Origin of the sequence: Lentzea sp. NPDC006480, assembly GCF_040611995.1 — a bacterium.
Lineage (GTDB): Bacteria > Actinomycetota > Actinomycetes > Mycobacteriales > Pseudonocardiaceae > Lentzea.
The window spans coordinates 1-56,348 of the sequence record NZ_JBEXPJ010000035.1 but is presented as its reverse complement, the minus strand read 5'-3'; the positions used below and the strand labels follow the sequence as shown (position 1 = coordinate 56,348).

Annotated in this window: 53 protein-coding genes, 2 tRNA genes and 2 pseudogenes (1 of these 57 running past the window's edge); 25 read left to right on the top strand and 32 right to left on the bottom strand. The window is 66.9% G+C overall.

Annotation, left to right across the window (positions count from 1 at the left end):
* From ABZX92_RS16730 to rox, 3 genes are all read right to left on the bottom strand, one after another.
* Nucleotides 1-180, bottom strand: the 5' portion of a protein-coding gene (locus ABZX92_RS16730; protein ID WP_355559492.1) for a hypothetical protein. It extends 144 nt beyond the left edge of the window; the window shows 180 of its 324 coding nt (coding positions 1-180); it begins with the start codon at nt 178-180; its stop codon lies off the left edge, out of view.
* Nucleotides 180-1,130: a tetratricopeptide repeat protein gene (locus ABZX92_RS16725; protein WP_355559489.1), complete on the bottom strand. Its 951-nt coding sequence runs from the start codon at nt 1,128-1,130 to the stop codon at nt 180-182. Before ABZX92_RS16725 ends, ABZX92_RS16730 begins: the two co-directional genes overlap by 1 nt.
* A 117-nt stretch (nt 1,131-1,247) precedes the next feature.
* The gene (gene rox / locus ABZX92_RS16720) at nt 1,248-2,672 is read right to left on the bottom strand and encodes a rifampin monooxygenase (RefSeq protein ID WP_355559487.1); all 1,425 of its coding nucleotides are present in this window, start codon (nt 2,670-2,672) and stop codon (nt 1,248-1,250) included.
* Nucleotides 2,673-2,819: 147 nt separating this feature from the next.
* Here rox and ABZX92_RS16715 point away from each other — a divergent pair, with 147 nt between their 5' ends.
* On the top strand, nt 2,820-3,956 hold the full coding sequence (locus ABZX92_RS16715; RefSeq protein WP_355559484.1) for an MFS transporter: 1,137 nt from the start codon (nt 2,820-2,822) through the stop codon (nt 3,954-3,956).
* Here ABZX92_RS16715 and ABZX92_RS16710 read toward each other — a convergent pair whose 3' ends face one another.
* The 3 genes from ABZX92_RS16710 to ABZX92_RS16700 all read right to left on the bottom strand — a co-directional run bounded on the left by ABZX92_RS16710 (nt 3,957) and on the right by ABZX92_RS16700 (nt 6,863).
* On the bottom strand, nt 3,957-5,822 hold the full coding sequence (locus ABZX92_RS16710) for a glycoside hydrolase family 97 catalytic domain-containing protein (RefSeq protein ID WP_355559481.1): 1,866 nt from the start codon (nt 5,820-5,822) through the stop codon (nt 3,957-3,959). It lies immediately after the preceding gene.
* A 62-nt stretch (nt 5,823-5,884) separates the two neighbouring features.
* The gene (locus tag ABZX92_RS16705; protein WP_355559478.1) at nt 5,885-6,271 is read right to left on the bottom strand and encodes an NUDIX domain-containing protein; all 387 of its coding nucleotides are present in this window, start codon (nt 6,269-6,271) and stop codon (nt 5,885-5,887) included.
* Between the two features lie 10 nt (nt 6,272-6,281).
* Nucleotides 6,282-6,863 carry an NAD(P)H-dependent oxidoreductase gene (locus ABZX92_RS16700; RefSeq protein ID WP_355559475.1) on the bottom strand — a complete coding sequence of 194 codons (582 nt, stop codon included), beginning with the start codon at nt 6,861-6,863 and terminating at the stop codon, nt 6,282-6,284.
* A gap of 82 nt (nt 6,864-6,945) precedes the next feature.
* Here ABZX92_RS16700 and ABZX92_RS16695 point away from each other — a divergent pair, with 82 nt between their 5' ends.
* On the top strand, nt 6,946-7,419 hold the full coding sequence (locus tag ABZX92_RS16695) for a MarR family winged helix-turn-helix transcriptional regulator (RefSeq protein WP_355559473.1): 474 nt from the start codon (nt 6,946-6,948) through the stop codon (nt 7,417-7,419).
* On the opposite strand, the gene ABZX92_RS16690 is transcribed toward ABZX92_RS16695, so the two are convergent.
* Complete coding sequence (locus ABZX92_RS16690; RefSeq protein ID WP_355559470.1) at nt 7,416-8,603, bottom strand: FAD-dependent oxidoreductase; 1,188 nt, start codon at nt 8,601-8,603, stop codon at nt 7,416-7,418. The two genes, ABZX92_RS16695 and ABZX92_RS16690, sit on opposite strands and share 4 nt — an antisense overlap.
* A gap of 176 nt (nt 8,604-8,779) precedes the next feature.
* Here ABZX92_RS16690 and ABZX92_RS16685 point away from each other — a divergent pair, with 176 nt between their 5' ends.
* The 3 genes from ABZX92_RS16685 to ABZX92_RS16675 are packed head-to-tail and all read left to right on the top strand — an operon-like array spanning nt 8,780 to nt 11,900.
* The gene (locus ABZX92_RS16685) at nt 8,780-8,980 is read left to right on the top strand and encodes a hypothetical protein (RefSeq protein ID WP_030468277.1); all 201 of its coding nucleotides are present in this window, start codon (nt 8,780-8,782) and stop codon (nt 8,978-8,980) included.
* Between the two features lie 53 nt (nt 8,981-9,033).
* A complete protein-coding gene (locus ABZX92_RS16680) occupies nt 9,034-10,533 on the top strand; it encodes an AMP-binding protein (protein WP_355559467.1) in 1,500 nt (499 codons plus the stop codon).
* A gap of 29 nt (nt 10,534-10,562) precedes the next feature.
* Entirely contained in the window at nt 10,563-11,900 is a 1,338-nt protein-coding gene (locus ABZX92_RS16675) for a LuxR C-terminal-related transcriptional regulator (protein ID WP_355559464.1), read from the top strand.
* Nucleotides 11,901-12,151: 251 nt separating this feature from the next.
* Here ABZX92_RS16675 and ABZX92_RS16670 read toward each other — a convergent pair whose 3' ends face one another.
* On the bottom strand, nt 12,152-13,390 hold the full coding sequence (locus tag ABZX92_RS16670; RefSeq protein WP_355559461.1) for a helix-turn-helix domain-containing protein: 1,239 nt from the start codon (nt 13,388-13,390) through the stop codon (nt 12,152-12,154).
* A 65-nt stretch (nt 13,391-13,455) separates the two neighbouring features.
* On the opposite strand from ABZX92_RS16670, the gene ABZX92_RS16665 reads away from it, so the two are divergent.
* The 3 genes from ABZX92_RS16665 (at nt 13,456) to ABZX92_RS16655 (ending at nt 15,683) form a co-directional block, all read left to right on the top strand.
* On the top strand, nt 13,456-13,581 hold the full coding sequence (locus ABZX92_RS16665) for a hypothetical protein (RefSeq protein WP_355559459.1): 126 nt from the start codon (nt 13,456-13,458) through the stop codon (nt 13,579-13,581).
* A 117-nt stretch (nt 13,582-13,698) separates the two neighbouring features.
* Entirely contained in the window at nt 13,699-14,187 is a 489-nt protein-coding gene (locus ABZX92_RS16660) for a PH domain-containing protein (RefSeq protein ID WP_355559456.1), read from the top strand.
* Nucleotides 14,184-15,683 carry a PH domain-containing protein gene (locus ABZX92_RS16655; protein ID WP_355559453.1) on the top strand — a complete coding sequence of 500 codons (1,500 nt, stop codon included), beginning with the start codon at nt 14,184-14,186 and terminating at the stop codon, nt 15,681-15,683. Before ABZX92_RS16660 ends, ABZX92_RS16655 begins: the two co-directional genes overlap by 4 nt.
* A gap of 19 nt (nt 15,684-15,702) precedes the next feature.
* On the opposite strand, the gene ABZX92_RS16650 is transcribed toward ABZX92_RS16655, so the two are convergent.
* On the bottom strand, nt 15,703-16,638 hold the full coding sequence (locus tag ABZX92_RS16650) for a helix-turn-helix domain-containing protein (protein ID WP_355559450.1): 936 nt from the start codon (nt 16,636-16,638) through the stop codon (nt 15,703-15,705).
* A gap of 71 nt (nt 16,639-16,709) precedes the next feature.
* Between ABZX92_RS16650 and ABZX92_RS16645 the strand changes: the two genes are divergently transcribed.
* Nucleotides 16,710-17,975, top strand: a complete 1,266-nt coding sequence (locus ABZX92_RS16645; RefSeq protein ID WP_355559447.1) for an MFS transporter — start codon at nt 16,710-16,712, stop codon at nt 17,973-17,975.
* Here the strand turns inward: ABZX92_RS16645 and ABZX92_RS16640 are convergent.
* On the bottom strand, nt 17,907-19,424 hold the full coding sequence (locus ABZX92_RS16640) for a helicase HerA-like domain-containing protein (protein WP_355559445.1): 1,518 nt from the start codon (nt 19,422-19,424) through the stop codon (nt 17,907-17,909). The two genes, ABZX92_RS16645 and ABZX92_RS16640, sit on opposite strands and share 69 nt — an antisense overlap.
* A gap of 72 nt (nt 19,425-19,496) precedes the next feature.
* Here ABZX92_RS16640 and orn point away from each other — a divergent pair, with 72 nt between their 5' ends.
* From orn to ABZX92_RS16625, 3 genes are all read left to right on the top strand, one after another.
* Entirely contained in the window at nt 19,497-20,102 is a 606-nt protein-coding gene (gene orn, locus ABZX92_RS16635) for an oligoribonuclease (protein WP_355559442.1), read from the top strand.
* Between the two features lie 66 nt (nt 20,103-20,168).
* A tRNA-His gene (locus ABZX92_RS16630) sits at nt 20,169-20,241 on the top strand.
* Between the two features lie 57 nt (nt 20,242-20,298).
* On the top strand, nt 20,299-21,924 hold the full coding sequence (locus tag ABZX92_RS16625; RefSeq protein WP_355559440.1) for an ABC-F family ATP-binding cassette domain-containing protein: 1,626 nt from the start codon (nt 20,299-20,301) through the stop codon (nt 21,922-21,924).
* 1 nt (nt 21,925) lies between these two features.
* On the opposite strand, the gene ABZX92_RS16620 is transcribed toward ABZX92_RS16625, so the two are convergent.
* A complete protein-coding gene (locus tag ABZX92_RS16620) occupies nt 21,926-23,929 on the bottom strand; it encodes a PQQ-dependent sugar dehydrogenase (protein WP_355559437.1) in 2,004 nt (667 codons plus the stop codon).
* 121 nt (nt 23,930-24,050) lie between these two features.
* On the bottom strand, nt 24,051-25,199 hold the full coding sequence (locus ABZX92_RS16615) for an Ig-like domain-containing protein (protein ID WP_355559435.1): 1,149 nt from the start codon (nt 25,197-25,199) through the stop codon (nt 24,051-24,053).
* Nucleotides 25,200-25,465: 266 nt separating this feature from the next.
* Here ABZX92_RS16615 and ABZX92_RS16610 point away from each other — a divergent pair.
* Nucleotides 25,466-25,539, top strand: a tRNA-Lys gene (locus ABZX92_RS16610).
* A 288-nt stretch (nt 25,540-25,827) separates the two neighbouring features.
* On the opposite strand, the pseudogene ABZX92_RS16605 reads toward ABZX92_RS16610, so the two are convergent.
* Nucleotides 25,828-26,322 (bottom strand): annotated as a pseudogene (locus ABZX92_RS16605) (tyrosine-type recombinase/integrase); the annotation flags it as partial.
* A 225-nt stretch (nt 26,323-26,547) separates the two neighbouring features.
* On the opposite strand from ABZX92_RS16605, the gene ABZX92_RS16600 reads away from it, so the two are divergent.
* Complete coding sequence (locus ABZX92_RS16600; RefSeq protein ID WP_355559432.1) at nt 26,548-27,198, top strand: hypothetical protein; 651 nt, start codon at nt 26,548-26,550, stop codon at nt 27,196-27,198.
* 356 nt (nt 27,199-27,554) lie between these two features.
* Here the strand turns inward: ABZX92_RS16600 and ABZX92_RS16595 are convergent, their stop codons facing one another.
* Nucleotides 27,555-28,286 carry a site-specific DNA-methyltransferase gene (locus ABZX92_RS16595; RefSeq protein ID WP_355559429.1) on the bottom strand — a complete coding sequence of 244 codons (732 nt, stop codon included), beginning with the start codon at nt 28,284-28,286 and terminating at the stop codon, nt 27,555-27,557.
* 101 nt (nt 28,287-28,387) lie between these two features.
* Entirely contained in the window at nt 28,388-28,951 is a 564-nt protein-coding gene (locus ABZX92_RS16590) for a site-specific DNA-methyltransferase (RefSeq protein WP_355559426.1), read from the bottom strand.
* A gap of 92 nt (nt 28,952-29,043) precedes the next feature.
* Between ABZX92_RS16590 and ABZX92_RS16585 the strand changes: the two genes are divergently transcribed.
* Nucleotides 29,044-29,229: a hypothetical protein gene (locus ABZX92_RS16585; protein ID WP_355559533.1), complete on the top strand. Its 186-nt coding sequence runs from the start codon at nt 29,044-29,046 to the stop codon at nt 29,227-29,229.
* Nucleotides 29,230-29,532: 303 nt separating this feature from the next.
* On the opposite strand, the pseudogene ABZX92_RS16580 reads toward ABZX92_RS16585, so the two are convergent.
* Nucleotides 29,533-29,757, bottom strand: a pseudogene (locus tag ABZX92_RS16580) (DNA methyltransferase); the annotation flags it as partial.
* Nucleotides 29,758-29,825: 68 nt separating this feature from the next.
* On the opposite strand from ABZX92_RS16580, the gene ABZX92_RS16575 reads away from it, so the two are divergent.
* The 10 genes from ABZX92_RS16575 to ABZX92_RS16530 all read left to right on the top strand — a co-directional run bounded on the left by ABZX92_RS16575 (nt 29,826) and on the right by ABZX92_RS16530 (nt 41,890).
* Complete coding sequence (locus tag ABZX92_RS16575; protein ID WP_355559424.1) at nt 29,826-30,362, top strand: hypothetical protein; 537 nt, start codon at nt 29,826-29,828, stop codon at nt 30,360-30,362.
* Nucleotides 30,363-30,866: 504 nt separating this feature from the next.
* Nucleotides 30,867-31,727, top strand: a complete 861-nt coding sequence (locus ABZX92_RS16570; protein WP_355559420.1) for a hypothetical protein — start codon at nt 30,867-30,869, stop codon at nt 31,725-31,727.
* A complete protein-coding gene (locus ABZX92_RS16565) occupies nt 31,718-32,086 on the top strand; it encodes a pilin (protein ID WP_355559418.1) in 369 nt (122 codons plus the stop codon). Before ABZX92_RS16570 ends, ABZX92_RS16565 begins: the two co-directional genes overlap by 10 nt.
* Before the next feature lie 3 nt (nt 32,087-32,089).
* The gene (locus ABZX92_RS16560; RefSeq protein ID WP_355559416.1) at nt 32,090-33,820 is read left to right on the top strand and encodes a hypothetical protein; all 1,731 of its coding nucleotides are present in this window, start codon (nt 32,090-32,092) and stop codon (nt 33,818-33,820) included.
* Nucleotides 33,817-34,812, top strand: a complete 996-nt coding sequence (locus ABZX92_RS16555; protein WP_355559413.1) for a PrgI family protein — start codon at nt 33,817-33,819, stop codon at nt 34,810-34,812. Before ABZX92_RS16560 ends, ABZX92_RS16555 begins: the two co-directional genes overlap by 4 nt.
* The gene (locus ABZX92_RS16550; RefSeq protein WP_355559411.1) at nt 34,812-36,620 is read left to right on the top strand and encodes a DUF87 domain-containing protein; all 1,809 of its coding nucleotides are present in this window, start codon (nt 34,812-34,814) and stop codon (nt 36,618-36,620) included. Before ABZX92_RS16555 ends, ABZX92_RS16550 begins: the two co-directional genes overlap by 1 nt.
* A 16-nt stretch (nt 36,621-36,636) precedes the next feature.
* Nucleotides 36,637-37,389 (top strand): hypothetical protein, encoded by a 753-nt coding sequence (locus ABZX92_RS16545; RefSeq protein ID WP_355559408.1) that lies wholly within the window; start codon nt 36,637-36,639, stop codon nt 37,387-37,389.
* A gap of 9 nt (nt 37,390-37,398) precedes the next feature.
* On the top strand, nt 37,399-39,876 hold the full coding sequence (locus ABZX92_RS16540; RefSeq protein WP_355559405.1) for a DUF87 domain-containing protein: 2,478 nt from the start codon (nt 37,399-37,401) through the stop codon (nt 39,874-39,876).
* 152 nt (nt 39,877-40,028) lie between these two features.
* Nucleotides 40,029-40,922, top strand: a complete 894-nt coding sequence (locus ABZX92_RS16535) for a replication-relaxation family protein (protein WP_355559403.1) — start codon at nt 40,029-40,031, stop codon at nt 40,920-40,922.
* A gap of 2 nt (nt 40,923-40,924) precedes the next feature.
* Nucleotides 40,925-41,890: a bifunctional lytic transglycosylase/C40 family peptidase gene (locus ABZX92_RS16530; RefSeq protein ID WP_355559399.1), complete on the top strand. Its 966-nt coding sequence runs from the start codon at nt 40,925-40,927 to the stop codon at nt 41,888-41,890.
* A gap of 271 nt (nt 41,891-42,161) precedes the next feature.
* Here ABZX92_RS16530 and ABZX92_RS16525 read toward each other — a convergent pair whose 3' ends face one another.
* From ABZX92_RS16525 to ABZX92_RS16450, 16 genes are all read right to left on the bottom strand, one after another.
* Nucleotides 42,162-44,591, bottom strand: coding sequence for an NACHT domain-containing protein (locus ABZX92_RS16525; RefSeq protein WP_355559396.1), 2,430 nt, complete (start codon nt 44,589-44,591; stop codon nt 42,162-42,164).
* A 5-nt stretch (nt 44,592-44,596) separates the two neighbouring features.
* Nucleotides 44,597-44,983: a hypothetical protein gene (locus tag ABZX92_RS16520; protein WP_355559393.1), complete on the bottom strand. Its 387-nt coding sequence runs from the start codon at nt 44,981-44,983 to the stop codon at nt 44,597-44,599.
* Nucleotides 44,984-45,319: 336 nt separating this feature from the next.
* Nucleotides 45,320-46,132, bottom strand: a complete 813-nt coding sequence (locus ABZX92_RS16515) for a hypothetical protein (protein WP_355559391.1) — start codon at nt 46,130-46,132, stop codon at nt 45,320-45,322.
* A gap of 82 nt (nt 46,133-46,214) precedes the next feature.
* A complete protein-coding gene (locus ABZX92_RS16510) occupies nt 46,215-46,634 on the bottom strand; it encodes an N-6 DNA methylase (RefSeq protein WP_355559388.1) in 420 nt (139 codons plus the stop codon).
* 731 nt (nt 46,635-47,365) lie between these two features.
* Nucleotides 47,366-47,815 carry a hypothetical protein gene (locus ABZX92_RS16505; RefSeq protein WP_355559385.1) on the bottom strand — a complete coding sequence of 150 codons (450 nt, stop codon included), beginning with the start codon at nt 47,813-47,815 and terminating at the stop codon, nt 47,366-47,368.
* Between the two features lie 216 nt (nt 47,816-48,031).
* Nucleotides 48,032-48,475, bottom strand: a complete 444-nt coding sequence (locus ABZX92_RS16500; RefSeq protein ID WP_355559382.1) for a hypothetical protein — start codon at nt 48,473-48,475, stop codon at nt 48,032-48,034.
* Nucleotides 48,476-49,099: 624 nt separating this feature from the next.
* Nucleotides 49,100-49,468, bottom strand: coding sequence for a DUF6355 family natural product biosynthesis protein (locus ABZX92_RS16495; protein WP_355559379.1), 369 nt, complete (start codon nt 49,466-49,468; stop codon nt 49,100-49,102).
* Complete coding sequence (locus ABZX92_RS16490; RefSeq protein ID WP_355559376.1) at nt 49,465-52,122, bottom strand: BTAD domain-containing putative transcriptional regulator; 2,658 nt, start codon at nt 52,120-52,122, stop codon at nt 49,465-49,467. The genes ABZX92_RS16495 and ABZX92_RS16490 overlap by 4 nt, the downstream gene beginning before the upstream one ends.
* Nucleotides 52,119-52,523, bottom strand: a complete 405-nt coding sequence (locus tag ABZX92_RS16485; protein ID WP_355559373.1) for a hypothetical protein — start codon at nt 52,521-52,523, stop codon at nt 52,119-52,121. The genes ABZX92_RS16490 and ABZX92_RS16485 overlap by 4 nt, the downstream gene beginning before the upstream one ends.
* Nucleotides 52,524-52,541: 18 nt before the next feature.
* Nucleotides 52,542-52,961, bottom strand: coding sequence for a pilus assembly protein TadG-related protein (locus ABZX92_RS16480; RefSeq protein WP_355559370.1), 420 nt, complete (start codon nt 52,959-52,961; stop codon nt 52,542-52,544).
* Nucleotides 52,958-53,377 carry a TadE/TadG family type IV pilus assembly protein gene (locus ABZX92_RS16475; RefSeq protein ID WP_355559367.1) on the bottom strand — a complete coding sequence of 140 codons (420 nt, stop codon included), beginning with the start codon at nt 53,375-53,377 and terminating at the stop codon, nt 52,958-52,960. Before ABZX92_RS16475 ends, ABZX92_RS16480 begins: the two co-directional genes overlap by 4 nt.
* A complete protein-coding gene (locus tag ABZX92_RS16470; protein WP_355559531.1) occupies nt 53,374-53,709 on the bottom strand; it encodes a TadE/TadG family type IV pilus assembly protein in 336 nt (111 codons plus the stop codon). The genes ABZX92_RS16475 and ABZX92_RS16470 overlap by 4 nt, the downstream gene beginning before the upstream one ends.
* A gap of 74 nt (nt 53,710-53,783) precedes the next feature.
* Complete coding sequence (locus tag ABZX92_RS16465; RefSeq protein ID WP_355559365.1) at nt 53,784-53,972, bottom strand: hypothetical protein; 189 nt, start codon at nt 53,970-53,972, stop codon at nt 53,784-53,786.
* A 39-nt stretch (nt 53,973-54,011) separates the two neighbouring features.
* Entirely contained in the window at nt 54,012-54,896 is an 885-nt protein-coding gene (locus tag ABZX92_RS16460; RefSeq protein ID WP_355559528.1) for a type II secretion system F family protein, read from the bottom strand.
* 5 nt (nt 54,897-54,901) lie between these two features.
* Nucleotides 54,902-55,762 (bottom strand): type II secretion system F family protein, encoded by an 861-nt coding sequence (locus tag ABZX92_RS16455; protein WP_355559525.1) that lies wholly within the window; start codon nt 55,760-55,762, stop codon nt 54,902-54,904.
* 5 nt (nt 55,763-55,767) lie between these two features.
* Complete coding sequence (locus ABZX92_RS16450; protein ID WP_355559362.1) at nt 55,768-56,247, bottom strand: ATPase, T2SS/T4P/T4SS family; 480 nt, start codon at nt 56,245-56,247, stop codon at nt 55,768-55,770.
* Nucleotides 56,248-56,348 lie beyond the last annotated feature (101 nt).

Genomic DNA, 56,348 nt, shown 5'->3' with positions numbered 1-56,348 from the left:
CGACAGCGGCACCTGCGCGGCGTGGTGGTTGTGCGGCTTGGGCGCGGCGCCCGGCAGGTTCGCGATGTTCTGGGCGTACCGGACGACGGAGCCCTCGGCGGGCGTCGGTGCGGGCGCGGCGACGATGAACAGCTGTCCGAGGAACAGCAGGAACGCCAGTGCGACCGCGTTGCGACGCATCACCGCTTCCTGCCTCCCCCGACGTACACGAGCGCTCCCCCCACGACAGCGCACAACCAGGAAAGCACAAGTGGCTGCATCGTGGTTGCTCCTAGGAACAACGCGATCGTCCAGCCGACCAGAATCACGGCGGAAACCCCGAGCAGCGACACCGTGATCGCGAGCTTGCGCAGGCTGAACAACAGCTTGAACGGACGCAGCCGCAGCGCCACGACCACGCAGCACAGCACCAGCGCGCCGGTGAAGAACCCCAGGTAGGGCGTCGGACGTGGCATGCCGGCGACCAGAGCGAGTAAACCGCCGCCGACGAGCAGCAGCGAGAGCATCCGCAGCGCCCGCCACACCTGGACCTTGTTCAGCTGCGACGGCGCGGGTTTGGCCGAGCGGCGACGTTGCACGGTCGCCAGGTTCGTCCTGGAGTCGGCGTCGGACGGGTCGAGCTTGATCGCGGTGCGGTACGCGTGCTCGGCGGTGCCCCAGTCGCGCATCCGCAGAGCGGCGTCGCCGAGCACCTGGAACGCCCGTGCTTCGGAAGGCGCGAGCTGCGAGGCGTGCAAAGCCGAGTCGAACGCCTCGACGGCGCCGTCCGGGGAGTCCGCGAGCACCTCGGCCAGCACGACGTAACAACGCCAGTCACCGGGCTTGCGCTTGACCGACTCGCGGGCGGCGACAGCGGCTTCCTGGTGCCGGCCGAGATCGCTCAACGCCAGCGCCGCGAGCCGCTGCGGCCACGCCGGTTCGCCGTCGAGGATCATCGCCCGCTTGGCCGAGTCGAGCGCCTGGTCCGCCTCACCCAGATCCAGGTGCGCGGCGGCGAGCCGGCACCACGCCTCGGCGTGCCGAGGGTTCGCCGCCACCAGGGGCCGCAGCAGGTCGATGGCCTGCCGCGGTTTCCCCGAGGCGGTGAGCTCAGCAGCGCGCAGCAGCACCGCGGTCATCGGCTCGGACACGCCGCACAGTGTGACAGCGCGCCCTCAGCCACCAAACGGGTGACCTCGGACCTGGGTGTTGGGGTGTCCGCGAGTACCACCAACTCGCAGTTGGTGGTACTCGCAGATGCCGGAAAGTCAGGCCGCCGAGCCGAACCAGCGGGCCAGTTCCCCGTCCAAGGCTTCCTGGTCCGAGCCTGCCCAGGCCACGTAGCCGTCCGGCCGCACCAGCACGGCGGGCGCGTCCAGCTCCTCGCTCACGTCGACGAGGTGGTCGACCCGATCCGCCCAGCCGCCGACCGACAACGTCCCGGTCTGGTCGAGCAGAATCCCGTGACCCGCGTGCATCTGGTCGAACAACCCGCCCCGCTTCAGCGCGAGGTCTCCGATCCGCCGCCCCACCAGATCGTCCGCGGAACCGAAGTCGTACCGGATCGCCACCGCGATGATCTTCTCGATCAGGTACCGGTTGACGTCCTCGAACTGCACCAGCTCGGTGAACACCCGCCGCACCGCCTGCGGCCCGACGTCGACCTTCATCAGTTCGATCATGGCGCGGGTGGTGTTCAGGACGTCCTCGGCCACCGCGTGCCGCTCGGCGTGATACGTGTCGAGCAACCCCGCCGGAGCCCAGCCGTGCACCGCCGCCGCGAGCTTCCAGCCCAGGTTGAACGCGTCCTGCAGCCCGAGGTTGAGGCCCTGGCCACCGGTCGGCGGGTGGATGTGCGCCGCGTCGCCCGCCAGGAACACCCGGCCGGACCGATAACGAGAAGCCTGCCGGGTCGCGTCGCCGAAGCGGGACATCCACTTCGGCGAGTGCACGCCGAAGTCCGTGCCCGCGTACGCCCGCAGCTGCTGCTTGAAGTCGTCCAGCGTGGGCATGACCGCTCGGTCCTCGGACACGCCCTCAGCAGGCACGACGACCCGATAGCCACCTGTGCGGTACGGCCCGATGCCGAACAGCTTCTGCGTCTCGCGGACCTTCAGCATGATCGGCATCGCCTCCTCCCAAGGCACGCCGATCTCCATCTCGCCCAGCAGGATCTCCACCCGCGTCGGCTCACCGGGGAAGTCGATCCCGGCCAGCTTCCGCACGGTGCTGCGGCCGCCGTCGCAGCCCACCAGGTACCGGGCCCGCAACGAAGACCCATCAGCCAACGTGACGGTCACGCCCTCGTCGTCCTGCGCGAGCCCGACGACCTCGGACGAGCGCCGGACGACCGCGCCGAGCTCAACCGCGTGCTCGGTCAGCAGGCGTTCGGTGATCGGCTGCGGCAGCCCGAGCGTGTGCGGGTACTTGGTGTCGAGACGTTCCGGCGCGGGCTTGTCGATGCCCGCGAAGAACCCGGCCAGCGGGTGCTTCGTGCCGAGCTCCAGGAACCGGTCCGCGATGCCGCGCTGGTCCAGGATCTCGACGCTGCGCGCGTGCATGCCGAGCGCGCGCACCACCTTCGTCGGTTCCGCCTCGCGCTCCAGCAGCAGCACGTCCACGCCGTGCAGCCGCAGTTCGCCAGCCAGCATCATGCCGGTCGGCCCGCCGCCGGCGATGATGACGTCGATCATGGAGTATCCCCATTTCCCCAGGTAGATGACGTTGGCCGGGAAATGATGAAGCACACCCGGGGTCTTGTGGCAAGCCCCCGTCTGCGCTATATGTTGAAGTGGGAGGAGAGGGATCTCCTCCTTTCGTCGTCTCTGGGGGAGAGCGACTTGATCAGGTGGTACTTCGCGGGGCTCGCGCTGTCGTTCTTCGGAACGAGCGCGATGTACCTCGTCGCCGGAGTCTGGGTGAAGTCGCTGACCGGCAGCGATGCTCTCGCCACGATCGCGATCCTGTGCGTGTACGCGCCGGGCGTGCTATCCCCGTGGATCGGCCGGATCGCCGACTCGTACCGGAGAAGACCACTGCTCATCTGGACCGACCTGGCGATCGTTCCGGCGCTGGCGGTGCTCTTCTTCACCGACGAGATCTGGGTGATCTACGCGGTCCTGCTGGTCTACGGCGTGAAAGCAGTTCTGGTGAGCGCCGCCGAACCGGCGTTGCTCGTGGCGCTGCTCCCCCAGGACCAGCTCGCCAAGGTCAACGGCCTGCGCATGTCGCTGCAAGAGGGCATGAAGCTCGTGGCACCACTGGCGGCCGCCGCGCTGTTCGCGGTCTACGGCTCGTGGCCGGTCATCGCGATCGACGCGCTGTCGTTCCTGCTCGCCGCCGCGGCCACCAGCATGATCAAGGTCGACGAACCACCCCCCGCCCCACGCGAAACCCCGAGCTGGCCCCACCTCAAGGCCCTCACCTGGCCGATGACGGGCGCGGCAGCAGCGTTGTGCACGGGCTCGATAGGCACTGCGGCGTCGTTCTCCCTCGTGGAGAACGGCCTGCACCACGGCCCGGAGTTCCTCGGCGTGCTGACCGCGGCCCAGGGCGCCGGATCGGTCGTCGCCGGTCTGCAGGGCAAACGCACGAACGTCACGGCAGGGCTCGTGCTCATCGCGGCAGGAGCCCTGGCCAGGGCGACGGGCTGGCTCCCGGCGGTGCTCGCGGGCGGGTTCCTGAACGGCGCCGGTCTCGCCTGGGCGGTGATCGCGGTCGTCACGCTGGTCCAGCAACGCACCCCACCAGCGGTGCTGGGCAGGGTCAGCGCGACGGCCATCAGCATCGTGTTCGCGGGCGGACCGCTGGGGCTCGCGGCAGGCGCGGCACTCGTCGCGCACCTGGACTTCCGGACGATCTACGTGATCATCGCCGGCACCTCGCTGGTGGCGGCGGTGGGGGCACGCGGGGACCGGGCGCGCCGCTTCACTGCGCGCCGGGCCCCCGCGTGGCGGGCGACTGACCAGATGGAGTGATCAGCCGCACGTCGTAGCGGTCGGCGGCACCTGGCAGAGCCGGGCCGCGTAACCGCCGTTGCGAGCCACGGGCACCGTCAGGGAGTCTCCCGCCGCGACACGTTTGGTGTCGAACGCGATCTTGCCCGTCGGGCTGTCGTGGTACAGCTCAACCAACCAGGAGCCGGAGCCGAGGAATCCCGTTCCGACCGAAAGGTCACGCGGATCACCCGCCACCCCGGCACCGAGGAACCACGTCGATCCGGACCGCCGGGCCAGCACCGCGAGCTTGCCGGGATCGCCCGCCACCAGCCGAGTCTCGTCCCACGCGGCCGGAACCGCACGCAGGAACTGCTCGGCCACCGGATAGGCCTGGTAGCTGGAGATCTTGTCCGCGAAGTGCTGCACACCCGACTCGTACAGAACGCCCAGCGCCAGCTCGGCCGCGTCGGAGTTCGGCCGCACGCCCGAGAACGTCACCGGTGTGAAGTCCATCGGCCCGGTCAGGTTCCGGGTGAACGGCAGCGTCAGGTAGTGCTCGATCGGGAACGGCTCCCGGCCGGGACGCGGCTTCGTGCCCTCCGCGCCCTTCACCGCCTCGACGGAGAGCACGTGCGGCCAGGTCCGGGTGACACCGCGGGGGATCGGCGCGCCGTGGAAGTTCAGCATCAGCTGGTACTTCGCGGCGGCCGCGTACACAGCGTCGTACCAGCGCATGCGGTCCTGGCCGTCGGACTCGATGAAGTCGATCTTCAGGCCGACCGCGCCCCAGGAGCGGTACTGGGCGAAGAGCCGCTCCCGTTCGCTGTCGGTGTCGATGGTCTGCCATCGCACCCACAGCCAGGTGTCGACGCCGCGCGCCTTCGAGTACGCGATCAGCTCGGGGATCCAGTCGGCGCTCCAGCCCGAGTCGACGAGGTTGTACTCGTAGCCCTGCTTCGCCGCGTAGTCCGCATAGCGCTTCTGCAGAGCCAGATCACCCGTGCCGTCGCCCCACCACGACCACACCGCGGTACCGGGCTTGATCCACGAGGTGTCGGAGATCTTCGACGGCGGCGCGAGCGAGGTGATCAGAGAGCTCTCGACGATCTCGGCGAGCGAGCCGACGCCCAGCACGCGCCACGGCGTGGCGAGCGGCCCAGCGGACGTCTCCGCCGGATCAGGCAGAACGAGCCGGTAGCGAGACCCGTCGTAGACGACCCGCGAACCGCCGTAGCGGCCGTCGAGGTCGGATTCGGCGAGCAGCAACCACGACTCGCCGACGTGGAACAGCGCCGGATAGCCGTACTCGACGCCCTTCTCCGCAACGCGAACGTGCGCGGACTCGTAGTCGCTGCGCCCGTTGTCGTACGGCAGCAAGAACTTCTCGGCAGCGGCAGGCACCGCGAACTCCGACGCCTCGCCGAGCACGGTCGTCCATTTGCCCGACGGCAGCACATATTTGTACGCCACCCCGTCAGCAGACGTGCGCACCACGAGATCCAGCCGTTCAGCAAGACGCTGGAGGTGGAACGTCGTCTCCGTGCCGACGTAGGAGTGCTCACGTTTCTTGCCGGACACCGTGGTGTACGAGTCCTGGACGAGCCGCGACGCCGACCCGGCGAACTTCAGCCCCGACGTCAGGTCGGCGTCGGCGGTGCGGATGCCCAGCGCGGACGGCTCCAGCACCGTGGTGCCGCCGCGCCGGACCTCCAGGCTCAACCTCCCCTGGTCGAGCCGGACAAGTGCTTCTGGTGCAACGGATTGCGTTCCAACAGGCCCACCAGTAGCCGGCGCTGCGACCCTCCACTCACCGGACTCGGCGATGGCGGGAGAGGTGCCGGCCAGTGCGCCGACGACGGCCACAGCGACCGTCGCCAGCAGCACCGATCTGTTGCGAAACCCCATGCGTGTCACTCCCTACAGCGTGGCGGCGGTAGGTGGACAGGATTGGGAAAGCGCTTACCAGCCTAGGACAGCAGCCCTGACTCGTACAGATGAGCGAAGATGATCCGCGTGACCGGTGAGACCCGGTCCGCGTCGGCGGTGGTGAACCACCCCAGCTCGGCGATCTCGCTCGCCGGCTTCAGCTCCCCGGCGAAATCCGCCGTGTAACAGGTCATCCGCACGGTCTCCCCCTCGGCACGACCATGCGCCTGCGCTTCGAACACCCCGAGCAGCTCAGGCTCCGAAACCTCGACGGACAGCTCCTCGCGGATCTCGCGCACCAGCGTCTCGACGTCGGACTCCCCCGGCTCGCGCTTGCCACCGGGCACGTAGAAGGTGTCCTTGCCGTGCGAACGGGCGACGAGCACCCGGCCGTCCACGACGTGCACCCAAGCCACCTTGTCGATCACACGACCGACATTAGGCCGAGGCGAGCTCCTTCACCACGCGGTGCGCGTCGGCCAAGGACTCCACGGCCAGCTCGCGGAACTGGTGCATCTGCGGGTTGACGTCGGCCATGGTCAGCTCGGCGTGCACGAACTCCAGCTTCTGGTCCAGCCCGATCATCGACAGCACCGCCCGCAGGTACGGCTCCTGGAAGTCGAAGCCCTCCCGCGGCGTGCCCGGCTTGTAAGAGCCACCACGCGCGGTCACGACGACGACGCGCTTGCCGCCGAGCTCGAACGTGCCGTCCTCGCGCGGGAAGAACTCCTGGCTCGCGACCTGGTCGATCCAGGCCTTCAACGTCGACGGGATCGAGAAGTTGTACATGGGCGCGCCGATGAGGATCACGTCCGCGGCCCTGACCTCGGCGACGAGGTCGGCCTTGATGTCGTGCGGCGAGCCGTCGACGTGCGGGACGGGCTCCGCGTTCAGGTCGCGGTAGGTGTAGCCGCCCTCGGGGTTCGAGGACCTCCATACGTCGGCGAACGCGCCGGTGATCTCGCGGGTCACCGATCCCTCGTGACGAATGCTCGAGTCGATGTGCAGCAGATTGGTCATACTCAGAACATACGAGTGAAGAACATCCGCGTCAAGATGTTCTGAGTCGAGAACATCTTCGGCGGGATGTAGGATGAACCACATGGAGGTGCAGGAGCCGATCACCGCGTGTGTGGAGAAGTGGGACTTCAACTGGCTGCTGCACCGCGCCGCACAGCGGGTCGGGACCGCGTTCGCCGACGAGATCGCGAACTTCGGCATCTCGTTGCGCGGACAGCTGGTCCTGAACGTGCTCGCCAGTGACGAGGAGGCCGCGCGCACCCAGCTCAAGCTCGGGGCGATGCTCGGCCTGGACAAGACCACGCTGATGAGCGAGCTCGACAAGCTGGAGCGAGCCGGCCTGGTCGTGCGGGTGCCCGACCCCAACGACCGCCGGGTGCGCACACCGGTGATCACCGACCAGGGCCGCGAACTGCAGCAGCAGGCCGGAGCAGCGCTCGCCGAGGTCGAACGCGGCTTCCGGGCCCGCTTCAGCGATCAGGAGATGGTGGTCATCCGCAAGGCGCTGAGCGATCTCGCCAGCGGTGAAGGCCCCATGCACGGCTCCTGCATCTAGACCAGTGAACCCAGGTCAGCGTCACGCAGCTGTTCCGGAGTCACCGACGCCTGCTCGTTGACCAGCTTGCCGAGGGCCGTCCCGTGGTCCCAGACGTTGACGTTCATCGCCGCCCGCAGCCGCCCGCCGCGCAGCCAGAACGCGATGAACTCCCGCTTCGCCAGGTCACCTCGCACCACGACCTCGTCGGACGGATCCGCGAGACCCCGGTACTCCATGCCCAGGTCGTACTGGTCGGTGAAGAAGTACGGCGACTTCTGGTACGGCTCGTCCATGCCGAGCAGCGGCCCGGCCACGTAGGTGCCCTGGTCCTTGGCGTTGGCCCAGTGCTCGACGCGGACCCGCCCGTCGTAGCGCGGGTGGTCGTGTGCCGCGATGTCACCGGCCGCGAACACGTCGGGAGCGGACGTCCGCAACGTCGCGTCGACCGCGACACCGCCGTCGGCCAGCTCCAGCCCTGCGGCTTCGGCGAGCTCAAGACGTGGAGTCGCGCCCACGGCCAGCACCGTCACGTCCGGCATCAGCTCGGTGCCGTCGTCCAGCCGCACTCCGGAGGGCGAGAAGCCCGCCACGCCCGTACCCAGCCTGAACTCGACGCCGTGCTCCTCGTGCAGGCCGCGGAACATCTTGCCCATCTCGGTGCCCAGCACCCGCACCAGCGGCTCTGCCAGCGGGTCGACCACCGTGACGCGGCAGCCGTGCGCGCGGGCGGCGGACGCCACCTCGCAGCCGATCCAGCCCGCGCCGACGATCACGACGTGCCTGCCCTCGCGCAGGTTCGACTTCAACGCCAGCGAGTCGTCGATCGTCCGCAGCACATGTCCTTGCGCGCCAGGCAGAACACGAGGACGTGATCCCGTCGCGAGCAAGAGCCGATCGTAGGAACGGACTGCTCCATCGGAGTCAACGATCGAGTGATCGCCGGGCCGCAGATCGAGCACCGACACGCCGAGTTTCAGCTCGATCTCGTTGTCGGCGTAGAAGCTCGGCTCGTGCACCCACGCCGGCTCGTCGGCCTTGCCCAGCAGAACGTCCTTGGACAGCGCGGGAAGTTCGTACGGGCGATAGTGTTCGGTGCCGAACATGGTGATCTTGCCGCCGTACCCGCGATCCCGGAGCGCTCCGGCCGCGGAGGCACCGGCGAGGCCCGTCCCGACAATCACGATGCGTTGCGGTTCCGCCATTTTCACCCCTCCAGGTGACCTACTCTCATCCCACGTGCGACGCTATCCGCAGCTCGGCACGGTCGCTGAACGGAGAACGCGAAACCTTCGTCACGACCGTCGGCCGCACGCGTCTCATCAACGCGAGCGCCGGCACCACCGGGCCGGCGCGCCGAGTGAGCTGGAGGAAGAAACCCGTGGGAGCCAAAGAGGAGTGGCAGGTGAGCTGCCGCGACATCGCCTCGCGCCGACGGGACTTGACGGTGTTCGTCAGTCAGGGGCACATCGTGATCAACGTGCCGCCGGGAGAGGCCGCCGTTCTGACACCGCTGGAAGTAGGCCGGCTGCGCGCCGCGCTCAGGGAAGCCGTCGTCGCCGCTTCGGACACCGAGATGTGACCGCGATCACACCGTTACCTACTCACGAGTAGGTACGTGGCAGAGTGGGTCTCATGCTGACCCGCGTGCTGCTGACCCTGGTCAAAGCCGGAGTGATCCGGCCGCTGGGCCCGCGAGGCCTGTCCGGGACCGTGCGCGGGTACCTGCAGTGGGACATCACGCTGGCGTGGGGTTACCAGACCGGCGCCGGGCGACACCCGGACCGTGCCGCGATCGTCGACGACGACGGCGTGCTCACCTACGCGGAGGTCGACGAGCGCACTTCGAGGCTCGCGCATGCGTTCCGCGCCAAGGAACGCGTCGGACTGCTGATGCGCAACCACCGCGGCTTCATCGAGACGATGACCGCGTGCACCAAGATCGGCGCCGACGCCGTCCTGCTCAACACCGGCCTGAGCAAAGGACAACTGGCCCAGGTCGCACAGGACCAGAAGATCGACAGGATCGTCGCGGACCGCGAGTTCGCTGCCGTGCTCCCCGGCATCCCCACTTATTTCAGCGACGAGCTCGAATCGCTGATCCTCAACGGGCCGAGGACGCCACTCCCCCGCAGGCCTCCGCGCGGCCGGCTGATCATCCTCACCTCGGGCACCACCGGCACGCCGAAGGGCGCGCGCCGGCCTGAACCCGCGAGCCTCGCCCCCGCCGCCGCGCTGCTGTCCCGGATCCCGCTCAAGCACGGTGAGGTCATCGCGATCACCTCGCCGCTCTTCCACGCCTGGGGCCTCGCCGCGTTCCAGCTCGGCCTCGTGCTCGGCGCCACGCTCGTGCTGCGCCGCAAGTTCGACCCCGCGCAGACGCTGCAGGACGCCGAGAAGTGCACCGCGATGTTCGTGGTTCCCGTGATGCTGCAACGCATGCTGGAGACCCCGCACCGGCCGAAGCTGCGGATCATCGCGTCCAGCGGATCATCCTTGCCGCCGAAGGTCGCCGCCCGGACGCTCGAAGAGTTCGGTCCGGTGCTCTACAACCTCTACAGCTCAACGGAAGTGAGCTGGGCGAGCATCGCGACGCCGGAGGAGATGCTGCGCGCGCCCGGTACGGCCGGTCAGCCGCCGCTCGGCACCCGAGTGGCCATTGTGGACGATCAGGGACGGCCGGTCGCACCGGGAGAGACCGGGCGGATCTTCGTCGGCAACGAGATGCTCTTCGACGGCTACACCAACGGCACCAGCAAGGAGTCGTTGAACGGCCTGATGTCCACCGGTGACCTCGGCTACCTCAAGGACGGCCTGCTGTTCGTGGCCGGACGAGATGACGAGATGATCGTCTCCGGCGGCGAGAACGTCTATCCGCGCGAAGTCGAGGACCTGCTCTCGAACCTGGACGGCGTGACCGAGGTCGCGGTGCTCGGCGTGGAGGACGACGAGTTCGGCCAGCGGCTCGTCGCGTTCGTCGTCGGGGCCGAAACCCTGACGGCCGAACACGTACGTGAACACGTCAAGGCGAACCTGGCGCGGTTCTCCGTTCCCCGGGATGTTTTCTTCGTCAACGAGCTGCCCCGCAACGCGGCCGGAAAAGTGTTGAAACGCCAATTGCGCGAACAGGTCTAGGCTCGGCCCCGGGAGAGGGGCTTGAGCACATGACGGTTCCCGGCAGGACGGCTGATCCCCGTTCCAACGCCGTGCACAACCTGCGCGAAGCACGCATCGCACTGGACGAGGGCAGGCCGGGCGAGGCGCTGGAGTACGCCGAGAAAGCGGTTGCCGCGTTCGCGTGGCTCGACGATGCCGAAGGTGTCGCGGAAGGTGTGCTGGCGCAGTCCGTGGCGCTCGGCAAGCGCGGGCTGTGGCCCAGCGCGCTCGACACCATCGACAAGGTGCAGGAGATCGCGGCCGCGAACCGCCACATCGCACTGCAGGCGCGGTGCAGCTTTTCCCGTGCTGTCGTGGAACTGCGGCTCGACTCGCGCGAGCGGAGCTTCAACTCGTTCGCCAGAGCGCTGGGCCTCGCGGAGCTCACCGGCGACAACGAGCTGATCGGTTCGGTCCTGTTCGAACAGGCTCGCGTGATGCGCATGCAGTACCACGAGCACTGCATGATCCGCACCGAGGAGAGCCGCTGCAGCCTCGACGGCGAACCGTGCGTGCGCAAGCTGCGGCGCGCGGAGGCGTTGTGCGCGCAGGTGCGCGACCGGTGGAAGCAGGTCGGCGACCCGGTGCGGATGGCGATGGTCAACGTCCTGCTGACACACGTGCGCATCGATCTGGGTGAACTTGACCGCGCCAACCGCAGCTGGCAGCGCGCTGACCAGTTGCTTGCCGGAAGGAACCGCCCGGTGGCACGGGCGGAGGCCCTGATGGCGCGCGCCCGGCTGTCCGGAGCCCGCAAGCGCTATCCGGACCAGATCAGCCAGCTGACCCAGGCCGCCGAGCTCGCCATGAGCTGCCTGGCCCGGGAGGTCGCGGTGCACGCCCATCAACAACTGAGTGAGGCGTACGAACGATCCGGGGACCTGGAACGAGCTCTGAGGCACGCACGACTGCAGCTGGAGCAGTACCGGTTGTGGGAGCTGCAGGAGGGCCGCGACCTGCTGCGGATGCGCGAGCACGACCTGTCGTCACGACTCGTGGAACAGTTGGCGCACAGGCGTTTCGAGCCCAAGCGCGAGGACGCCGTGGTGCGTGTCCCGCACGCCGGCGAGCTGCGGGAGACCGGCACCGCAGAGCACACGAACACCCGGATCGCGAGCGCGCTGCGGGCCGGCCTCACCAAGCGCGGCATCGAGGTGCTGCGGCTCGTGGCGGCCGGGGCGAGCACGGCGATGATCGCCGAGTCGCTCGGACTGTCCCCCAAGACCGTGCAGAACCACCTCCAGCGGATCTACACGACGCTCGACGTCAACGGCCGCTCCGGCGCCATCGTGTGGTGGATGAGCCTGACCAACGACGAGGCACGCGGGGGCCCCGCGTACCCCTGAGGGTAACGCGGGCCCCCGCGTGCCTGTCAAGTATTGTCAAGTGATTGACAATTGGTCCGACCAGACCGGGTGCCAATCGCCCGTTCGGTCGCTTGCCGCCGACGGGGTGGTCGCGGTTCTTGGGTGATTTACCCACGTCGGCGCTATGGAATTGGGTGATGTGACGGGTAACTGGTCTGTGTCATGCTCCGTTAACAAGGTGTCCAGTTAACGAGCGAGGGGCGGTCATGGCCGGGCAACGTCGCCTGCCGTCAGTGCTTGCGCAGCGCAATCCGCGCCACGTCGCGCCACAGCAGCGGATCGACACCCTCGGGGTTGATGTGCTCCAGCAGCGCGGCCAGGGCCGTGCGCGCACCGATGCCGCCCTCCGGGTCTGCCTCGTCCGCCGCCCGCACCAGCAGCAGGTGGCACCGCAGCTGCTGCTCGGCGTCGAGCTGACCGGTCGCGAGGGCCTCCTCGGCGAGTTCGCGAGCCTTGTCGACCTCGCCGTCGCGCAACGCCAGCTCGGCGCGCAACGCCCGTGCGTGCGCGAGAAGCCCGTCCTGCTGACGCATCGCCGCGACCGTCGTCTCCACCTTGTCCAGCAACGCCACGACCTCGTCGAGGTTCGCGCCGGGCGTGCGCAACGCGATGGACGCTCCCGCAAGACGAACCCGGCAGCGGTACTCGGGATCGCCGTCGAAGTCGTCGAGCATGCCGACGGCCTCGCGGATGCAGTGCGCCGCCTCGGTCCTGTCGCCCAACCGATCCGCGACCTTCGCGCGCGCCCACCACGTGGAGATCGCGAGCCGGTCACGGCCGAGTTCGGGCAGCCGCACGGAAAGCTGGTCCACGACCTGTTCGGCGTCGGCCAGCCGTCCGGCCGCGGTCAGCTCCGCGCACAACGCGATGAGCGCGCGCGTGTTGACCCGACGCACCCGTTCACCGTCACCGGTGGCCAGCTCGACGGCCTCGGTCGCGGCCCGCACGGATTCGGCCGTCCGGCCGAGGCGCCGCAACGAGGATGCGCGCAGGATCTCCACCAACGCGTCCACCGCCGGACCGGGAGACCAGGACTTGCGCAGCTTCGCCGCCGCCAGCAGCAGACCCTCGTGGTCGCGCTGCCGCGCCAGCATCACCAGGCGCGTCCAGCGCACGCACCAGCCGAACATCTCCTCGTCCGACCGCTTTCCCAGCGTTTCCAGCAGGTCGACGGCCATCACCAGGTCACCGTCGTGGTAGGCGAGCAGCGCCTCGCACCACGCCAGCGCCTCGTCCTGCATCGCGGTGCGGTCCTCGTCGACCATCAGCTCGGACGGGTCGACGTCGAGCACCTCGGCGAGCCGGCGCACCACGGCGGGCGACGGGACACGTTCGCCGGACTCCAGCCTCGACACGTAGCTCATGGAGACGCCAGGGCACGCGAGGTCCTTTTGCGACAAACCGCGTTGCAGCCGGACCGCTCGCAGCCTCGCACCGAACCTCGTCAAAGACTTCCTGCCCTCATCCACGGCCGCCACCAATCGAACGGAGCCCCTTGATGAAGTTGAACACTATCGCTCGAACCCTCGCAGCAGTGATCCTCAGTTTGGCGGGCCTCGCTCTGACAGGAGGCGCGGCCCTCGCGGACTCCTGCGAGAGCGGCGCTCCCGGCGGCCACACGACGAACCCGTACCTGCCTCCGTACGCGATCGCTCCCTGATCGTTTTGCCCGGTTGAGGTGGTCTTGCCTCCCTCGCAAGCAAGACCACCTCTCCACCGACACACCAATTGACGCACCTGGCCACATCGCCAGGTACGAGTGAGGCACCCTTGTGGGGTGACTCTGCAACTGCGCACGCCTCGTCACCAGGTGAGTCCGAAGTCGGTCCTGCTGTGGACGATGCAGGCGGCCTTGTTCTGGCTGGTGCTGTTCGTGCCCCAGCTCGTCGTGTTCCTCATGGTGAACGAGCCGCCCACGTGGGAGCTCGCCCTGTTGATCGCCACGCTGGTCGTCGGACTCGTGCACACCGCGGTCGAGCCGAGCTGGCGTTACCGCGTGCACCGCTGGGAGACCACGCCGGACGCCGTCTACACCCTCTCCGGCTGGCTGAACCAGGAGTGGCGGGTCGCACCCGTGTCGCGCATCCAGACCATCGACACCAAGCGCGGGCCGTTCCAGCAGATGCTCGGCCTCTCCACGGTCACGGTGACGACCGCGTCGGCCGCGGGTCCCGTCGAGATCGAGGGCCTGGACCACGAGGTGGCGCAGCGGCTCGTGGTCGAGCTGACCAACACCACGCAGGCCACGCCGGGTGATGCCACGTGACCGCCGAACTGCCGGCGGCGCCGGAGCTCACCGAGCCGCTGACGGAGTGGCACCGCCTGCACGTGCGCATGCTGATCGTGCGGCCGCTCAACGAGGGCATCGCGATGCTGGTGCCGATCGCGGTCCTGCTGATCACCGGCAACGGCGAGAAGTGGCGCCTGTTCGCGAGCGGCGTGACGGTCGCGGTGATCCTCGCGTTCAGCTATCTGATCTGGCGCACCACGAAGTACCGCATCACCGACGACCAGGTCGAGCTGCACACGGGGTTGCTGACCCGCAAGCAGGTCGCGGTGCCGCGCGATCGCATCAGGACGGTCGACCTCACCTCGAAGCCGGGTCACCGCGTGTTCGGATTGTCGGCCGTGCGCATCGGCACGGGCCAGCAGGACACGCCCGGCACCGACGGCCTCACGCTCGACGCGGTGACCTCGGAGGAGGCCGAACGGCTGCGGGTGTTGTTGCTGCAGAAGTCAGTCACACCCAGGGCTGTGTCGTCCGACGTGCCGGGCTCGGAGCCGGTGGCCGCCTCGTCGGAGGTCATCTCGCAGCTCGACCTGAAGTGGCTGAAGTTCGCGCCGCTGTCGTTGTCCGGCCTGGTCGCGATCGGTGCCGTGTTCGGCCTGCTGTCGAACTACGCGGACGACCTCGGCCTGCACCCGGTCCAGGACCTGTGGGAGTGGCTGTTCGAACACCCGAGCTTCACCCTGCTCACGGTCGCCGTGATCGCGCTGGCCGTGCTCGGGCTGGTGCTGTCCATACCGCTTTACATTCTTCAGTTCTGGAACTACAAGCTGACCCGCGAGCCGGACGGAACCCTGCGCGTGCAACGGGGTCTGCTCACCACGCGCTCGGTTTCCGTGGAGGAGCAACGGCTTCGCGGCGTCGACATCCAGGAACCGCTGCTGGTCCGCGCGGGCAAGGGCGCGAAGCTCGCCGCGGTGACCACGGGCCTGGGCTCGAAGGGCGAGAGCAACCTGCTGCTGCCGCCCGCGCCGCTGACCGTGGCGCACCAGGTCTCGCAGGACGTCCTGAAGGTCGCCGACGACCCGACGTTGCGCAAGCTCCGCAAGCACCCGTTCGCCGCGTTGCGCCGCAGCATGATCCGGCACGTGGTGCCGTGGGTCGTGATCGCGGTGGGTCTCGCGATCTTCGCGCCGTCGTGGGCGTGGCCGATCCCGGTGGCGATCCTCCCGTTCGCCGCTTTGGTGGGCTGGGACAACTACCGCTCGCTCGGCAACGCGCTCGACGACCGGTATCTGGTGACGCGCAACAACTCTCTGGTTCGCTCGACCGTGGCGTTGCAGCGCACCGGCATCATCGGGTGGCGCATCCGGCGGTCGTTCTTCCAGCGCCGCAGCGGGTTGATGACGATCGGCGCGACCACGGCGGCGGGTGCCGGCGTCTACCACGTGACGGACGTCGGTGAGGCGGCCGGGCTGGCGCTGGCCGACGAGGCGGTACCGGACCTGCTGCGCCCGTTCCTGGTCGAGGGTTAGTCCACTGTGGATCGGGGTGTCACGCCGTGCGGAACGTCTGCCGGTAGGCCGTCGGCGACACCCCGATCGACGCTGCCAGCTGCTGCCGCAGCGCCGCCCCGGTGCCGAACCCGGCGTGCCGCGCCACCTGGTCGACCGGCAGCTCGGTCGACTCCAGCAGGTGCCGGGCGCGTTCCACCCGCTGCTGCGTCAGCCACTGCCCCGGTGACATCCCCGTCTCGGCGCGGAACCGCCGCGTGAACGTCCGCACGCTCATCCGCACCTGCGCGGCCATCCCGGCGAGGTCGAGCGGTTCTTGGAGCCGCTCCAAGGCCCACTCGCGAGCCAGGGCGGTCGAGGTGTCCGGGTAGTTCGGCACCGGGCGGTCGACGAACTGCGACTGGCCGCCCTGCCGCCACGCCGGGACGACGCAGTAGCGGGCGATCCAGTTCGCCACCTCGCTGCCGTGGTCGGACCTGATGACGTGCAGGCAGAGGTCGATGCCCGCGGCGACGCCCGCCGAGGTCAGGATGTCGCCGTCGTCGATGAACAGCACGTCCGGGTTGAGCCGGACCTTCGGGTACAGCGCGCGGAACTCCTCGGTGGTGCCCCAATGCGTGGTCGCGGGCCTGCCGTCGAGCAGGCCGGCGGCGGCCAGCACGAACGCGCCGGTGCAGATCGACATGATCCGCGGCGCCCGAGTCGTGGTCAGCGCCTCCAGGACGGCCGGTTCGAGCCAGCCCTCCCGTGCGGGCTTGTAGTAGGTGCCCGGCACGAGCACCGTGTCCGCGTCTTGGAGCACCTCCAAGCCGTGCTCGGGCGCGATCGTGAAGCCGCCGCTGGTGGGGATCGGGCGGCGGTCCGGCGAGCAGACGACGACCTCGTACAGGTCACCGAGCCGGGCGAACATGTGCGTCGAGCTGCCGAGGTCGAACGCCACCGACTGCTCCAGGGCGAGAACGGCGATGCGGTGCATGGCCCGATTCTTTCACATGTTGGCTATCTGGCCACTGGTCGTCGGTTTCGGCATCACGCAACCTTGTCGGCGTGAGACTGCATTGGGCCTGGGTTGTCGCAGGTGTGTCCTTCATCGCCTTGGTGGGTGCCGCGTCGTTCCGCGCGGCGCCTGGCGCGTTGATCGAGCCGTTGCGGGCGGAGTTCGGCTGGACGACCGGCACGATCTCGCTCGCCATCTCGATCAACCTGTTGCTGTACGGGTTGACCGCGCCGTTCGCGGCCGCGCTGATGGACCGGTTCGGCGTCCGGGTCGTGGTGACCTTCGCGTTGACGATGGTCGCGCTCGGCAGCGGGCTGACGGTGTTCATGACGGCGTCGTGGCAGCTCGTGCTGTTGTGGGGTGTCGTCGTCGGGACCGGCACGGGCTCGATGGCGCTGGCGTTCGTCGCGACGATCACCGGCCGGTGGTTCGTCCGGCACCGCGGCCTGGTCACGGGCGTGCTGACGGCCGGTGGCGCGGCCGGGCAGCTGGTGTTCCTGCCGCTGGTGGCGTGGCTGGCCGACGCCTACGGCTGGCGGCCGGCGTCGCTGGTGATCTGCATCGCGGCCCTCGCCGTGGTGCCGTTGGCGGCGTTCTTCCTGCGCGAGTACCCGCGCGATGTCGGACTGCTGCCGCTCGGAGCTGTTGAAGACACTCCCCCGCCGCCGTCCGGTGGCGCGGCTCGTCGCGCGCTGACCGCGTTGGGTTCGGCGGCCAAAACTCGGCCGTTCTGGTTGCTGGCAGGCGGTTTCGCGATCTGCGGCGCGTCGACGAACGGCCTGGTGGGCACGCACTTCATCCCCGCCGCGCACGACCACGGCATGCCGACGACGACCGCGGCCGGATTGCTGGCGCTGGTCGGCATCTTCGACATCGTCGGCACCATCGTGTCCGGCTGGCTGACCGACAAGATGGACTCGCGAGTGCTGCTGGCCGCGTACTACGCGTTGCGCGGCCTGTCGTTGATGCTGCTCCCGCAACTGTTCGGCGAGTCCGCGCACCCGTCGATGCTGGTGTTCATCATCTTCTACGGCCTGGACTGGGTCGCGACCGTGCCGCCGACGGTGGCGTTGTGCCGCCAGTACTTCGGCATGTCCGGGCCTGTCGTGTTCGGCTGGGTGTTCGCGTCGCACCAGCTCGGGGCGGCGATCGCGGCCTCGGCGGCCGGGCTCACCCGCGACCACCTGGGCAGCTACGACCTGGCCTGGTACGTCGCGGGCGCCCTCTGCCTCGGCGCGGCCGTGCTGTCAGCGTCGCTTGCGCGAAGTCCCGAACATGCCCCGCGTGATCTCGCGCGCCAGGGCGCTGCCGGCTGACCGCAGGAACGACTTCACGGCGCTGTTGCCGAGCACCTTCTCGACGAGCCCCGGTTCCTCCTTCTCGTGCCTGGGAGGTTCTGGGGCTTGTTGTTGTTCTTCCTGCGGTGGCGCGACTTTCTGCATCAGCTGCTCGTAGGCCGACTCGCGGTCGATCGTCTCCGAGTACTTGCCGTGCAGATCCGAGGAGCCTGCCGCCTGTTTGATCGCGTCGTTGCCAATGGTGTCCATCAACGAGCGGGGCGCGCGCAGCCGGGTCCACGCGACCGGCGTCGGGGCGCCCTTCTCGCTCAGCACGGTGATGATCGCCTCGCCGATGCCGAGCGACGTGAGCGCCTTCTCCAGGTCGTAGTGCGGCGTCGTCGGATACGTCTTCACCGTGCGCGCCAACGCCTTCTGGTCGTCCGGCGTGAACGCGCGCAATGCGTGCTGAACGCGCGCGCCGAGCTGCGACAGCACGTCGTTCGGAATGTCGGTCGGCAGCTGGGTGCAGAAGAACACGCCGATTCCCTTGGACCGGATGAGCTTCACGGTCTGGGTGATCTGGTCGAGGAACGCCTTCGACGCGTTCGTGAACAACAAATGCGCCTCGTCGAAGAAGAAGACGAGCTTGGGCTTCTCGACGTCGCCCTCTTCCGGCAGCGTTTCGAAGAGCTCCGCCAGCAGCCACATCAGGAACGTCGAGAACAACGCCGGGTTGCCCTGCAGCTCGGCCAGTTCCAGCAGGCTGACGACACCCTTGCCGTCGCGCTGCCGCATCAGGTCGGCCGGGTCCAGCTCCGGTTCGCCGAAGAACCGGTCGCCGCCTTGGGCCTCCAGGTTGACCAGGGCCCGCAGGATGACGCCGGCCGTCGAGCTCGACACCCCGCCGATGCCCTTCAGGTCCTCCTTGCCCTCGTCGCTGGTGAGGTGCTGGATGACGCTGCGCAGGTCCTTGGTGTCGAGCAGCGGGAGACCTTTCGAGTCCGCCCAGTGGAAGATCAGTCCCAGGGTCGACTCCTGGGTGTCGTTCAGGCCCAGCACCTTCGACAACAGGATCGGCCCGAAGCTCGTGACCGTCGCTCGCAGCGGCACCCCGAGGCCGCCGGTGCCGATCGACAGGAACTGGGTCGGGTACGACTGCGGCTGCCAGTCGTCGCCGGTGTCCGCGGCGCGCGTCCTGGTCCGGTCGCTTTCCTGGCCCTGCTGCGACAGACCGGACAAGTCGCCCTTCACGTCGGCCATCAGCACCGGCACGCCGTTGTTGGACAGCTGTTCCGCGAGCAGCTGCAGGGTTTTCGTCTTGCCGGTTCCCGTTGCCCCGGCGACAAGTCCGTGGCGGTTGACCATGGCCAACGGGATGCGGACGTGCGCGGTCGGCTCCACCGTTCCGTCGACCAGCACCGCGCCGAGCTCGATGGCCGCGCTCTCGGAGGCGTATCCAGCAGCGATCTCAGCTTGAGCCGTCATGCACGAGGAGCGTAACCAGGTTGCTGCACGCCGCCACTCGAAGTTGACGCCTCGCGCAGTAATGTTCGGGGCGTGATGGATCGTCTGGTGTGGATCGACTGTGAGATGACCGGACTCGACTTGGGCAAGGACGCTCTGATCGAGATCGCGGCACTGGTCACGGACGCCGAGCTCAACGTGCTCGGCGACGGCGTGGACATCGTGATCCACGCGGATGACGAAGTGCTCGCCTCGATGCCGGAGGTCGTCATGGAGATGCACGCCAAGTCGGGCCTGACAGAAGAGGTGCGCGCGTCCGCGGTCTCGATGGAAGAGGCCGAGGCGGCCGTGCTCGCGTACATCAAGGAGTGGGTCCCGGACCCGCGCACGGCCCCGCTGGCCGGCAACTCCATCGCCACGGACCGCGGCTTCATCGCGCGCGACATGCCGGCCTTGGACGCCCACCTGCACTACCGCATGGTCGACGTGTCGTCGATCAAGGAGCTGTGCCGGCGCTGGTACCCGCGCATCTACTACGCGCAGCCGGGCAAGGGTCTCGCGCACCGGGCGCTCGCGGACATCATCGAGTCGATCCGGGAGCTCGCGTACTACCGGAAGACGGCGTTCGTGCCGCAGCCCGGTCCGTCGACCGAGCAGGCCCAGGCCGTGGCCGCTGAGCTGCTGAAGAACGTCGACTGACCCCCTGATTTCTTTATCGGTGGATGACGTTGCTATGCTTTCCCCGCCGGTCAACGACCGGTGATGGTGGGTGTAGCTCAGCTGGCAGAGCACTGGGTTGTGATCCCAGGTGTCGCGGGTTCAAGTCCCGTCACTCACCCTTTGTCGAAAGGCCTCCGCAAATGCGGGGGCCTTTCTTCACGTTTCGGGAGTGTTCATGACCACGCTCGTCGCCAAGGATCTCGCCGCAGGTCACGGTGATCGCGTCCTGTTCTCCGGACTGGATCTCGTGGTCGCTCCCGGCGACGTCATCGGGCTCGTCGGCGTGAACGGAGCGGGCAAGTCGACGCTGCTTCGAACGTTGGCGGGCCTGATCCCCGCTGAAGAGGGCCGGGTGTCGTTGAACCCGCCGTCCGCGAACGTCGGCCACCTCGCGCAGGAGCCGGAGCGGCTCGAAGGCGAGACCGTGCGCGAGTACCTGGCCCGCCGCACCGGTGTCGCCGCAGCTCAGACCGCACTGGACGTCGCCACCGAGGCGCTGACCGCGGGCAACGACGAGGGCTACTCCGAGGCGTTGGACCAGTGGCTCGCACTGGGAGGCGCTGACCTCGAAGAACGGTCGCTGGAGGTCATCGGCGATCTGGGGCTGACCGTGGGCCTGGACGCGTTGATGACCTCGCTGTCCGGCGGCCAGGCGGCGCGGGCGGGCATGGCGTCGTTGCTGCTCAGCCGCTACGACATCTTCCTGCTGGACGAGCCGACCAACGACCTGGACCTCGACGGCCTGGAGCGGCTGGAGAAGTTCGTCACGGGCCTGCGCGCGGGCACCGTGGTGGTGTCGCACGACCGCGAGTTCCTGGCCCGCACGGTCACCAGCGTGCTGGAGCTCGACCTGCACCAGAACCAGGTCAGGCTGTACGGCGGCGGCTACGAGTCGTACCTCGAAGAACGCGCGCGGGCCCGTCAGCACGCCCGTGACGACTACGAGGAGTTCGCGGACACCAAGGCGTCGTTGGAGGCCCGCGCGCGCATGCAGCGCTCGTGGATGGAGAAGGGCGTGAAGAACGCCCGGCGCAAGGCCGGCGACAACGACAAGAACGCCCGCAAGTTCCGCGCCGACGCGACCGAGAAGCAGGCCTCGAAGGCCCGGCAGACCGACCGCATGATCGAACGGCTGGACGTCGTCGAGGAGCCGCGCAAGGAGTGGGAGCTGCGGATGGAGATCGCCTCCGCACCCCGTTCCGGTGCGGTCGTGGCGTCTCTGCGCGGTGCGGTCGTCGAACGCGGCGGCTTCCGGCTGGGTCCGGTCGACCTGCAGATCGACTGGGCGGACCGGGTCGCGATCACCGGGGCGAACGGCGCGGGCAAGTCGACGCTGCTGGCCGCGCTGCTCGGAAGGGCAGAACTGGCGTCGGGTTACGCGACGCTGGGCTCCGGCGTCGTGGTCGGCGAGGTGGACCAGGCGCGTGGGCTGTTCCTGGGCGACCTGCCGCTGGTGGACGCGTTCGAGGAGGCCGTGCCGGAGATGAACCCGGCCGACGTGCGGACGTTGCTCGCGAAGTTCGGCCTGAAAGCGGCGCACGTGATGCGGACGGCGGCTTCGCTGTCGCCCGGCGAACGCACACGAGCCGCGTTGGCGTTGCTGCAGGGGCGCGGGGTGAACCTGCTGGTGCTCGACGAGCCGACGAACCACCTCGACCTGGCGGCGATCGAGCAGCTGGAGGCGGCGCTGGACAACTACCCCGGCACGTTGCTGCTGGTGACGCACGACCGGCGGATGCTCGAAGCGGTGCAGGTGAACCGTCACCTGACCGTTGCCGGCGGCCAGGTGACGGTGTCCTGAGCTACTTCAGGTCGAGCTTGTAGATCTGGGTGGTGCTGTTGTTGGGGATGGAGTCCTTGTCCCCGTTGGACGTCGTGAGCCAGAGGTCGCCCTGCGGGGTCTTCTCGACCGTCCTCAAGCGACCGTAGGCACCCTCGAAGAAGATCTCGGGCTGGCCGCCGATCGGGATCCGGTAGAGCCGCTGGCCGCGCAACGCCGCGAGGTACAGCACGTCGTCCACAATGGCCAGTCCGCTCGGGGAGGCCTGGGAGACCGGCCAGGTGTGCTTGGGCGCGAGGAAGGTCGGGTCGCCGCACTCGCCGGACGTGCCTTCGCAGGCGGGCCAGCCGTAGTTGCCGCCGGGCTTGATCAGGTTGACCTCGTCCATGACCGAGTTGCCCAGCTCGGCCTCCCAGAGGCGGCCTCTTGAGTCGAACGCCAGGCCCTGCACGTTGCGGTGGCCGTAGCTGTAGACGTACTTGCCGGGGAACGGGTTGTCGCGCGGCGCACTTCCGTCCGGGTTGACGCGCAACACCTTGCCGCCCAACGAGTTCAGGTCCTGCGCGTTGGAGCTGACCTGACCGTCGCCGGTCGCGATGTAGATCTTGCCGTCCGGGCCGAACCGGAGCCGGCCGCCGTTGTGGAACTTGTTGCGCGGGGCGCCGGTGAGCAGCACCTGGTGCGTGGTCTGGTCGAGCTTTCCGTCGACCAGCTTGAACCTGACGAGCCGGTTGTCGGTCGGGCTGGTGTGGTAGGCGTAGATCCAGCCGTCCTTGTACTCGACGCCGAGGAGCCCGCCCTCGCCGTCGGTGCTGACGACGTTCGGGACGCGGCCGGCGACGGACTTGGTGCCGTCGGGTGCGATGCGGATGATGTCACCGGTGTCGCGCTGGGCGTAGAAGGCGGTGCCGTCCCTGAGGAACTCCAGGCCCCACGGCACGTCCGTGTCGTCGGTGATCTTGGTGACCTCGCCGACGGCGTCCTGTCCCTTGCGGGTACTGGCCTTGATCGGCGCGGTGAACGCCGAGCTCTTGCCGGAGGTGTCGATCGCCTTGACCGTGAACTCGTAGTCGGTCTGCTGCTTCAGGCCCGCGATCGTGGTCTGCTGGCCGGTCGTGGTGCCGACCTGGACGCCGCCGGAGAAGACCGCGTAGCTCGCGACGCCGATGTCGTCGCTCGACGCACCCCACGCGAGCGAGACGCTGTTGGCGGTCAGCTTCTGGACGATCGCGTTGAACGGCACGGTCGGTGGCGCGGTGTCGACGACGGCGGGTGGCGTGGTGACCGTGACCGAGTTGCTCGCCTGCGAGATGTTGCCCGCGGCGTCCTTCGCGTTGACGTAGAAGGAGTAGGTGGTGTTCGGGTTGAGGCGGGTGACGTTGTTGGAGAGCGCGTCACCGGCGACCGTCTTCACGAACTGGCCGGACTGGTAGATCTCGTAGCTCGTGACGGCCACGTTGTCGCTCGCCGGGCCCCACTGCAGGTTGACCGAGGTGGCGGTGAAAGCCTTGACGGACAACGTTCCCGGAGCACCGGGCGGTGCGGTGTCGACGACGCCGGGCGTGCCGTGGACCTCGAACTCGCGGAGCTCGTAGTTCCGGAAGCACGGTTTGGTCAGCGAGACCCGGACCCAGCGGCCGAAGCCGGTGAACTCCAGGTTGTCGTCGCCGCCGTCGCCCTTCTCGGTGCGGTACATGTCGCGCCAGTAGACGCCTTCTGGCGAAGTCTGGACGGTGTAGCTCCGCGCGCAGAGGAAACCCCAGCGCAGCACGACCCGGTTGATCGTCGACATCGAGCCGAGGTCGATGGAGATCCACTGCCGGTCGCCGTTCTCGCTGCGCCAGCTGGTCCGGCGGTCGACGTCGGTGGCTTTGGTGGCGACGTGCCGGGCGTTGCTCTCGCTGGACGCCGTCGCCGGTCTGCCGAGCGAGAGCAGCACGTCGTCGGCTTGCGCGGGTGGTGCCGCGACCACCGCGAACGTCAGGGCCGATGCGAGCACGAGCAGTCTTCGCAGCGGTGCAGCCACAGTGCCTCCCAGGTAGGTGCGACCAGGCGGCGGTGGCGGGGACAGCCTTCCACAAACGTTTTCAGCAGACCAGCGAAAAGGGGCCGCGCACCGCGTGCGCAGCCCCTTCGTCGTGCTCAGGTCAGCGGTTGCCCTGGACCCACTGGTTCCACGGCACCTGCCAGTCGCCGAACCCGTCCCACGGCTCGAGCGCCGGGCCGCCGGAGTTCGTGACGATGACGACGTCGCCCTGGTTGCTGTTGTCGTAGACCCACTTGGCGTTCTCGGGCGAGAGGTTGAGGCAGCCGTGACTCACGTTGCGGCGGCCCTGGTCACCGACGGACCACTCGGCCTGGTGGAAGAAGATGCCGCTGTTCGACATCCGGAACGCCCAGCTGACCGGCGTCTTGTAGCCGCCGTTCTCCAGCGCGAGACCGTACGTGGTGGAGTCCATGATCATGCGGTCGTGCTTCTCCATCAGCACGTACGTGCCGGTGGGGGTGGTGTTCGCCGCGTTGCCCATCGACGTCGGCATCGTGCGCACGACCTGGCCGTTGACCTTGACGTTGACCTGGTGCGTGCCGCCGTCGGCCTCGTAGATGACCTCGTTGCCGACCGTGGTCGTGATGATGCGGTCTTCCTGGCCGTAGATGCCGTCACCGACGGTCTTGCCGTAGACCTTGACGTGCATGGTGATCTTGGTGCCCGACTTCCAGAACTTCTCCGGACGCCAGTGCACCTCCTTCTTGTTGAACCAGTAGAAGGCGCCCTCGACCTTGGGCTCAGTGGTGATCTCCAGCATCTTCTCGGCCGCGACCTTGTCGGCCACCGGCTCGTCGAAGTAGAACGCGAGCGGCTGTCCGACACCGATGGTCGAGCCGTCCTGCGGGTTCGTCGACACGTAGGTCAGCGTCCGCGGCTTCACCGTGGTGAAGGACGACTCCTTGGTCTGCGGCTTGCCGTCCTCACCGGTCGCCGTGGCGCTCAGCTTGTAGGTCTTGCCGTACCCGAGCGGCTCGGTGTTGTTCCACTGCGTCGACTCGGGGTTCATCTTCCCCTCGACGACCTTGCCGTCGGCGTTCGTCAGCTTGACCTCGGTCAGCTTCCCGTCCGCCGCTGTGGCGATGACCGGCAGCCCTGGCGACACCTCGGCCGCGCCGTCGTTCAGCGCCAGCGTCAGCGTGACCGGCTTCGGCGGCGGCGGAGTGCTCGACGACGTGCTCCCCGCACCGGTCGAACTGTCGCCGCCCCCCGAACAGCCTGCGATCAGCATCACAGCGGCAGCCGCCATGACCACCCCACGACCGCGCCTGCCCCACATCCCCATCGACGTACTTCCGATCTACTTGTCGCCCGCTCCCGAGACTGCCTGCACGAAGTCGTTTTGGCGTCCCCCGAGTAGGTGACGACACGGGGTACCCGGAAGTTGCGCAAGTGGCCGGATCGTTACGTGCCCGATGTAGCTCATCCGGTCGCTGACCAGCCGATTGGGATCCGCTCGCGGCGCTGTGCTAACGTTCTGCACGTCGGAACAGCAAGTGTCCGGCACACAAACAAGCGCCGCTAGCTCAGTTGGTTAGAGCAGCTGACTCTTAATCAGCGGGTCCGGGGTTCGAGTCCCTGGCGGCGTACTCCGGAGAAGCAGGTAGAGATTCGTCTCTACCTGCTTTTTTGCATTCTGCGTACTCATGCTCCTTCTCCGTTTCGTCGTTGTGGATCATGGTTTGTGAGCCCGAGACGAGCCCGAGATGCGGATGATCTTCGATCGCCGGACGGTCCGGCATGACCCGGACCGAGGCGACCTTGCGCGGCACGAGGCGGGCGATGCCCTCGGCGGTCTCGCGGGCGACCTGCGGCAGCACGCCGGTGTAGGTGTCCGCGGTGATGGTGATCGAGGAGTGCCGCAACATGCTGGACACGACCTTCATGTCAGCCCCTGACGCCAGCGCGAAGGTCGCGGCGCCGTGACGCAGGTCATGCAGCCGGATCGGTGGGAGACCGGCTTCTTCGACGAGCTTGTTGAACAGGTCGGTGACGGCGGCCGGATGCAGCGGCGTACCGTCCAGCTCGGTGAACATCAGACCGAGGTCGACCCACGCGTCTCCCGCTGCCTCGCGTTCACGGTGCTGCCGGGAGCGGTGAGCGCACAGCTCCAGAACCGTCCCGCGATCGAGCGTGATGATCGCCACGCTGCTGTCGGTCTTCGGGGCGCCGAACTCGGTCTCCCAGCCGACCTGCAGCAGCTGGAATCGGATCGCGAGCGAGGCCGCGTTCTCATCGAGGTCGGCCCAGTACTGCCCGAGGCCTTCACCGCGGCGCAGTCCGGCGTGGGCGAGCAGGTGGAAGAACGCGTACAGCCGGTGGTGCGCGATGAAGTCGAGGAATGCGCCTGTCTGCTCCGGCGTCCAGACCATCACCTTGCCGGGGATCTCCCCCGTCTCCAGCCAGCGCGCCACACGGGCGTCAGTCCAGATGAGCGGCTTCGGACGTACCTCGGGCGGCAGCTCGACCTTCACAGCGGGGTTGAGGGTGATCAGCCCGTCGCCATGCATCGCGTCGTTGAGACCCTTGCGCGCCGTGGCCACGATCCGGTGCATTGAGGCGATGCCGACCGGGCGGCGGTATCTCACCAGTGCGCGGTGGTCCGGGTCCGGGCTGTTGCGCAGCTCCTCGATCCGGTCGTTGAACTCCTCGATGCGCTCGAACATGAGCGTGAAGTCGGCGCTCTCCAGCTCGTCGAGCCAGATGTCGCCCATGTACGGCACGAGGTACAGGCGGATGTGGGACTCGTAGCTGCGGTAGGTGTTCCTGGAGAGGACCTTCTTGCGCGGTGGCAACCAGCTCAGGAAGTAAGGGCCAACTTGGACGCGGTCACGCAGACCACCCTTCGGCCGGACCCGTCGGCGCACAGTGTCCTCGTCGGGGATGGCCGCCGAGTTGCTGATGGCTTCCGCGATGAGGTCGCCGACCTGTGTCAGCGCTTTGGTGTCGCCGGGCCTCGGGATGGCGAGCAAGCGTCGGATGAGGTCGAGTTCATCCTGTGCCGCGGTCGCAGTGTCGAACGTCGTGCGGCGGCGTGGCCGTCGTTCACCATCTGCTGCCGCTGGGAGCTCGATGCGGTAGCCCCACGTGCCGTGCTCGCTCCTGCTGAGTTTCGGGCAGGACTTGCCGAACGGCTTGCCCGTCGCCGGGTTGCGACACGAGCAGCGCTTGAAGGTGGAGCCGAGCGCGACGCCTTTCGCGTCAGCCGTCTTGGATTGCATGACTATCATGCTCGCGCTGCGGTGTGAGCCCGAGCGAGCCCGAGAAATGGGTGAACTTGGCCCGAGACATAGGAATCCGTTCGTGTCGAGTGTGGACCGTCAGTCACGAGTCCGGCGCTTGCGAACCACCTTTGTCACGAGCGGCTGAGGTTGCGCCGTCGAACCCTGATGCGGCGGAACTGCTTCGAGCCCGAGTTCTCGACGCAACTCAGCGGTCGGAACTCGGTAAGCGGAACCGACTCTCACAACACGGCAAGGGAACTCGCCTTTGCGTGCCAGCGCGTATGCCGTAGTACGTCCGAGTCCGAACGCGCGGCCGGCGACGACGATGTCGACGACCGCAGGGAGATCCATGACCTCCGCGACGGTCAACGGTTTCGCCGTCACAGCGCCACCTCTTCCTGCTCGGCGAAGCGTGCGATCGCGAGTTCGTGGAACGCGGGATTGAGGTCGACACCGATGTACGAGCAACCGAGCTGGCGTGCAGCGAGTCCCGTGGTTGCGGTGCCGCTGAACGGGTCGAGCACCACGCCACCCGGCGGACACCCAAGCCTGATTGCGCGGCGTGCGATCTCGATCGGACCTACCGCAGTGTGTCCGCGGAACGACTGTGTCGGCACGCTCCACACGTCTCCGAGCAGCGTACTTGCGGGCGCGAAGTAGTGGTCCTTCGACATCGCGAGAAAGAAGACGGACTCGTAGCGCGTGCTGAGCCTGTCACGCACGGACTCGGGCCGCGCATTCGGTTTGTGCCACACGACCGAGTTCCGCAGCAGCCAGCCGTCTTTCTGCAACGCGAACGCCACTCTCCACGGAACACCGATCAGGCTCTTCCTCAGTGCACGGGATTGAGGTGGTCGATGCGTGCCATGGCGACGCCGTCGAACCTCGTCGCTGGCCGTGGGTGCGGTCGAGCCAGCGGCGACGTAGTTCCCCCATGACCCGCCGTACGAGTCGCCGAGGTTCAGCCAGCAAGTCCCCGAAGGCTTGAGCACGCGACGTGCCTCAGCGAACAGAGTGCGCAGGACCTCGACGAAGTCCTCAACACGGTGCTCGTGCCCGTACTGCCCTGCGATCCCGTAGTCGCGGTGTCCCCAGTAAGGCGGTGACGTCACTACGCAATCAACCGATCGTGCGTCGAGTCCGCGAAGCGTGTGTAGCGCGTCCCCCAGGTGAAGCTCGACCCGTGCGCTTCGGTAGTAGATGGACGCCTTGTTCATGCCGCCCACCTCCCCTCGTCCGTGCTGATGCCGACGAACCGGCGACCGAGTCGCCGCACTGCGTCCGCCGTCGCAGACGTCCGGCAGAACGGTTCGAGCACGGTGCCACCAGGGGGACAAACTGCCTCGATGCATCGCGAGACCGAGGCACTCGTCCACACATCTCCTGGCCCCTTCGAGTCGTCGCGAAGCGCATCGCGGTCGAAGTAGTAGGTCCGCGACTTCGTCAGCAGGAAGACAAGCTCATGCGCAGGTTCGAGGCGTCGTCGTTCACGCAACGACGGCACCCGGCGCTGCAACACGACGGCATTGCGCACGATCCACCCAGCCGTCTGCAGGGTGAGGACGACCCGCCAAGGCACTCCTGCCCAACCGTGACCCTGCTCGACATCTGCCAACCGCAACCAGACAGTGCCGGTCTGCACGAGCACGCGACGAAGCTCGATGAAGGTCCTCTGAAGGTCGACGCCATCTCGTCCTTCCACGGCTTCAGGCCACACGATCGCGCAGTCCACGGACCCGGCGGCCATGTTTTGGAGGGCCTCCAAGACCCCTGTCATGCTGCTCGCCGCCCACAACTGCGTTCGGCCGCATGAGCGAAGCTCGTCCTCACAGGTGCCGAAGTGGCCGCCTCTGCAGCGAGCTCCACCTCATGCGAAAGCTGGAAGACGAGCACCTCGTGATGCGCGACTCGACGCTGCTCACCAGAACCGCGCACAACCATCCGACTGCCGCGCACTTCCGCGGACAGCGCAACGCAGCGCTCAACCAGCGCGAGTCCGGCGGTGGTTGCGGCTGTGACGACCAGGCTTGCGAGGTCAACAAGCGATCCGTCTGAACGCCGGCACGGGCGCGCGACGATGACGACGTGTCCACCTGGCCGCAGCAGTGGTTCGCAGTACTGCAGTGTCTTAGCGAGCTCGCCGACCGCGGACTCGACACGGTCATGCTCCGGTCCGGTCCGGAGCGCTGTGAGAACGAGTCCGACTCGTCCGACCAACCCGGCGGCTCGGACAGTCGCGAGCATCCTCGGCCGGACTTCAAGGACGGACCCGTCGCACCACGCGCCCGCTGTCTTCACGGCGGTGATGTTGGCTCGGGCGAGGGTCCACCAAGGCTTTCGGACTGTGAGTCCGAGCGCATGACGACCCGCGCGCAGCGACTCGGTCAGCACGGTGCCGGAGCCGCAGTCGGGGTCGAGCACTAGGTCGCCGGTGCGCGTCCACGCAGCGATCGCATGAGCGGCGATGGCGGGAGGAATCCGCTCGTGATCGAACTCGGTGCCGGAGACACAGCCCGCTTCACGCAACTGTGCATGCGCGCTGCGCTGCCCGGTCGGCCACACGGAGGTAGCTCCGTCGTTCATCGACTGGCACCTCCCGACTCCGCGATTCGGGCAGGGCTGGCTGACCGCGTGAACACCAGAAGGTCGTCGTGCACCTGGCGGTGCAATGCCGACGCCGGACGAACGTGGAGAACATCGCGGAGAGGCACACGCAGCAGCGCGACCCGGTCGAGGTAACGCAGGCCGACATCGCGTGCGGCGCGCACCAACCGCTCTGTGGGGTCGATGAAGCGGCCACCGGACCGAGCGCCGCGAGTGATGACAGCCAGGGTGCCCGCCGGCGTGAGCAAGGGGGCGAAGCTGAACGGACGGAACCAGTCGAGCGTCGCCAGATCCGCCGCTGTGAGTACGAGGTCGTAGCCGTCCGGTCCGGATTCAGACTCGACCAGTCCGCCATCGCGTTGTTCAACACCGGGTGCGACAGCCGTGTGCGTCTGAACGCCGCGACCGAGTCGGACGACGGTCCAGCCCGCTTCGTGGAGTCCGTCGTAAGGACCGAGCTGGGACTGGCCACGAGCCGACGGCGTGAGGTACGGCGCTGGGTGGAGCAGGAGTACGCGTTGCCCCGGCTGCGTGTAGGTCGTCACGGTCTTGACGACGGCGGTCAGCAACCAGCTGGCAAGTGAGCCTGTGCCTTCGCAGAGGTCATCTTGGCCGCATGGCCAGACGGTGTTCGGCTGCGCCAGTCGAGGGCGACGCCACCCGCGACGCAGGGGCGGTTTGCGCACTTGGGAGTTGCGAGCGGAAATCATCGCCTATCTCCTTAGCCGAACGAGCCCAGGTTCTGACACCCCTTAACTCCGCGATCCATGTTGGTTTTGGACAGTCGAGCTCAAAGAATCTGCCCAGAACGCCAAGACAGCGCCCAGATCTGCTGCCGAACCGAGGCGCACCGCTACTACAACCGAACTAGCAGTGAACCAAAGGAGCTGGTCAAGCCATCAGAGCCAGCCTCGACCGCAGGTGCTCACCAACCCCCTCGTCCCGCGACACCGAAGCAACGTGGTCAACAACTAGTAGCACTCCACGACTTTCTAGTCGGAAATTAGCAATGCGTTGGTATTTGCGTAGTACCGATCGTGGCGTCATGGCGTCGTTGCATTCCGCATCGACGCCTCAGGAGCCACGTCATGACACCGAAATCCGTTCTTCGCAGCAGCGACGACTACTCGACGAACTCCCTGGACATCGCCCGCGACACCTTCACCTGGCTTGTCACCGGACCGCACCCGGTGTCGCTCGACGGTCGCGACTTCGAAGGACTGCCGAACCGTCATCTCCCGCTGGACGACGTCCGCGACCGCCTTCTCGCGCGCACCTGCTCGCAGTCGACTAAGGACGCGGTGTGGGCCCACCTGGTGCTGCGCTCCCGCGCAGAAGGAGCCACCTGGACGGTTGCCGCGGTCGGGGTCGCGTTGCCCGCGCTGACCTCCGTCGCAGCCACGCTGTCCGCTCGGTTCGTCGGCGATCCGGCCGACGTGCACGCCGACGTTCTGCGCGGCTTCCTCGCCGCGTTGGCGACCATCGATCTGCGTCCGCCCCGGATCATGCTGCGTCTCCGCTGGGCGGCTTACCGGTCTGGGTACGAAGCGCTCGCCGAAGCGCTCGCGAGTCCGATTCCGGTCGCGCAGGGGTTCCGCTCAGCTCCACCGCACGCACCTTGGGGACACCCGGATCTCGTCCTCGCCCGCGCCGTGCGCGACGGAGTCCTGACTCAGACCGAAGCCGCGCTCATCGGTGCGACCCGGCTCGAAGAGGTGTCCGTTCGCGAGTGGGCGGCAGCGCACGAGGTGAGCGAATGGGCGGTCTACAAGGCTCGCAAACGCGCCGAAGTCCGACTCGTCGCCTACCTGCGTGACGAGGCCGCCGAGACCGAAGTGGACGAGAAGTCCGCGGCGCCCGTGTCCAAACCGGACGCGAAATCCGGAGTTCAGGGCTGCGGGACAAACCCGCGTTCAGTTCCGTCTTCGGAGGTGCCCCGATGCGCCTGATCGAACGATCCACCGCCCCGACACGCTCGCGCCGACGGGTACGCGTCCTGGTCGTCCCGCTGGTCGCCATCGCGCTGCTGACGTCGGCTTCGGCGGCCCACGCCGACACCTCGGTCGTCGCCATCGCTGCGTCTGTTGGTGACGTCCTCACCAACATCCGCAACTGGATCATGGGCATTCTCGCGGGCCTCGCGACCGTGTTCCTGACCATCGGCGGCGTCCGACGCGTCCTCGGCGGCGGCGATCCTGGCGAACAGGAGAAGGCCAAGGAGTGCTTCAAGTCCGCGGCTTGGGGCTACGGCCTGGCCGCACTCGCGCCGCTCGTCGTGGAGATCCTCAAAGGGATCGTGGGGGCCTGACCGATGGCCGCCGTCACCCCGCTCACCTTCCGGCCGCGGCGCTGGCGTGTGGCCCTGCTGCTCAGCATCGTCGCCGTGTTGGTCGGCCTCGCGACGGCCACCGCCGTCGCGCAGCCGACCACTCCCCCGTCGCCGTCTCCGTCACCACCATCCACGACGTCTCCGCCGCCGACCATCAACGTTCCGCAGCCGGGGAAGACCGACTCCGAGTGCGGCATCACCGACCTGACCGCGTGCGTGAGCGAAGGCTTCAGCTCGTTCGTGAACCTGTTGGTCGGAGAGTCGCTGAACTGGCTGTTGCGACTGCTCGGCGACACCCTGCTGTCCACCCCGACGCTCGACCAGTTGCCGCGCATCGGCGAGATTTGGGAGCAGTCGCGGCTGTTCGTCGTCGCGGTGTACTCGCTGTTGGTATTGATCGCCGGAATCCTGGTGATGAGTCACCAGAGCGTCCAGACGCGACACTCGATCCGCGAGATCGCACCACGAATCGTGGTCGGGTTTCTCGCAGCGAACCTCAGCCTGTTGTTCGCCGACCAGGCCATCAGGTTCGCGAACGCCGCCTCGTTGGCCGTGCTCGGGGACGGACTTGATCCGGAGAGCGCCGGCCGAGCGCTGTCCGAGCTGCTCGTGGCGATGGTGGGCAGGTCGTTGGTCGATGGTGGCCTCTTCGCAGGACTTCTGTCGCTCGGACTGGCAATCCTGTTGATCGGACTGCTGATCGGCTATGTCATCCGAGTCGCGCTGACCGTCGTGCTCGTCGCGGGAGCTCCTCTCGCTCTGATGTGCCATGGGTTGGAGCAGACAGAGGGTGTGGCGTTGTGGTTCTGGCGCGCTGGAGCCGGTGTACTCGGCATCCAGGTGGGGCAAAGCCTCACGCTCATCTGCGCGCTGAAGGTCTTCCTGCAACCAGGCGGCTTCAACTTCTTCGGCACGCCGACTTCCGACGGCATCGTCAACCTGATCGTTGTCATCGCGCTGGTCTGGATTCTGGTGAAGATCCCGACCTGGGTGATGCAGCAAGTCAAAGTCGGCCGTGGCGGCCGCTCGTTCCTCGGCGGCCTGGCGCGTGCCTTCGTCTTCGGCAAAGCGATGGCGCTGATCGGCGGCGGTCGTTTCGCTGGTGTTGCTGCGCACGCCACGAAGGGCTCTGCCGGGACAGGACGTGCTTCGGCGGCAGAGCCCCCGTGGCCGCCTCAACCACGCTTTCCTGCCACGCCCGAGATGGTCACCAAGCGCCTCAAGGAGGTGTACGACGCAGAGCGGCTGCGGGCTGCTCAACGAACGCGTGTGCCGTCCCAGCAACCGAAGTTCCTGCAGCCGCAGCCTCAGCAAGCCGTTCATGAACCTGCAGTCGTGCCCGCAACTGCTGGGCGGACGACGCCGGAGTTCAGCTCGGTGCCGGAACGCGTGACAGCGGTGCCGCGTAGAGGCTCACGGCCAGGAACGCAACCGCAGTTCCGCGCCGCTGGAGGTCCGCGCCAACGCGGCGCCGTTCCGCCGCCAGCTCGTCCTGTCCGAGTGCCGTCGGTGCCGCCACAGCTTCGGTTCCAGCCAGCGGTCCAACACACACCGCAGACACCGTCACCCCCGCAAACGTCTGCTCCCGCCCCGCCGGTGTTCCAGCAGGCACGGCCGGAACCGCGGATCGGCGACGCGCGTCAGCGTGTCCACTCCGTTCCGCCTCCGCTGTTCCGCGCGCCGAAACCAGCACCTGGAGGTGAGAAGAAATGAGCCATCCCATCAGGATTCCCGCCGACGTCGATCGCGAGGACCGGGTGATCGGCCCGTTGACCGCACGCCAGCTGCTCATCCTGGTCGTCACCGGGATGGTGTTGTACGGGACGCACACGTTGACTCGCGGAGTCGTTCCCCTCGTGGTCTTCCTCGTCGTCGCTGTTCCGGTCGGCATGGTCTCCGTGTTCCTCGCGCTCGGGCAACGCGACGGCGTCTCGATGGACCGATTGGTGCTGGCAGCGCTGCGGCAACGACTGAGTCCGCGACACCAGGTGTCCGCTCCTGAAGGAGTCCAGCCGGTGCCCGAGTGGCTGGATCACCTGTCGGACAGGCAGCCCTCAACGGCTCAGCCCGCCGAGCTCCGGCTCCCTGCCGAGGCGGTCACGGACACCGGCGTAATCGATCTCGGCAAGGACGGTGTCGCTGTCGTCGCGGTCTGCTCGACCGTCAACTTCAGCCTCCGGACACCGGCCGAGCAGGAGTCGCTCGTCGCCTCGTTCGGCCGGTACCTGCACTCGCTGACCGCTCCGATTCAGGTGTTGGTGCGCGCGGAGCGCCTGGACCTGTCCGTGCAGATAGCCGAACTCCGGGACCAGGCCGGCGGTTTGCCGCATCCCGCGCTGGAACAGGCTGCGCGTGAGCACGCCGAGTACCTAGACCAGCTCGGCCGCGCGACCGAACTGCTGCGGCGCCAGGTGCTCTTGGTCCTGCGCGAACCGCTGGTCGCGCCCAACCAGGCCGACGACGGCGCGCGTCGAGCTGCTGAAGCCCGGTTGGTGCGCAGGCTCGGCGAAGCGGTCGAGCTGCTCTCGCCGTCGGGGATCGTGGTCACTCCGCTGGACGCCGGACAAGCCACCGCGGTGCTCGCTGCGGCGTGCAATCCCGACAGCTTCCTTCCACCGAACTCCGGTCTCGCGGGTTCGGACGAAGTCATCACGCGCGCGCCGGACGAGAGCTGGGACGACGACCTTGGGCCGAGGTGGACCTGATGAAGACCAAGGCCAAGCGCCGCAGCAGCTCCAGCTCGTTCACGCCAGACGCGCTGTCGGTCCATCCCCGAGCCCTGGAAGTCGGTGGCGAGTGGGTCGCGTCGTTCGCGGTCGTCGGCTACCCGCGAGAGGTTCACCCAGGTTGGCTCCAGCCGCTGCTGACCTACCCCGGTCGGGTCGACGTCTCGCTGCACATCGAACCGATCGATCCCGTCACCGCCGCGGACAGGCTCAAGAAGCAACTGTCCAAACTGGAATCCGGGCGTCGGCACACTAGTGAGAAAGGGCGGTTGCTCGATCCTCAGGTCGAGGCGGCGACCGAGGACGCCTACGACCTGTCGGCACGAGTCGCCCGCGGCGAGGGCAAGCTCTACCGGTTCGGGCTCTACCTGACCGTGCACGCAGCGACCGAGGACGCCCTCGCCGACGAAGTCGCAGCGGTCCGATCGCTCGCCGCGTCGTTGCTCCTGGACTGCAAGCCGACGACCTACCGGAGCTTGCAGGGCTGGGTCACGAGTCTGCCGATGGGGCTGGACCTGGTCGGCATGCGCCGCACCTTCGACACCAGCGCGCTGTCCTCAGCGTTCCCGTTCACTTCACCGGATCTGCCGCCACCGGACCCCACTTCCGTCGGGGCGCCGAGCGGAGTGCTGTACGGCTTCAACATCGGAAGCCAGGGCCTCGTGCACCACGACCGGTTCGCGCTGGACAACCACAACTCCGTGATCCTCGGACGGTCTGGTGCAGGCAAGTCGTACCTGGTGAAGCTGGAGCTACTGCGGTCTCTGTACCGCGGCATCGAGGTCCACGTCATCGACCCCGAGGACGAGTACGCGCGGCTGGCCACCGCGGTCGGCGGCACCCGCGTGCAACTCGGCGCCGAGCACGTCCGGCTCAACCCGATGGACCTGCCGGTCCACACCCGTCCGGACGGCCGACGCACCGCACCTCGAGACGCGCTCATCCGCCGCAGCCTGTTCCTGCACACCGTGATCTCGGTGCTGCTCGACGACGAGCTCACCGCAGCCGAACGCGCAGCGCTGGACAAATCCATCACAGCGACCTACCAGCGTGCTGGCATCACGGCGGATGCACGCACCTGGACCCGACCAGCACCCCTGCTCGCCGATCTCGCCGAGGTCCTGGCCAACGGCGATCCGGTCGGCGTCGACCTGGCCGCGCGGCTGCACCCGTACATCACTGGTGCATTCTCCGGGTTGTTCTCCGGCCCCACGTCAACGCAGCCGGAAGGACACCTCGTGGTCTTCTCGCTGCGGGATCTTGCCGACGAGCTCAAGCCGATCGGCACGCTGCTGACCCTGGACGCGGTGTGGAGGCAGGTCTCCAACCCCGCGATCCGCAAACCGCGACTGGTCGTGGTCGACGAGGCCTGGCTGCTGATGAAGCAACCCGCCGGCGCCGACTTCCTGGTCCGCATGGCCAAGGCATCGCGCAAGCAATGGGCCGGACTAACGGTGGCAACGCAGGATACAGCCGACGTGCTCAGCACCGATCTCGGCAAGGCAGTCGTAGCCAACGCGGCAACGCAGATCCTGTTGCGCCAGGCCTCCCAAGCGATCGACGAGATCACCCGCACGTTCGACCTCTCGATGGGCGAGCGCCAGTTCCTGCTCTCCGCCGATCGCGGTCAGGGACTGCTGAGCACCGGGACGCAGCGGGTGGCGTTCCAGTCCATCGCGTCGCCGGTGGAGCACCACCTCGCCACCTCGGATCCGGCGGAGCTTGCCGAGTACGCCGAGACCTCGCCGGACCTCGAGAACTCCTTCGTCGACCTCGACGCCGCCTAGCAACCTGGGGATGCTCATGTCCGCTCGACTGCTCACCCAGAACCGCGAGATGCGCCAGATCGGCGTGTGGAACTGGTCCCTCCCAGCATGGGCAGGTCGGCTGCCCGACGGCCGCACCTACAACACCTGTCCGAGTGCCGGGATCTGCGCGCAGGTCTGCTACGCCCGCCACGGCACTTACACCTGGCCCGTCGTGCGTGCCAAGCACGAGGCCAATCTGAGGTTCGTCCTAGATGACCTGCCAGGCTGGAAGTCGGCGATGCTCGCGGAGCTCACCACACCCAAGTTCCGCGGCGGCTGGATCCGGATCCACGACTCCGGCGACTTCTTCTCCGATCTCTACCTACAGGCGTGGCTGGGCATCTGCAGGGCGCGCCCGGACACCAACTTCTACGCCTACACCAAAGAGATCGCGCGATTCCGCGCGCTCGTCGAGCCGGACCCTCCGCCGAACTTCCTGTGGGTCTACTCGTACGGCGGCACACAGGACCGCGCGCTCGACCCAGCTGTTGACCGCATCGCCGACGTCTTTCCCGACGAGGAAGCAATCGCCGCAGCCGGGTGGACGTCGCAGGAGGTAAGCGACCTGCTCGCAGTGCTCGGTCCACGGCTGGTGGGCGTGCCTGCGAACCATATTCCTTTCTACCTCAAGCGGTTGGCAGGCCGCCGGTTCTCCGAGTGGCAGGCCGAGGTCGACGACGGACGGACATCTCGCCGCCGTCTGAGGCTCGTCGTCGACAACACCCGTCCACCAGCGCAGGCGGCCTGAGGAGGCTCCATGTACCCCGTCGTGCTGATCGCTTCACCGGTTGTCGACTACTTGCGCGACCCGCTCGCCGCGATCCACAGGCTGTTGGACGACCTCCGCGACGCCGCCCTCGTGTGGGGCCCGATCGTCGCACCTGGGCTCGCGGGTCTGCTTTGTGCAGTGGTGGTTGCACGACGCTGGTGGCTCCGACGGCATCACGAGCGCTTGACGGCCAACGCACGACTGATCACCGTGCTTGCGCCTCCAACCGTCGACCCGGCAGGAGCAGTCACGGTCTGGTCGAACCTGGTCGGGCTCCTCCGACCGGGCTGGCTGCGCCGCTTCTCCGGGCAGCCGCACGTCACCTTCGAGTTGACCTTCACCGAGGATGGCGTCCAGATCTCCATGTGGGTGCCCGGCGTGGTGCCGCCGGGCATGGTCGAGCGCGCGATCGAAGCCGCCTGGCCCGGCTCTCACACGCGCACTACTCCGGCCAATCCTCCGATCCCGATCATCGCGGGCCGTCGTATCGAAGCCATTGGAGGCGAGCTGCGGCTTGCCAGGTCGGAGGCGCTGCCGATCCGCACCGACCATCCGGCCGATCCGATCCGCGCGATGCTGGGTGCTCCGGTGGGGCTCGGCCCACACGAACGAGCGTGTGTGCAGATCCTCGCTCGACCGGTCGCTGGGCACCGGGTCGCGAAAGCCCGCCGGGCGGCACGGCGCGTACACGCCGGCGGATCCGTACACATCATTGGTCGCTTGCTCGACCTCATGACGCCGGGCAGGACCTCGAAGCCGTCGGCGTTCGGGCGTCAGCGAGGACTGGATCGGCAGTCCACTCTGGAACACGCGGCCCAGGACCGCGCAGTCGTGCAGAAGCTGCGGGCGAACCCGTTCGAGACCCGCATCCAGTACGCCGTGGCCACCACCGTCGCCGAGGACTCCAGTGCCAGCGAGGTTCGTGCAGTGCGGGAAGTTCTCCGCGGACGCGGCCACGCCATCGCCTCAGCGTTCGCCGCCTACTCCGAGCACAACTACTACCGCCGGGTCCGGCTCGGCCGCGATCCCGCCGCAATGCTGGCCGAACGCCGACTCGGCAAGGGCGATCTGTTGTCGGTCCCGGAGCTGGCCGCGATCGCACACCTGCCTATCGATGACGCCGCACCAGGACTCCAGCGAGCAGGCGCGAAAGCCGTTCCGCCTCCGCCCGGCATCGCAACGGCCGGCGACCAGATCAAGCTTCTGGGCCGCTCCGACTCGGGCCACCCGCGCCCAGTCGGCCTGCACGTCGCCGACGCCCGACACCACCTGCACATCCTCGGCGCCACCGGCTCAGGCAAGTCCGAGCTGATGGCCCGCTTGATCCTGGCGGACGCCGAAGCCGGCCGTGGAGTGGTCGTCATCGACCCCAAGGGCGACCTCATCACGGACATCCTGATGCGCCTGCCTGAAGATCTCGGCGAAAAGGTCGTGCTGTTCGACGCTGACTCGCACTCCCGGCCACCGGTGCTGAATCCGTTGGAAGGCGAGGACAAGGCTCGCGCGGTCGACAACCTGGTCAGCATCTTCTCGCGGATCTACGCATCATCCTGGGGGCCTCGTACCGACGACATTCTCCGTGCCGGACTGCTCACCTTGACCGCGATGCGCGGCACGCAAACCCTGGCCGATCTGCCGAAGCTGCTGACCGTGCCCTCCTTCCGCCGCATGGCCTGCGACCAGATCGAGGACGAGGTCCTCAAGGGTTTCTGGACCTGGTACGACGACCTGTCAGAGGCCAGCAGGGCACAAGTGATCGCACCGCTGATGAACAAGGTTCGAGGCTTCCTGCTGCGTCCGTTCGTCCGCGCCGCCATCGCAGGCGGTGAATCCACAGTGGACATTGATGAGGTGCTCAACACCGGCGGCATCTGCCTGGTGCGCATCGCCCGCGACGCGCTCGGCATGGAGACCGCTCGGCTAGTCGGCTCGATCGTCGTAGCGCGCACCTGGCAGGCGGCCACTCGACGAGCTCGCGTCCCGCAGCGTCAGCGCAGCGATTGCAGCTTGTACATCGACGAATGCCACAACTTCCTCAACCTCGCCTACCCGCTCGAAGACATGCTGGCCGAGGCACGTGGCTACCGGCTGTCCATGACGCTGGCGCACCAGTACCTCGGCCAGCTTCCGAAAGAGCTGGAAGAAGGCATTAGCACGAACGCCAGGTCGAAGATCTTCTTCAACGCCTCACCGGAGGACGCCAAGCGCTTGGCCCGGCACACCATGCCTCGCCTGAGCGACCACGACCTGTCCAACCTCGGAGTCTTCCACGTCGCCGCCCGGCTCGTTCTGGGCGGCGAGGAAGCGCCTCCCTTCACCGCGATCACCGAGAAGCTCCCGCCAGCGATACCAGGCCGCGCAAAGGCGATCCGAAAGGCGGCCAAGGTCAACACCCGCCCACGCCCATCTGACAACGCCGCCAACGATCCCGCGCCGCCTGTCACCGATCCCCGTCGTGCCGCCTAGGGAAAGGCGTACCTGTGATCACCAATCCGACTCCTCAGCGAGCGTTGCGCGGCCACATGCCGAAACGCCCCACCCCACGAGCGGCAGCTACCGGGGCGCACCACGCACGGCTCGCCGGCCGACTCACTCTCCGGGACCGGTGGCTGGCCCGGATGCTGTACGAGCACAAGGTCTTCACGACCCACCAAATCGTCGAGCTCGGCTATCCGAGCGTGCGCGCGGCCAACCACCGGTTGCTCGACCTGTTCAAGTGGCGGGTCGTCGACCGGTTCCAGCCGTTCGTCGACCTTGGCACCGCGCCCATGCACTACGTGCTCGACATCGCCGGTGCCGTTGCCCTGGCGTACGAGGACGGCATCGATCGGAAGGCACTCGGCTACCGCCACGAGGACGCCATCGGCATCGCCCACTCACTGCGGCTAGCCCACACCGTCGGAACGAACGGCATCTTCACGAGTCTGGTCGCACTGAGCCGGCAACCGGGCGCTCACGGCCGCCTGACGGCGTGGTGGTCAGAACTGCGCTGCAAGCGCCTGTTCGGCGACATGGTCCGCCCCGACGCTTACGGCCGGTGGCGCGAGAACGGGCACCAGATCGAGTTCTTCCTGGAGTTCGACTTCGGCACCGAAGACCTCGACACGCTCGCTAGCAAGCTCTACGGATACGAAAAACTGGCTCTGGCAACGGGGATCACAACGCCCGTCCTGGTGTGGCTGCCCACGAACCGACGAGAGGCCAGCGCCCGGAAAGCACTCGCGAAGGTCCTGTCAGCGCTGGATCGGCCAACGCTGGTACCGATCGCGACCAGCACCGCGCAGACGACAAGCGTGGTCAGCGAGAGCACACCGGCGGCTGCGCGGTGGTTGCCGGTCGCCGAATCGGCGACGACGCGACGCCCCGGACGACTTCGTCTCGCCGAGCTCGCTCAGCTGTGGCCGTACGCAGAACCACCTGGCACCGCAACGCCAACGGTCCTCGCCCGGCAAGAACTCGCCCTGGCCGATCCCCTTCCACCTGCACCAACCGCCAGCCAATTCCGGAGGTGACAGTGAAGATCGCCCTGGCCGCAACAGCTGCCGTCCTCGCACTTCCATTGATCCTCGGCGGCATCGGACAAGCCGTCGTGAAGGCCTTTTTCGGAGCGAGCAGCACCCAACCAAGCTCAGAAGCGCTCGCCGACATCCCTCCCGACTACCTTGCCCGCTACCGAGCGTCGGCCCCTGCATGTCAAGGCCTCGACTGGTCGATCCTCGCAGCCATCGGCAAGATCGAGAGCAACCACGGCCGCAGCACCCTGGCCGGCGTCGCCGACGGAACCGAGAACTTCGCGGGTGCCCGCGGACCGATGCAATTTCTTCAGCCCACGTTCGACGCGGTTGTCAAGCGGCACCCGCTTCCGCCCGGAGGCAACAACCCGCCCTCGCCCTGGAACAAGCACGACGCCATCTACGCCGCTGCTCACTACCTGTGCGACTCCGGAGCGCCTAAGGACCTCCGCAAGGCGATCTTCGCCTACAACCACGCGGACTGGTACGTGAACGACGTGCTCGAACAGGCGAGGAAGTACAGCGACGCGTTGGTCGGTACCGGCGACTGCAACAACGTTCAGGCGCCGAACCGCGCCGCCATCATCGCGATCAAGTTCGCCTGCGAGCAGCTCGGCGAGCCATACGTGTGGGGTGGCAACGGCGAGACGGGCTGGGACTGCTCAGGCCTCACCACGGCCGCATACGCCACCGCTGGGATCCGCATTCCCCGCCATACCCAGGCTCAATACGACGCTGGGCCGCTCGTTCCACCTGGCCAGCCGCTCATGTCCGGCGACCTGGTCCTCTACGGCACGCCTGACGAGGTCCATCACGTCGGCCTCTACATCGGCGCGGGCAAGATGGTCCACGCCCCGACGTTCGGCCAACCCGTTCAGATCAGCGCTTACCGATGGGGTGGCGACGACTATCTCGTGGCGTCCCGCCCGACCAACGCCACCGGCGCCGCAACTTCTGCGCCCGCTTGACCAGTTCCGCCCGCAGTTGCCACAAGATGACCCTCTGATCAGGCATCGAGAGCAGGTCCCGATCGCAGCGCGTTCATGCCGCCAGGAGGGGACGTTGGCTCGTAGTGTCGCGCGCAGCCAGCTCGGTTTGGCTGGATTCCCCCCGCCCCTCGAATGCCACGACTGCGTCCGGAAGCAACGGACGATCGCTGCCAGCTGATCCGGACAAGCGCCGAAGCGGCCAGTGCCGAGCGAGGTGAACGCTAGGCCGTGCTCGCCGTCTTCACCGACGTCACTTCACGACGGGTTGGTTCATCATTTCAATAACTCGGGCCCGGTCTGCTGGGTCCGAGATTCTTTCGACTGCCCGTCGCAGATGAGGCAGAAGGTGCGCGCGCGGGCGCCCTTTCCTTTCGGCAAGATCGAGTACATACTGCCAGCCCGCGTCGAATCGACCGACGGCCATCATGCAGACGACCTGCCGAGCGAGATCCTCGTCTCCGAGGTCGTTCTCGACCACCCAGCGGGCAGCGAGGTACTCACCGAAAGTGTCCTGAACTACTGCGTACAGCGGTTCTCCGTCAGCAGCCACGCCAGACTCGTAGATCGCATTGAGGGTTCCGTTCAGTTCGTCCAGCAGCCTGTTGGGATGATGAAATCCTAGGCTTTCATCATTCAAAGCGGCAAGGAGCTGGGTCCGAGTCACACCTGCGGTTCGTTCCGCATCGGACTTCATCCAGGCCGCGAGGAGCGTTGTTGAGCTGACCAGCCAATCTGGCGGATAGATAGATCGGGTCACTCCACGGCGGCGGTCGCGTTCGCCGATCGTTAGTTCGAATGTCGCCTCGTGGAGATCCAGTTCACTCTCGAACATCTGTCCGGTGGTCAAGAAGTGGGTGAGGGCCCAGCTCAAGAGCAACGGATTGGCTGCCCAGGCCGATGTCGTCGATGGCACGAAGGTGCCCATGTCTCGAATTCCGGCGTTGGCGAGCCACTTCCTGGAGAAATCCCAAATCTCAAGGTCGGTGAGCGGGGCAACGTTGTACTCCATGAAGTCCCCAATCCCGTCCCGCCCCAGCTTGTCGTCGGGTCTACTGGTCACAACTACGGTAATCAACGGGTGGTTCGTGCAGAAGCGTTCGATGGCGCCGAGGGCACGATTACGGGCGGGCCGAGGCAGCTCGTCGATGCTGTCCAGGACCAGAACCGTTTTATACCGTTTGAACAGGGCATCGAGGACTGGCCGGGGAATGCGGAGGTTGAACCGCTGACTAACTGATGCGGTGATCAGGTCCACAAGGTCTTCTTGGTCTCTGTAGTGACGCATCGGCACCGCGAGCGCCAAGGCTGCACCGTTCTCGATCGCCAGCTCATAGCAGATGCGCTCGGCCAGAGTGGTCTTTCCAGTACCAGGGCCGCCAAACACGAGCAGGTGAGCTCCGGGGTGGAGCAGTTCGCGCCAGCTCACTGACACATTGCCATGGACTAGGCGTTGCGACACGTAGGGCACGGCCTGATCGTTTGATGGATTCCTGGATGAGAGCCCTTCGAACCAGCTCGTGCGCGTCAGCCGACGAGTCGATCCGACCGCAGCGCGGTAGCCGGTCACGAATTCGCTTAGAACGTGGTCGACGAGACGTGTCCATGCATTGATGGTGTCTTTCGGATCGTCGGCCTTGACCTTCTCGCGGGCGAAGAGGGCAACCAGGTCGTGGTAGCGGAACCAAGTGCCGTCTGCCGTCTCAGCGAGCTGTGCGTCAGCCAGCTCGTAGGCGGCCTTCTCGACAGTGGTCTGGTCGGCATCGAGTAGGGCCGTGAGGTCACCGAGGGAGAACTCGGGCGTAAGGCTGAGCCCTGCCCGCCGAAACACAAGCTGCGCTGGCGAGGACAGAGTTTGGTAGCTGATCTCGAAAGCGCTACGGACGTCGAGATCGGCCTCAGAAAGTGAGGAAAGACGGGTGCGCTCATCCTGTAGGGAAGTGGCCAAGCGGTCGAAGCTCAGGTAAGGCCGCTTCCGGGCGATAGCGCCAGCAATTCGGATGGCCAAGGGGAGCCGTCCGCACACCGCCGCGAGGGCAGCAGCCGGTTCGCTGCCGGGTGACCTTCCGGCGACGGTGTCGAGCAACGCGATGGACTCCGCCTCGTTAAGTAGTTCCACGCGCTTGAGATGCGCACCGGCCAGCGTGGTCAACGGCGTCCGGCTGGTAACAATGACGACAGACAATGCATTGTTAGGTATCAACGGGCGTACTTGGGCCGCTTCGCGGACGTTGTCGAGAAAGATCAGACAGGGCCCAATCCGCGTGGACGTCAGAAACCGGGCTCGCAGTTCGTTGAACGGGTGGGAAGGATCGAACTCGCCCGGCGTCAGCGCCGCGACGAAATGAGCGAGGGCCGTATCGGGCTCTGGATCCACTACCGCACTGAAGTCGAAATAGAGCTCCATCGAGTAGTACCTCGAGACGCGATGCGCGAAGTGAATTGCCAACGCCGATTTGCCGACACCCGGTGGCCCATAAAGGTTGATGACTGGCCTGCCGCGGCTCTCCTTGAGTTCGACAATGAGGTCTGCCCTCCCAGTGAAGTCAGGGATGTCGGCAGGCAGTTGATGGGTTGTCGAGGGCATTGGGAGCCGGCCGTCGAACAAGATCGGGGCGTAGTTGTCCCCGGCGATGTTGACCTGCCTGGCATTGCCGTCTGCGCGTGGCTGGAAGTCGGCCATCAGGTTCAGAGGGAGATTCCGCCGTGGTTATCCCCGGCGATGTTGACCTGCTTCGCTTGTTCTGTGGCCTGCGCGATCACGGTCTGTGCACTCGGGTCGCGCCGGGCCTGTCCGACGACTTCAGCAAGCGCTGCACTGAACTCTGCATCGTCGGCGGCTGCGGCGGTGATTCGCTCAGCAAGCGCCTGACGGCGTCCCATGTCGTGCGGTTCCGCCAATGCTCGTTGGAGCGTGGTTTCGGCATCCGGCTGCCCTTTGAACTTCGCCGCAACCGCGTCGCGTAGCCGTTTGACGCCGTTCCAGGCCGCGCTTCCAGCGTCCTTCGCGAAACCTTCACCGAACTTGGACGCGAGAAGCGCCGCCGCAGCCAAGCCCAGGGTCATGGGATCCATGACTAGTGGTCGCTAGAGGCCTGGCCGCCGTTACGCCAGGTTCACTCGATCTTCCCGCACCTCGAGGTCCTTCTCACGAACACCCTGGCCGACGCGCAACGGTGGGCCGCCGAGATCGGCGTCCCCGCATACGCGATCGACGACGAGACGACCATCACGGTCGTCGATGGCTCCGTCGAGGTGGTCTCCGAGGGGCGAGGACGAAGTTCGAGGCATGACCACCCGGCGCTCACAACCCGGCGTTGTCGAAGGCGACCTCGCTGATTCGCGAGGTCTTCCCGCAGCGCTGCTCGTGCGCTGACTGATTGAGATCAGTCAGCGCATGAGCGCGACTCGTCACCACTTGCTGTGCTCGCGCAACCACCTGGCTTCGACCTTGGGGGCCAGTTCCTCACGTAGATCGTCCTCGGTCCGATCATGTTTCGCTGCGAGCGCAACCAAGATGAGCCTTGCGTCCTCCTGGTGTTCAGCGATGGTGTCGCGGTGGTACGCCACGTTCCGCTTGGCCAGGTGCCTGGCATAGCTGAGGAGTTCTGCGTAGGAGCGGCGAGCGGAGAACTCGGTCGCGATGACTCCGCCATGCCTGGTGCGCAGAGGGGTTCCATCAGGCGCCGTGATCGCCTTAGCCGCCCTGGCCTTCGCGCGCTCGGCCTTCTCCTCGATTCGCGCGAGCTGCTCCGGGGTCTTGATCTGGCTGGGCCGGTTGCGCGCTTCCACGGGCGCGCTCGGGTAGCACTCGGTGCACGCGGTTTTGCCTGCCAGCTCGACAATCTCCGTTTCATCGTGCCCAGACAGGTGTGTCAGCCAAGCGAACTTCGTGGTGTCGAAACAAGTCCTGCACTCCATCGTGCGGTGCACATGGCCGCCAGTGTTGAGAACGAGCCATGCGCGAGTCCATCCGCCTCGACGGTCGAACTCGTCTTCTAGTGGCCCTGCAGCCACCTTGCACTCCAGAACGGTCCGAGAAGCGCTCTCGATCCGGGGCTCCAGACCCGCCGCGAGGTCGGCCGCGTCGGCTTCCAGCCAATCCTGGCGACGCTTCGTGAGCATGCGGACGGTGTGCTCCGCCTTTGCGCGATCAGTGTTCAAACGGTCGAGTTCCGCATCGATCTCGGCCGGGTTCGCGGTGGTCAGGTCTGCAATAGCCATGATCGGTCACCTCAACTTGGTTGTGCCGCGCGCATGCCGCGCGGACGAGGACAAACGGGGAGTTGATGAAGTACGTGAGCGGTTAGCCGCCAGCGGGCCGTTCGGTGATCCGAAACAGGTCAGCCACGTTGCGAACTGCGCTGGCGAGTTCCAGGGCTTCGCGGCGTTCGCCGAGGGCGCGCGGCATCCACTCGTCGGTCAGGCCGTTGCCGACGCCGAGCACGACCTTGTTGCCGAGGTCCCACAGGACTGCGTTGACAGCGAGGCACGCCACGGCGAGCTCGTCCACGTCAACTGCCCACCACTCCACAGTGGAGGGATCGCGGTCGAGCTGACGCATGGCTTCGGCCGCAGCGCGAAGGAGGGCACCCGTACCCGCCGTCGGTTCAAGTACGCGCTCGCCCTCGTTTGGCACACCGACCATGCGGGCCATCGCCTCCGCGACGCACGCCGGTGTGTAGAACTGCCCGCGCGCACTCTTCGCGGTGCGCGAGCGGAGCACTTCGAGCAGAGCCCGAACAAGTCCGTCTCGCGACGCCGGTCAGTTCCGGTGAGGTGTAGCTGTCCCGCGCGTAGCGCAGCATCCGCGACGCGCTTGGCGGCCGAGACAGCCTGATCGCTGAGGCGCGATTCACCGTGCCACAACGAGATAAGCGGCCACGCTCGGTTGACGAGATCTGGTCTCGCCTTGACGAAGATCCCCCACTGCATGCGGACGAAGCCAGAGAAGTCGTTATCCGACAGCGAGAAGAGGTAATGCACCACCTCGTCGCGCTCATCATCAGGCGGCGCCAGGAACGCCAGCGCGCCTACGACTGAGACAGGAACTTCGAGCCGTCCTGAGCCGTGGGCACGGTGCCAGGTCTCGTCAACGGCCTCCGCGATCTTGACCGCGTGTTGGTGCGGGTCTGCGGGCGTACACCCAGCCTGTGATTGCTTATGTGAACACATGACAGCGCTCCGGGCCGCGAAATGGCCGATAGGTCTAAGGGAGCGGCACGCCGGAGAAGGCCGGTGCGGGCCGACGGGGCACCTCACAGTGGAGGTGTCGCACCCCCGCCGGCCACCACACAAACCCGCCTGCGAACAGGAGGGCATCGGTAGCGTAGCCCCGTTCCGAACTCCGCGTTCGTGCCGTATGCGGCGGTGACATGCCGTTCTCCGGCACCTCCGCCATGCGGCGAACGGTGCTCCGGAGCCTGCGAGAACTCGCGGAGCGCCGCTCAGTCGAAGTCAGCCGACGACGAACGCACCGGGATGCAGCATCGTCAACTTCGTGTGCGGGCTCGCCTCGCCTGGGTGCGGCACGTGCAGCACCAAGCGGCCCGCAAGATCGCTGCCCGCGTCGTCTGGAACCCGTCGCACGGTGAAACAGAACGCTCCGCGCGGGTCACCGACGCTGATCGACACGGTGACGGAGTCTTCGGTCTCGTCCGCGTCGATCGTCGCGGAGTTCACCCAGGACAACGCGGCTCGTTCCGGCACGTGCGCGGTTGGCTCGTCGCCGTCCGGAGAGCATGTGGCTTCTCCCGACTCGGTTTCGTAGCCATTAGCCGTCTCGGCCAGGTCCTCACCGCATCGGACGCAGTGGTAGACGGAGCCCGCTTCCCAAGGGAACTCAAGAGAAACAGTCACCGAGTCGTCCTCGACGAACCGCAGGTGGTCGCTATCGACAGAGAGCATGGCAGACATGGGACACCTCACGCTGAGGGAAGAACGAGGGTTGGGAAGCCGGCTACTCAGGCCGTGAAGCGGAGCGACTTGCAGCACTCCGGGCACGCGATGTAGGCGCGGTCGCGATCACCGAACGGCACTCGCGCCTGACCGCTGATCGTCGGGGCACAGTCGGAGGGCCCGCCACTGACGCTGTGCAGCCGGTAGCCGTCGCAGGTCTCCCACTCATGACCATTCGCGCAACAGCCGAGCGCGTGCGCATAGTCCCGCCCAGTAGGCCGCATCCATGGTGGTGTCGCGGTAGACCACGGGTTGGCCGTAAAGGCCACCATCACCGCTCATCGTCACCATCAGGGCGCCCAGCTCTCCGCCCGCCGAGAACACCAGGAAGCCGAGATCATCCGAGAGGATGTTCTCCACGTTGCACGTGTTGTGCGCCCAGAACAGCCCGTCGCCGTAGAGGCCCACCGGGTCTTCCCCGGTTCGCTCCTTCACCCAGAGGACCAGCACGTGTGCCGTCGGATCCCGGTGCCCCTTCTCATCCATCCACTCGCGCAGCTCGTTCGTGAGCTCTTCGCAGAGTTCCGCGCGCTCGGCAATCCACTCAGCGGTATCAACGCTGAGCCAACCATCGCCGTTGCTCCACGCGGTGACCATGACATCAGCCATGACTACCACTCCTGGCGGTTATTGGGTTTGTGTGGTTGCGAGATATGTGGGGTGCGAACCCATCTCGCAATAGATCCAAGATAGCATCAAGCCAATCGGAACACAATGGTTTCCAGGGCGGTTCTTCATGATTCTTTAGCGGGCTACAAGTGATCGAAATGAGCGCAATTCAGGAACTCAAATCCCAGGCGCGCCAACCAATCAGCAAACCGATCGACACCCGCATAACCAAGGGTTTCATTTACAGAATTAAGCAAATAGAGCCCCTAATGAGGCAGGCCTTCCGACATGAAGAATGTACCGGATAGTCGGACAGGACCGAGGACACCGCCCCGCCAGCCGACTGCTCAACTGCCTGCCGGCTACCGAGTCGGGCGTCGCACAGGTAGCCCTCAGAGCTCCGTTTACCAGCAGATTTGCTCGCCTGCAGGGGCTTCCACACTAGAAGGCACCTGGCCGGGAACATGGCCCGGAATCTTGACGGGATGAACCACAGATGCGGTGCTTTCGCGGCCAGGCCACGGAAGCACCGCATCCAACAAACTCAATAAAATGACCGTGCGCCGACCGCGGAACAAAAGCAGAAACTTTTCCACTAAGTCGATGCCCTACATGTAGCGTATATCAGACCTTAGGTTGCGACAACGAGCACCACTCCTGCCCAGGCGGCCCACTGAGATTCGGAGGAGTCGAAACGTAGTAGGCGTTGACGATCACATGTGTACCGTCCCGGTAGAAGGGGACCTGATACCAAGGTGGCACGCACGATGTTCCGGTATTCCCATTGTCCCAGTGGAACTTGATGAGGATGAAGGTACCGGCGCAGTGGAAGTAGCGGGCGGTGAGTTCTCCGACGGGCTGAGGTAGCGGGATGAAGCCGCAGCCGGGCGGCGGCCAGATTCTCGTCGCCGCGGCCGCGTTCGGAGTGCCGGGCGCAGCGGCGGCGACCAGCATGGCCGCGGCGCTGAGCACGCTGGCGAGTCGTCGGTTCATGAGATGACTCCAATCTCGGTGTTGGTTGATACAGCTGGAAATTCGAGAGGCCGACGCTGGAGGAGCTCGGCGATGTCACGTGTTTCAGCGCTGGGCTCTTCGTCGATTTCGCCGAGCGTGGCGGTCAGCAGGGCGAGCGTTCGAGGGACCGCATCAAGGTGTCCAAGCTGTGCTTGGGTGCTCATGATCTGGCGGTAGACGCCCTCGTTGTACGGATCGAGAGCACGTGCGCGCTCAAGCAGGACAAGCACTCTCGCCGGGTCCGCCTCGCCCTGCTCGTTGATCAGCGCGCTGAGTGCGTCCAGCACGTCGCGCCGCGCAGACTCGCGGAACGGCTCGATCCATGGCGAGAGAACGTCTTCGGCGAGATCTCCCTCGTAGAGATCGACAGCACGTTGCAGACACGCCGTCCGGTTGGCACCGGCCATTCCTCCTGCGTGCCGCAGCAACTGCTGCAGCGCCCAGAAGTCCACCTCAACGAGTTCGCTGTTCAGCTGGTAGCGGCCATCGCTGTTCAGAACGAAGTTCGCCATGGAGCCGCTGGTGGCGTCGGCGACCAAGCGCCGAAGCACCGACAACGTGTTGTGGAACGAGTTGTATGGCCGCGGCGGCCTGCTGCCGGGCCACACCGCCTCGTTCAGAACCTCACGGCGGACGCCCTGTGGATGGAGAGCCAGATGAACGAGCATCTCGCGCTGCTTCGGGGTGAGCAGGCTGCTGAGATCGACACTGTCCGACCCTGCTGGAACGAACACGAGTTGAAAGCGGCCGAAGACCTCCACGGCCAGCCGAGATGACGCCGCAGCGGGTTGCGAACCCGGAGTTGCAGCGTCGGAAACGGTGCTCGCTCTCGACTCGGGACGCCTTGCTTCGGGAATCGAACGGACATCGTCGTCAACGTCGTCAGGCCCCCGTTGAACCTCCGCCTCGCGGAGGAGGGCGAGAAGGTCCGCAGCGTCCGCGGCGGGAAGGTTGAACAGCCTCGCACCGGCGAGTTCGTCGCCAAGGCCAGGACTGGTCGCGCTCACCGTTCCGTCGGTCCGGACGACGACCGTCGCGCCTGGACGCCACTGGCCCAGAAGAATCCCGGCTAGGCCGAGGGCAGATCCGTTGTCGAGGACAGCTTGCAGCCGGCGCTCGGCGTGCCCGACGGAGCGAGCTACCAGGACCACGGCGTCCGACGCCCTCAGAGGCCCATCGAGGGCTTGCCGGACGCGAGTGAGCAGGAGCGCTTCCATCTCGTCGAGTGCGGCGTCCAGCGAGGCAACGACCTCGACGGTGTGCGGCAGGTCCTGGGCCTCAACCTCACCGAAGATCAGGTGGAGATCGTCAGCCGGCACGAGCACGCGACACGATGCGCCTGTCTCTTGCGCGGTGAGCAGGTGCAGGAGGAGCGCTCGCACCGCCGAGGCAGCGCCAGGCCCTGACAAGCCCAAGCCTCGCGTGCTGGCCAGGTCCACAGCGAACTCGTGCCCCCGCCTCACGCCCGCCACTGCAGGTAGATATGACGGCTTGTTGCTCGGTTCCAGCACGCCGTTAGCGGTCAACCGAACCTGTGGCTGAGGTGGGCCAAACTGGACGAGCTCGGTGTCAACGCTCTGCTTGTCCCGCACAGCATCGTGGCCGACGCGCAACGCCTGAACAGCTGGCGCAACCGGGCGATGAAGGTCTGACCGCTCACCAGTGCCAATCCGGTACCGGCGCCTGCGTCGCAACTGCGACGCCGCAACAGCGGCCGAGATCGCCCCTGCCAGGCCCACACTCACATACGCGCCGGTCATCAGCTCCAGCCCTGGCTCGCCCGGTTCCCCGCGAGGTTCGGTCTCTTCCTCAGGCGAGGCGGCATCTGTGACGGAGCTCGACGGCATGGCCGGCACTTCGGCCAGTGGTGGTTCTTCGGTCGGCTCCGGAACGTAGGCAGCGATCTTCCAACCCGGCCGCACGAGATCGGGGTTGACGAGAGAACGGCCATCTGCCTGCTCAACACCGCGGTTGAGCTGGTAGAGCTCAGGCCATCGGTCGCCGCCGCCCGGCCCGTAGATCCGTTCGGCGATCCGCCACAGGCTGTCGTAGATCCCGTCGTGCGGTAGGCGGACTTCATCGACGACTCGTACGTGACCTAGCGGGGCAGGTGCTGCGCGGTCGACGACCAACATCGACTTCGCAGGCGAAACATCACGTTGTTCCACGACGCCAGGACTTGCTGACGCAGTCACAGCGGCGGCAGTCGACTCGTTCGCACCGCCAGCAGGGACGGGTACGGCGAGGGCTCGGTTGCTCAACAAGGTCAGCACCACGGCGCCGATGAGGGTGGCTGTGAACGTCCGGAACGGACCGCGCACTCGAGGCGGCGTCCAGGCGACTCCACGCACGATGTCCACGACGGAATACACCACGGACCAGACGAAGGAGAACCATGTGATCCATGAAGCGATCGCCAGCGCGTCGATGAAGAACTGCGCGCTCATCGGATCGAGCAGCAGCATCTGAACCTCGTCCCAGGTTGGCACGTGGTTCGGAAGCGGCCAGCCAACGAAGTGCACCAGCGCCCATGGAAGACCCGCCGTCAGCACCAACAGGACACCGAGAGCCAGCAGACCTCGCGCTGCTCCGACGGTGATCGACAGCAACAACCGGCGACCAGTGCCGGTCATGGCGTGCCTATTTCCTTCAGAGCAGACGAATCGTCCTCTGCAGAGTCCGCAAGCTTGTGCGGCTCAGGAACCTCCGGTTTCCGATCGAGTCCCATCCGACCCGGTGGCGAGCCAGCGGTGATCTTCTTACGCCTTCCGCGAGAGTGCTTGCGAGAGTTGAGGATCTGAGCCAGATCAGCAGCCGACACACCGGTGAACCTGGCCAACTCATCTACCGCGATCACATCGCCGTTCCCGACGATGGCGTCACCGATTTGTTGATCAATGTCTGCAAGTCGCTGAACCACTTCGACACGCTCATGCGCGAGTTCGCCCACGAGCTGGGCAGCCTTGGTCCGTCGTGCGCTGCGAGCCGAGTCAGCTTCCTCAACGCGGCGCGCGATGTCGTTGATCGTCGTCATCTCCAGATTTCCTTCCTGCTAAGAGATTCCGCGTTGCGGTTGCGCTTCGCCGCGTCCTGTCACCGTGATCGTGTCGACCGCGAGCAGGCCGAGAAGCTTCGTTCGTTGGCTGATCGTCACGCTGACGTTCACGGTGTTGCCGCTGACGGAAACAGAGCCGGTGTGGTGCGCGGCAGCGAGGTAGTCGTGTGCGGCGGTGACGGCCCGATCTGACCGCAGCCTCAGGGAGCCGTCAGCGCGGTAGGCAGCAAGGTCGATTTCTTGCGCGCCTGCTCGGGCTGCTTCTTGTGCTTGCCCCATCGCGCGAACCTTGGCGGCTAGCGCGAGACCTCCGTCGAGTACAAGCCCTCCGAACGCCAGCGCAGCGGTCGCCATGATGACCACGTACCCGCTGACCCGGCCGTGCTGGTCGCCGCGCAGGCGCTCTGACAGGTTCATGGCCGAACTCCTCGCCATAGATCGACGACCGAGGAGAAGGTGCTGCTGACGGTGCGGCTTCCGGGAACACCGAGCGCTGTCAGGTCTTGGAGACCGACAACGCACGAGACGGTTACGGTCACCGTGGCGCCAGGTCGAAAGTCGCCGGAGTCGACGGCCACCGACAGCGACTGGCAGGTGATGCCCGCGGCGTCGAGCGAGGCCCTAGCGGTGTGGTGGGCTGCCGCGCTGGCTTGCGCGGGCGTCCGAGCTGCAGTCGCCGCGCGGACGGCCTGATGCGCGACGTCGCTGATCCGCAACTGCGTCGTCGCGAGGCGCCCGCAGAGGACCACGAACAACAGCAGGAGCACCATCAAGGGTGCGACCAAAGTCAGCTCGGCCGCGGTAGAGCCTCGGTCGTCGCGAAGCAATCTCATGGCGATACCGCCGGTGAGAATTTCTCGACGGGGCCGACGGCTTCGGCGTGAACCGCGAGGATGACGAACGGGATCACGCTGACCGCCTTTCCTTGAACCTGCACGGATGCTTGATCAGGACCGCGTTGTGCTCGTACGGAAGACTCGCGAAGCGGTCCGCTGCCGAGCTGTGCAAGCACCCGCTGCCCTGCCGCCGTGCCGGCGCCAGCAGTTCCAGCGGAGGCGCGAGCGGCAGACAGTCCTTGTGCCGCAGCGGCTTGAGCGATGTGCGCCGCGTGCATGTACAGCGCGAACTGCATGATCAACAGGAACAGCAAGAACAGCACCGGCATGACGATCACGAGCTCGGCCGTGCCGCTCCCCCTCTGGTCACGGCAAGCGCGTCGAATGAGGCGAAGCATCGCCATCACTCGATCGGGATGCTCTGTGCCTTCTGGATGATCTTCGCGACGATGAAGGCGACCGCCGCGATCGTCGCGGACACCAGCAACGCGGTGCCGACGACGAACTCGGTCGAGTAGCCGCGATCGTCACGGCGGATCCTCTCCAGACCGGCCTGGACATAGATGGCGAGAACCTGGATCTCGATGGACATCGACCTCTCCTAACTGCCTTAACTGGGTACGTGGGCCCTTCAGAGCCCTCCGAGCACGTTTGCCACTGCTGGGAAACCGATGAAGATCAGGAACCCGGCGCAAAGCACGACCACCGGCACGCTCATCCGTTCCGTGGCGGCCTGAGCGTCGCCTTCGGCGAGAGTCAGCTCCCGAGTGCGGAGCGCAGTGGCTTTCGCGGCGAGGCTGCCGCGAACGCGAGCGCCCTCGGTGCCGGCGAGGCTCACCGAGGCGGCGAGCTCGGTCAACGGCTGTACGCCCAGTTCGACACCGAGCTGACGCAGCGCGGACCACGGTGTGCTTCGGGTGAGCCTCGCAGTGACGAGGGCGTGGCGCAGCTGGTCGAATGCCCAGCCCTTGCCGACGCCGACCGCGTACTTCAGCGCACCGTCGACACCGGCACCGCCAGCGAGCAGAACGCGAATCAAGTTGAGGTAGGCGGACAAGGCATGCCGGAACGTCGAGCGACGTCGTGCAGCCTCTCGGCGAACGTTGATGTCCGGAAGGAAGAAACCGCCGACGCCGAACAGAACGCTGGCCGCAAGAGGGATCTCCCAGCCGACGCCGGCATCGGCAAGGACGAGCACGAGTTGTACGAGTGGCGGCAGCAGCAACCCGGTCAGCGCGAGGATCGCCTTCTCGGCCAGATGATGGTCGACGCTCTTGCCGATGACTGCGAGGTCGCCACGGAGCGACCTGCTTGGCACGCCGAGAGAAGCCAGGGCGGCGACGAACGGCCTGCCCGCGCTCAACGCCCAGCCTTCGGAGTCCGCGCTGAGGATCGGAGTCGGCGCAGGATCAGCCTGCAGCTGGTCGACCAGTGCACGCAGTGACGGCCGCGGCGGGAACGCGTAAGCCGTGAGCATCCACAGCCCGATCCCCAGGCCCATGCCCCAGAACGCCATGGTGATCACGATGTCGCTCCCTTGGCCGCGCTCAAGTCGGTGAGGAAGCGCTCGGACTCGCGGAACTGCGCGATCTTCGTCAACCACGCGAACGCCATCGCGAATAGAGCTCCGACGAGCAACAGCACCAGCTGGCCGAACGCCGAGTCGAACGGCCTGAGGTAATCGCGATTGAAAACCACCAGGCCGGCAGCGAACAGAAGCGTGGTGATCACGATGACTCGCACGCTGGTTCGCGACCGAGCTCGTCCGGCATCGACTCGCATCCGCATCGTCGCCTGTTCGCGTGCTTCGACGGCGAGCTCGCCGAGCAGGTCCGCGAGTTGTCGGGCCTGATGCTCGGAAGCCAGCACCAGCGCCGAGATGACGAGGTCCGCGGTGGGGTCGTGTAGCAGGTCGGCGAGGTCACGGAGTCCGGGCCCAAGGCGTTCACCACGTTCCAGCCTCACCGCGAGCTCCGTGACCTCGTCGCGGATCGGCTCCGGACAGGTTGAAGCGGTCGCGAGGATCGCCTGTTCCAGACCGGCCGCGGCAACGAGCGTGTCGCGCAGCATCTCGGTCCAACTGGCGATGGCCTCGATGCGTTCGAGCTGACGTTGGTGGCCGGCGTTCGATCCCAGGATCCGCGGTAGCCCGAGCACCGCAAGCAGGCTCAGCACGCCACCCACTACCCAACCGGTGAACATGCCGACGCCGAACCCCACGAGCACTGCGAGTGCTGCTCGACCGAGGGTCCTCTGGTCGAGTTGGGGCGCGCGCACATCGCGCCGACGTGGCTCGGTCTCGCCGACGGGTCGCCCGCGCCAGCCGGCGATGACAAGCAGAACACCGGCAGCCAAGCCAGCACCGAGCAGTCCGAACAGCATGATGGTCACGGCGTCCACCACCCATCACGCCGGTCGCAGAGGTCCGGGTCGTAGCCCGCTTCGACGAGCAGATCGACCGTGTCGGTCCTCAACGGCGCGGCCGGGACCGCACGCCGGTCTGGACCAGGGCGCCAGCATTCGTTGCTGATGATCTGTGGGCCTTCGGCTCCCACCACCTCCCTCACCGACGACACGACGCGTTTGCTGGCGTCGTCGCGCGGCTTGTCCAGGTGGACGACGAAGTGCAGTGCTGAGGCGACCAGGAGGTTGGTCGCCTCGATCGGCAACCGCTCAGGCCCCTGGACGGCGTAGGCGGCGAGCTTCGTGAACGCGCCTTGGCTGGAGCTGGAGTGCAAGGTGCCCATCGAGCCGTCGTTGCCCATGGACATCGCGTTGGTCAGCGGGATGACCTCCGGGCCGCGGACTTCCCCGACGATGACGCGGTCCGGACTCATCCGCAACGACTGCCAGACGAGGTCCGACATCGAGATTCCGCCCTGGCCCTCGATACTGCGTCTTTGAACGCCATCCAGCCCAGCAGCGCGCACTTCACGCGCGCCGGGTACTTCGCGACGCCGGCGAAGGC

Coding starts and splice junctions, on each gene's coding strand:
- rox (WP_355559487.1), bottom strand. CDS start 2,672: ATGATCGACGTCATCATCGCCGGCGGCGGGCCGACCGGCATGATGCTG.
- ABZX92_RS16710 (WP_355559481.1), bottom strand. CDS start 5,822: ATGGGGTTTCGCAACAGATCGGTGCTGCTGGCGACGGTCGCTGTGGCC.
- ABZX92_RS16700 (WP_355559475.1), bottom strand. CDS start 6,863: ATGACCAATCTGCTGCACATCGACTCGAGCATTCGTCACGAGGGATCG.
- ABZX92_RS16695 (WP_355559473.1), top strand. CDS start 6,946: ATGGAGGTGCAGGAGCCGATCACCGCGTGTGTGGAGAAGTGGGACTTC.
- ABZX92_RS16690 (WP_355559470.1), bottom strand. CDS start 8,603: ATGGCGGAACCGCAACGCATCGTGATTGTCGGGACGGGCCTCGCCGGT.
- ABZX92_RS16680 (WP_355559467.1), top strand. CDS start 9,034: ATGCTGACCCGCGTGCTGCTGACCCTGGTCAAAGCCGGAGTGATCCGG.
- ABZX92_RS16675 (WP_355559464.1), top strand. CDS start 10,563: ATGACGGTTCCCGGCAGGACGGCTGATCCCCGTTCCAACGCCGTGCAC.
- ABZX92_RS16650 (WP_355559450.1), bottom strand. CDS start 16,638: ATGCACCGCATCGCCGTTCTCGCCCTGGAGCAGTCGGTGGCGTTCGAC.
- ABZX92_RS16640 (WP_355559445.1), bottom strand. CDS start 19,424: ATGACGGCTCAAGCTGAGATCGCTGCTGGATACGCCTCCGAGAGCGCG.
- ABZX92_RS16625 (WP_355559440.1), top strand. CDS start 20,299: ATGACCACGCTCGTCGCCAAGGATCTCGCCGCAGGTCACGGTGATCGC.
- ABZX92_RS16615 (WP_355559435.1), bottom strand. CDS start 25,199: ATGGCGGCTGCCGCTGTGATGCTGATCGCAGGCTGTTCGGGGGGCGGC.
- ABZX92_RS16590 (WP_355559426.1), bottom strand. CDS start 28,951: ATGACAGGGGTCTTGGAGGCCCTCCAAAACATGGCCGCCGGGTCCGTG.
- ABZX92_RS16585 (WP_355559533.1), top strand. CDS start 29,044: ATGCGAAAGCTGGAAGACGAGCACCTCGTGATGCGCGACTCGACGCTG.
- ABZX92_RS16570 (WP_355559420.1), top strand. CDS start 30,867: ATGACACCGAAATCCGTTCTTCGCAGCAGCGACGACTACTCGACGAAC.
- ABZX92_RS16565 (WP_355559418.1), top strand. CDS start 31,718: ATGCGCCTGATCGAACGATCCACCGCCCCGACACGCTCGCGCCGACGG.
- ABZX92_RS16560 (WP_355559416.1), top strand. CDS start 32,090: ATGGCCGCCGTCACCCCGCTCACCTTCCGGCCGCGGCGCTGGCGTGTG.
- ABZX92_RS16555 (WP_355559413.1), top strand. CDS start 33,817: ATGAGCCATCCCATCAGGATTCCCGCCGACGTCGATCGCGAGGACCGG.
- ABZX92_RS16550 (WP_355559411.1), top strand. CDS start 34,812: ATGAAGACCAAGGCCAAGCGCCGCAGCAGCTCCAGCTCGTTCACGCCA.
- ABZX92_RS16545 (WP_355559408.1), top strand. CDS start 36,637: ATGTCCGCTCGACTGCTCACCCAGAACCGCGAGATGCGCCAGATCGGC.
- ABZX92_RS16540 (WP_355559405.1), top strand. CDS start 37,399: ATGTACCCCGTCGTGCTGATCGCTTCACCGGTTGTCGACTACTTGCGC.
- ABZX92_RS16535 (WP_355559403.1), top strand. CDS start 40,029: ATGCTGTACGAGCACAAGGTCTTCACGACCCACCAAATCGTCGAGCTC.
- ABZX92_RS16525 (WP_355559396.1), bottom strand. CDS start 44,591: ATGGCCGACTTCCAGCCACGCGCAGACGGCAATGCCAGGCAGGTCAAC.
- ABZX92_RS16520 (WP_355559393.1), bottom strand. CDS start 44,983: ATGGATCCCATGACCCTGGGCTTGGCTGCGGCGGCGCTTCTCGCGTCC.
- ABZX92_RS16515 (WP_355559391.1), bottom strand. CDS start 46,132: ATGGCTATTGCAGACCTGACCACCGCGAACCCGGCCGAGATCGATGCG.
- ABZX92_RS16505 (WP_355559385.1), bottom strand. CDS start 47,815: ATGCTCTCTGTCGATAGCGACCACCTGCGGTTCGTCGAGGACGACTCG.
- ABZX92_RS16500 (WP_355559382.1), bottom strand. CDS start 48,475: ATGGCTGATGTCATGGTCACCGCGTGGAGCAACGGCGATGGTTGGCTC.
- ABZX92_RS16495 (WP_355559379.1), bottom strand. CDS start 49,468: ATGAACCGACGACTCGCCAGCGTGCTCAGCGCCGCGGCCATGCTGGTC.
- ABZX92_RS16490 (WP_355559376.1), bottom strand. CDS start 52,122: ATGACCGGCACTGGTCGCCGGTTGTTGCTGTCGATCACCGTCGGAGCA.
- ABZX92_RS16485 (WP_355559373.1), bottom strand. CDS start 52,523: ATGACGACGATCAACGACATCGCGCGCCGCGTTGAGGAAGCTGACTCG.
- ABZX92_RS16480 (WP_355559370.1), bottom strand. CDS start 52,961: ATGAACCTGTCAGAGCGCCTGCGCGGCGACCAGCACGGCCGGGTCAGC.
- ABZX92_RS16475 (WP_355559367.1), bottom strand. CDS start 53,377: ATGAGATTGCTTCGCGACGACCGAGGCTCTACCGCGGCCGAGCTGACT.
- ABZX92_RS16470 (WP_355559531.1), bottom strand. CDS start 53,709: ATGCCGGTGCTGTTCTTGCTGTTCCTGTTGATCATGCAGTTCGCGCTG.
- ABZX92_RS16465 (WP_355559365.1), bottom strand. CDS start 53,972: ATGTCCATCGAGATCCAGGTTCTCGCCATCTATGTCCAGGCCGGTCTG.
- ABZX92_RS16460 (WP_355559528.1), bottom strand. CDS start 54,896: ATGGCGTTCTGGGGCATGGGCCTGGGGATCGGGCTGTGGATGCTCACG.
- ABZX92_RS16455 (WP_355559525.1), bottom strand. CDS start 55,762: ATGCTGTTCGGACTGCTCGGTGCTGGCTTGGCTGCCGGTGTTCTGCTT.
- ABZX92_RS16450 (WP_355559362.1), bottom strand. CDS start 56,247: ATGTCGGACCTCGTCTGGCAGTCGTTGCGGATGAGTCCGGACCGCGTC.